A 57,671-nucleotide genomic window follows, 5' to 3' on the forward strand; every position below is an offset into this window, starting at 1 on the left:
TGTAACCGCTCTTGGCATCGGCGGACTCAGTCACCACCGAAGGAGAGACCGCGTCCCAGAGAATACCGTCAAAGATCACGAACTGGGTCGAGACTCCGATCGGCTTCACCAGCAGGACCGCCGCAAAGAACACGATCCCGAGCATGAGGCCGCCGGCTTTCCAGGAAAGAGGAGCGCGCATGGCGTGATGTCCTTTCTGTTCAGACAATCCGGGAGACGCGACCGAACGAGATCGCTTCATGCCCGTTCACCAAACATATTCAATTTATTGAATATATCAACGATTTCGTGAAACGGTTGCGGCCGATGGACGCTTTGTCGCACCGCGAACGCCGAAACCTAGGATTTGCAGGCGTTTCCGACGGCCGGGGAAAACAGGGCGCTTGAACTTCCACCACAAAATCGAAACATAAGAGAAAAAATCCATCATGGGAGGAAGTGCCATGCTCCGCTGTGTGGTTCCGGATGTTGTTTCGAATCAGGATCTGCTGACCTTGCCTGTGAGCGCCACGGTCAAGGAAGCGGCCGCACGAATGTCCGAGCGCCGGGTCCGCTCCGTTCTCGTCGTCGAAGATGAGCGACTTGTCGGGATCTTCACCGGCACGGATCTGATCGAGCGGGTCGTGGCGCTAGGCCGAAATGCCGGATTGACCGCGCTCTCGGAGGTCATGAGTACCGACCCGACCACCGTGCGGCCCGATCAGCAGGCGATCGAGGCGCTTCGGATCATGCAGGCGGGCGGCTTCCGCCACCTGCCGGTCGTCGAGCGTGGAAAACTTGTCGGTATGCTCTCCCGGCGCGACTTCCTGAAGGAAGAAGAAGCAGAGCTCGAGCTTGAAGAGAGGCTCTGGGAAGAAATGTAGATTTTCAATTCGGCATGTCTGTCTGCCGCTTCTCCGTCTGGACGGGGACCGGCGCCACGTCCACACTGTCCATAAAAATCCTGGGGGAGAGAGACATGGCGGACAAGACGGACCAACCAAAGGCGCAGGGATTTGCGCGCGGACTGACCAATTACGGCGATTTCGATTTCTCGCTCTATCTCCGCCGCTCCTTCGCCGCTTCCATGGGCTATCTGCCGGAGAGCCTCGAGAAACCGATCGTTGGCATCGCCTATACCGGTTCCGGCTTCAACAACTGCCACCGGCACTTTCCCGAGCTTCTGGAAGCCGTGAAAAGAGGCGTTCTCGCCGCCGGGGCCCTCCCCGTGGACTTCCCTACGATTTCGCTCGGCGAGGTCTATCTCAACCCGACCAGCCTCAAGTTCCGCAACCTGATGAGCATGGACACCGAGGAGATGATACGTGCCCAGCCGATGGATGCGGTCGTCCTCATGGGTGGCTGCGACAAGACTGTGCCGGCCCAGCTGATGGGCGCGGTTTCCGCCGACCTGCCCGCGATCCAGCTCATCGGCGGACCGATGATGACCTCCCGCTATCTGCGCGAGGAAGGCGAGGAAAAGCTTGGCGCCTGTACCGACTGCCGGCGTTTCTGGGCGCAATACCGCGCCGGAACCGTCGATAGCACCGAGATCCGCGAGATCGAAGGGCGGCTCGCCACCACGGCCGGAAGCTGCGCCGTCATGGGCACCGCCTCGACCATGGCCTGCATCGCAGAAGCGCTCGGCATGGCGCTCCCCGGCACGGCAGCCATTCCGGCGGTCCATGCCGACCGGCTGCGAGCTGCGGAGGCCAGCGGCGCGGCGGCAGTCCGCATGATCGCCAATCCAATCCGGCCGAGCGAAATCGTCACCCGCAAGTCGGTTGAAAACGCGCTCCGAATCCTTCTCGCGCTCGGCGGTTCGACCAATGCGGTGATCCACCTGACGGCGATCGCCGGACGGGCCGGGATCGAGATCCCGCTCGAGTGGTTCAACGAGCTTTCCGAAACCACTCCGGTCCTGGTCAATCTGAAGCCGGTCGGCAGCCATTATATGGAAGACCTGTTCGCCGCGGGCGGACTCGGCGCTGTAATGCGCGAGCTGAAACCTCTGCTGAATCTCGACTGCATGACGGTCACCGGCGAAACGCTGGGCGAGCGGCTTGCGGCGGAAACAGGGCCAGTGAACCGGGACGTGATTTCGCCGTCGAGCGACCCGATCGAACCCAAGGGAGGTCTTGTCGCCCTCTTCGGCAGCCTCGCACCCGGCGGCGCCATCCTGAAGCGCTCGGCGGCGGATCCCACTTTGCTCGAGAAGGAAGGCCGCGCCGTGGTCTTTTCCTCCCTGGAGGATCTCTCCGCCCGGATCGACGACCCGGACCTCGACGTCGAGGAGGATGACATCCTCGTGCTGCAGAATGCAGGGCCTCGCAGTCCGTCGGGAATGCCCGAGGCCGGCTATCTGCCGATCCCGAAGAAGCTCTCATCAAAAGGTGTAAAGGATATGGTCCGCATTTCCGACGCGCGGATGTCCGGCACCGCCTTTGGCACCATCGTCCTCCATGTCACCCCAGAAGCCGCTGTCGGCGGCCCGCTTTCATTGGTGCGCACCGGCGACCGAATCCGGCTGTCGGTAGAGGAGAAGCGATTGGATCTGCTGGTTCCGGAGGAGGAACTGGAGCGCCGGCGCACAGGACAATCGATAACGGAACGCGATCCGATGACCTTGCGCGGTTATGACCGGCTGTATGCGGAGCAAGTCCTGCAAGCGGACCAAGGATGCGATTTCAGGATGTTACAGGCTTTGGATAAACGCACGAATTAAGTGAGACATATATAGTTGCGACAACCGAACCAACACGCTATTGTACTCAAAAGACTTGGCACGGGGTGGCGCAACTATGGATCGGGATAGTCCGCCGAACTGGAATTTCTTTGGGACCGTCGAACGTCTGATCAAGGCGACGGAGTCTCTTTTGGACCAGCATGCGGGGCACGGCGGGGTCGATTGCGACCTTGCGCGCAACATGATTACGCGCCTAACCGTGATCATGGAGGATGCCGCGATTTACACGACCCGCGAGGACAAAGAGCGCCGCGATGCGCTCGAAGCCCGCCTGAAATCCATTCGCGATCGGCTCGACGTCGTGGACAAGCCGTCCGAGCGCATTCGCGCCGAGCGGTTGATGCTCGGCGGAAACCGCACCCAATTCGGCCGGGTCCCGGTCTAGGGTCCGGCCAACCTCAACCGAAATGGATTATGACGGGGTCCGGAAGTGTCCGGCTCTACTCCGCCGCCATCAGCGCGCCATTGAAACTGTCGACGGTAGAGCGCATATCCGGCCCTGGAGCCGATTCCAGAAATTGCGTGCGCATGCGAACTTCCTCGCGCATTTCCTCCCCCGAGATCCAGACAAGCGCCAGGGACACTTCCCCCGACGTGAACGGGAAGGTATGCGGACGCATCATCTGCGAGTGCCGATAGCCGTAGAGGCGCGGTGCGAGCTGGGCGGCGGTGATCTTCGGCAAGGTGTTGCCGACAGTCGCGCTCGCTCCGGCTTCGATCGCGTAGGTATAGGCCACGGTCGTGATGTACCAGCTGATGCAGTTGCCGCGGTCATAGCTATGCAGCCCGCCACGCGAACAGATCCTGCCGTCGAGCTGTACCTTACCGCGCAGCCCGGACTCATGATTCTCCCAGCCATGCGCATCCGGCCGATCATAGAAGAAGTATCCGGCCTCGAAATCGTCTAGGAAGTCGTCCGTGTCAAAAAAGCGAAAGGCAATGGTGCAAGCCAGCTCGCCAGATGCCTTGCGGATGCTGACGTAGCGGCTGTTCGACTGGTCGAGGTTCTCCGGCTCGAACTGCGGGTTCACGAACTCGGACTTCCGCCGGATCTCATCACACCAGGCCTCCATATCCGTTCCGCTCTCGAGCAAGTAACCGAAATTTTCCAGGTACTGGCCGAATACACGCCGGCAATGCGGTACCAGCGCGGATGATTGCTGATTCATGTCGAATACCCCGTCTTGCTACCGACGACGTCGCCGCTCGACCGAGCTTCGCCGCCAACAAATACCCGGCATTCTGCCGACGGCGTCTATCCAGGCAGGGCGCACCAATACTTCGCCATTCGCCTACGCCAGCGGACGGCATTCGAGATTTCTATGCGACCGAATTACCCCGCTTACCGTAGAACTATACACGGTTTGCGGCTAAATCAGACGCAGATTCGTTTAGAGTTTTTTAAGAATGGCTGTTATCAGCCTTAACATCGCCACCTTGGCGAGAGCAGTGAATACAACGGATCAACCATATTATGTTTCAGTCCCCCCGTTGACGGCAAGCATCTGGCCGTTGACAAACCCGCCTTCATTTCCGCACAGCAAACTGACCATTGCGGCGATATCTTCCGCTTCACCGAGTCGTCCGACCGGGATTCTCGAAAGCTGCGAGCGGATGTGTTCGGCGTGCTCATGGTCGGATTCATCCGGCCGGATTGGGCCGGGTGAAATGACATTGGCCGTGACACCCTCGGGACCGAATTCCTTGGCCAGCGCCTTTGTCAGCCCCCAGACGCCATGCTTGGCCGCCGACACAGGCGCGCGACCGGCATATCCGTGAATGGCGTTCATGCCGGCGAAATTGACGATCCGCCCCCAGCCCGCCTCGACCATGCCCGGCAGAAAAGCCCGTGAGAGATAGAAAGCGGCATTGAGATCGACGGAAATGACCCGGTCCCAATCCTCGTCGGTCATCTCGAGGAGTTTCTTCTGGGGTCGGATGGCCGCGTTGTTCACCAGCGCGTCGATCCGGCCGAACCGCTCAAGCGCGGAAGCCGCCATGGCCCGAACGTCGGCACTCTTGCCGACATCGCCGATGGCGATCATTGCTTCGGAGCCGGCGTCCTCCACTTCCCGGGCCACACGTTCGCATGCCGCACGGTCGTGACTACCGTTCAAAACGACGTTGAATCCGTCCCGCGCGAGCCGTACCGCAATGGCACGGCCGATGTTTCGCCCAGATCCGCTGATGAAAACTGTCTTTGCCATAATCTGTCCTCCCCTGTGTCCGGCGAGAGGATAGCGACAAGTTAACTTTTATGGGAAGTGGACTGGCTTATCCTAGTATCTGCAACGGGGAGGCTGATCGTAAACAGTGATCCGCGAGCAATCGCGCTCAAAGAATCCAGCCATGTACTCGAACGGATTCTTGTCTGCGTAAGCCTCGGTCGCGACCCATGTCGCACCGCCTACGGCGGCGACCGTACAGCCGGACGTTCCAAGCAGCAGGGCCAGAAGCCCCAAGGATCTCATCAACGGACGCATTTTGCCTCCCATCGCAACGATTTTGTCACAAATGCTATATAAATAACTTATCAGAGTTCCCGACAGATTTCCAGTACAGAGACGGCACGTTTCTTGCTGCGTTTTCTTTGGTTGCGGACCGGGTTATGGCACTCTCCGCAAACGGCAGCCGTTAACAGCATCCGGAACGGACATAATGGGATTCAGTTGGACCACTTCGGACTTTCCGAAGCTCGCCGACCCGCACTTCATCGACGCCGTCGGCCATCTCGTGCATGCGCGCCAGGCAGAGGGCTATCAGTTCTCGATGGCGTTGATGGGATATCAGGCCCTCTTTTACGAGCCGGCTTTCGAAGAGCTGGTGAAGAAGGAAACCGGCATCGAGCGACTGCAGACAGTCCTGCATGAGATCCGTCGGGGCTCCTTCCTGAAGGAAGGCGCCGACGGATGGGAGTTGAGCTTCCGGGCAGACATTCTGGTCAGGAACGAATTCGACACCGCGACGCGGAAACCTGTCGGCGAAGTCGATTACGCGTCAGATCTCGAATATCGCGATCAGGTGCTCTACGCGACGGACGAAGCCGGTCTCGAGCGCTTCCGCACCTGGTGCAAGGAACTGGGGCTGGAGGCGTGAACCGGCAGCCCCTCCCCCGCTAATTGCCGAACAGTTTGTCGAAGGGAACCGAGTACATCAGCATCACCGACTCGGTTCCCGGATTCTGTTCGTCAATCCCGGCGTTGGAGATGTGATGGAAGGTCAGCCCGAGGCGCGAGTAGTCGTCAAAGCGGTAGGCAAATTCGACACCGGAGCGGAACTCGATGGCACTGCCCAGGTCCTTGCCGTCCCCATTACCGTATATGCCGGCAGCAAAGTTCGGGGTGAGCACCCAGCGCTTGCCGAAAAAAATGTCGACGCCGATCCCACCATACCCGTAGGTCGCGCCTTCGGCGGTCGCCATGAACCCCACAAACGGCGTGAACAGCCAGAGCTTGTTCTGCTCCGAGAAACGATACTCGACCCGCGCTTCGGCCGTCGTCTCGTTGTCGATCACGTCGTAGACGCCGGCCCCCAGCGACAAAAACGCCGGTTCCTCGGCACGAACGGAGACATTCGACGAGACGAGGAAAGCCAACGCCGCCGTCGCCACACTCAAGAACCTTTTCACCGGGATCCCCCCTTGTAAAACCGCGCGCATGATAACCACCGCGTTGATGGCTTCAAGGCCGTATCGTCTGCCGGATGCTTTCCATCGCCTCAATCAGGCTGCGCGCGATTCCGGGCTCCATTGCCGAATGCCCGGCATCCGGGACAATCTCGAATTTGGCCTCGGGCCAGGCGGCCGCGAGTTGCGCCGCCGTGGAGATCGGGCAGATCACATCGTAGCGCCCCTGGACGATGACGGCTGGCAGATGCCTGATCCGGTCCAGTTGAGCGAGAAGCTGCCCGGGTTCGAGGAACATGCGGTTCGCAAAATAGTGGGCCTCGAGCCGGGCCAGAGAAAGGGCGCGCTGAGGTTCTTCCCCGCCTATCGCCGGAAGCGGCAGGAGAGACGAGCAGGCCGCCTCGTATCCTGCCCAGCAATCGGCCGCCGGCTGATGGATCTCAGGGTCTTCGGCCACCAGTCGGCGAAGATAGTGTGCCAGAAGATCTCCCCGCTCCTGCTCCGGCAGGAACCCGACGAACCGGCGTTCCGCCTCAGGGAAAAATTGGCCCATACCATGGAGAAACCAGTCGACCTCACGTTCCGTACCGAGAAAAATCCCCCGCAGGACAAATCCGAGACAGCGCTCCGGATGTGCCTCCCCGTAAGCGAGCGCCAGCGTGCTGCCCCATGACCCGCCGAAGACGATCCACTGCTCGATTCCAAAATGCTCCCGGAGCCGCTCGATATCGGTAATCAAGTCCTGGGTCGTGTTTCCGCGGAGCTCGGCAAGCGGTGCCGAACGGCCGGTGCCGCGCTGGTCGAACAGAACGACATCGAACGTCTCTGGATCGAAAAAACGGCGATGCGCTTCGGATATCCCCGAACCGGGACCACCGTGCAGGAACACGACAGGAATTCCGCCGGACTTGCCAATCTGCTCCCAGTAGATCCGGTGCAGATCGTCGACCTGCAGATGTCCGCTGCGCCGGGCAGCGGTCCGCGGGAACAGTACTCTTTCGGACACGGTCACTCCTGCGCGGCTTCCGACTTGAACAACATCTCTTCCATATCCTCACCGAGCTCCGCCGTCACCCCCGCGCGCGACCGACGGTGCATTCGCTGCTTGAGATATTCTCAATCTCCGTGATCCGATAGGACTATGCGGCCCGCTCTTCACATTCTCCGGCTGACGGCTCTGCTCGTCTTTTTCTCTGTATCAGGAGACAGCATAGCCGAGATCCCGCGCCTTCCCGAAAACGCGCCGGGCGCGAAACTGAAGGACCAGGCAGTCACGGAGATCGTCGATGGGGACACGCTTGTTCTCAGGTCCGGGAAGCAGGTCAGACTTGTCGGGATACAGGCGCCGAAACTCCCGCTTGGGCGTGTCGGCTTCGAAGCCTGGCCGTTTGCCGAGGAAGCCCGTGCAGCCTTGCTTCGGTTGACCGAGGCGCAAACAGTTTCGCTTCACTTTGGCGGACGGCACGAAGACCGATACCGGCGCTACCTCGCGCATCTGACACTCCCCAACGGCACGTGGGTCCAGGGGCGACTGCTTCTGGACGGCATGGCGCGGGTCTACAGCTTTCACGACAATCGCGCCCTGATCGCTGAAATGTTGGCGCTGGAACGAAGAGCACGGAGCGAAAGGCGCGGCATCTGGAAGCTCCCCCACTACCGCATCCGCAATCCCGCCGAGACATGGAACGATATCGACAGCTTCCAGATCGTCGAGGGGCGGGTTGTCGATGCCGCCCGGATACGTGACACGGTCTTTCTGAATTTCGGCCCCGATTGGAGAACTGACTTCACGTTCAGGATCGGGCGGCGAGCCCTCCGCCGCTATGAGAAGCTCGGAATCGATCCGCTGACTTTTTCCGGTCGCTCCGTCCGCGGGCGCGGTTGGGTCAAGCCGCAGAACGGGCCGCTAATCGAGCTCACACATCCGGAACAGCTTGAACTCTTGCCAGAATAACCAACATCGCGCTCTAAGGTTGACGAAAGAAACGTACGGGAGAAATCGCGTGGCGACGGTGATCGAGGTGATTCACGGAAGAACGATCCGCCCTGCCAGCCTGATCGCATTGCTATGCGCCATTCTGTCTACCGGCACGCTTCTGTCAGGCTGCAGTACCAATCCCGCCACCGGCGAGCAGAGCTTCACCGCCTTTATGTCCCCCGAAGACGAGTTGCGGGTCGGCAGGGAACAGGACCCGAAAATCCGTCAGCAATTCGGCGGAGCCTATGATGAGCTTCCTGAACTGACGGCGTACGTGACGCGGATCGGAAAGCGACTGGCCGCGACGTCCGAAATGCCGGACCTCGACTTCAAATTCACCGTACTTGATACGCCCGACGTCAACGCATTCGCGCTGCCGGGCGGTTATGTCTATGTCACCAGGGGGCTGATCGCGCTGGCCGAGAACGAAGCCGAACTCGCTGGTGTCATCGCCCACGAGATCGGGCACGTCACTGCCCGGCACAGCGCGGAGCGTTATTCGCGCGCCGTGGCGACCAATCTCGGCGCTACTCTCCTCGGTATCCTCGCGGATAGCCGCGCGGTCGCCGATATCGCCAGCCAGGGCGCCACGCTCTATCTGCAGAGCTATTCGCGCGACCAGGAATTCCAGGCCGACACGCTCGGGGTTCGTTACCTGAATCGCGCCGGATACGACACCGGCGCGATGGCGAGCTTCCTTTCGAAAATGGGCGAAGCCAGCCGATTACAGGCGCAAATGTCGGGATCGGACCACGATCCCGACGCGATCAATCTGCTCGCCACCCATCCTCGGACAGTAGACCGGGTCAAGCAGGCGCTGGCCGCAGCCGCCGTGCAGCAGTTGGCAAATCCGGTCACCAACAAAGATGTCTTCCTGGACCAGGTCGACGGCCTGATGTTCGGAGACGATCCGAAGGAAGGAACCATCCGAGGCAAGGAGTTCCTGCATAAAGACCTCAATTTCCGTTTCGAGGTCCCCGCCGGCTTCCGGCTCTTCAACAAGCCGACGCAGGTGCTCGCGGCCGATCAGCAAGGCGCAAGGATCGTGTTCGATCAGGCGCCGAAAGGTACGAGCGTGCCGCCGGTGGATTACATCCGCGCTCAATGGGCGAAGGGTCACAATGTACGCGACCTCGAGTCGATCGACGTCAACGGGATGGTTGGCGCGACGGGGTGGCTCCCTGTCACCGCGCGCGACAGATCCTCATACGTGTTACGCCTGGTCGCGGTCAGGTTCGATTCCCGGACCGTCTATCGCATGCAGTTTCTGATCCCCAGCCAGCGGACCCAGGCCTTGAACGAGGATTTGCGGCGGACGACTTACAGTCTTCGCCCGCTCAGCGAAGAAGAACGTAAATCGATCAGACCGTTTGAGGTGCGGGTTGTGACCGTTGATGGCGGCGACACCGAGCAAAGCCTTGCCGCGAGCATCCCAATGCCCGGCTACGAAACGCGTTTCTTCCGGGTGATCAACGGACTGGAACGCGACGTCTCCCCGAATGCGGGAACGCGCGTCAAGACCATCGCCCCCCGGTGACCTCCGTCAGGCCTCGGTATAGAGGTCCGAACTCCGGTCCACATTGCGGCTGATATGCTGTTTCAGCTTTAGCATGGCCCGATGCTCAAGCTGCCGGACACGCTCCTTGCTGACCCCGAGCACGACGCCAAGCTCCTCAAGGGTTGCTCCGTCCTCAACCAGACGACGGCGTTCGATGATGGTCTGTTCGCGGGGGCTGAGTTCCGACAGCGCCTCTTTAAGCCATTTGGAGCGGGTCTCCGCATCCCGCATGCCGGTGACGATATCTTCCGGCGTCGGACGCTCGTCCGACAGGAGCTCCATCCATTCATCCTCGCCGCTTTCCCCGATTGGCGCGTTGAGCGACTGGTCGGAACCGGACATGCGCTGTTCCATCGCTTCGACGTCCTTGATCGCGACGCCGAGCTCCTCGGCAATCTGTTGCCGCTGCTCTCCGGCAGAAAGTTCTTCGGACGCCTGCTGGATCTTGGCCCGCAGGCGACGGAGATTGAAGAAGAGCGATTTCTGCGCTGCGGTCGTCCCGGTGCGCACGATCGACCAGTTGCGCAGGACGTAATCCTGGATCGCCGACCGGATCCACCAGCTCGCGTAGGTCGAGAACCTGACCTCGCGCTCAGGTTCGAAGCGGGCAGCCGCCTGCATCAGGCCGACATTGCCTTCCTGGATCAGATCGCCGATAGGCAGACCGTAATTGCGGTAGCGCGAAGCTGAACTGACGACCAGCCGCGTGTAGGAGCGGACCAAAAGGTGGAGAGAGCGTTCGCACCCCTCCTCCCGCCAGGCTCTTGCGAGGTCGAGCTCCTCTTCCCGTTCCAGGAGAGGCTCGTTCATGCTGGCCTTGATGAACGTGACGTTGGCACGCCGAGTACCAGGATCGTCTATATGTGCCATGGCTCAACCTCTACAATGCAGCAGTGAGAAAACTCACAAGCATCTACGATCCCCGAGGGAAATCGGATCACCGCGCAGAGGTTTTGGCGACTCTTATCAGTTCACAAACGCGAGAGCACACACAATAGTACGTCGGGTCCGGATGGTTCGGCCGAGCCGTTCAACGTCAAGCGTTGACCCTATCTACAATCAGGCCTTGCCGGTCGAGGCAGACGGCATGCAGCTCGCCGTCAAAGCCAGCTCCGCCGTCGATGCTTAGGGTCGAGGATGTCTCGACGATACCTTCGTGAGCTGGCTCGAAACCGCGGACAACTCTCTGGAAACCTCCGTAGCCAGCCTCCGCGATCTGACCGAACCCCTGAGTGTTCCACCAGAAGCCGTCTTCCTGGTCTGAGAGGTCGCGGGCGGGATCCAGCCCCGCGCTGACGAAAAGAATTGCTTCGTCATCGGTGTAAGCGGCCCTGCGAAACCCGGTCATGAATTCATTATGCCCCGGATGCGCGCGAATTGATTGCCGGAGCTGCCCCGTCCACCGGCTCACGGCCAGAAGTCCTTCCATTATGGCGGCTCTCGCCTGCTGCTCCGCGCCGCCATACGCATGCAACGTCGGCCGCACGCCGTGCGCCAGCATCCAGTCGAGGATCTCCTCGCAATCGCCAGCGAAATGAAGCTGCAGGAGTTTACGCCACATTTCTTCCTGACGTCCGCGGAGATACACGATGTCGTCGAGATCGGTATAGGGAGGCTGGGCTAGAATGAGACGGCGGAAACGCAGAAGTTCGTCCACGGTCTCCAGCACCTTTTCCCCATGGCCATAATAGTTGCCCAGATACACGAAACGATCGCCGGGCTCATAGCGCTCTCCCAAGGCGGCGTGCAGCCCCGACAGATGATCCGCGCTGCCGTGAATGGAAGCAATCGCCCAGATACGGGAGCATTTGCGCAGGACGGCAAAGCGCGCATCCGACCCGGATGCCGGTCTCGCACTTTCTGTTTCGATTTTCGCCGCGTCTGACATTGCTCTGCTCCTACCCACCAGATAGCAATTCAGACGCCCGCCGCCAACGGTTCAAGTTGACCCTGGGTTTCTTCTGAAATGAAACAGGCGGCGCCGATGGCACCGCCTGCTGAAATCGAATATCGGCGGGTGTATCCCGGATCAGGCAGCCGCCATGATCTTTTCGAGACGGTCCGTCGCCGCGTCCTCGTCGATTTTCTCGATCGCGGCGAACTCGCGGGCCAGCCGGTCGAGCGCGGCCTGGTACATCTGCCGTTCGCTGTAAGACTGATCGGCCTGACCGGTATTCCGGCGCAGGTCGCGGACGACTTCGGCGATCGAAACCGGATCGCCCGAATTGATCTTCGCCTCGTATTCCTGGGCGCGACGGGACCACATGGTGCGACGAACGCGCGCGCGGCCTTTGAGCTTGGTGATCGCGGCATCCATCTGCTTACGGGTGCTCAGACGGCGCAAGCCGGAATTATTGGCTTTCCCGACAGGAATCCGCAGCGTCATACGGTCCTGCTCGAAAGTGATAACCAGCAGATCGAGTTCGGTCCCTGCAATTTGCTGAGTCTCGGTGCCGATGATCTTTCCGACGCCATGGGTCGGGTAGACCACGAAATCCCCAGCCTTGAACTCCACTTTTTTTGTCATTATTCAGTCTCTCTCACTTTTCAGAACCACGATCCGCGCAAAGCGCAGAAAGCTGCCGGTACGCGCCAAAAAAAGTGGGCCATGGCCCACCTTCGCGGATACCGCTCTTAATATGGTCCGAAACCTTCTCGGAAACGGCGGCGAGGCGAGACGTTTTGCCCCACCGAATATTAAGACCTTAGCACAATTTTCATAAAATTGGGAGTCTGCGGGCGCATGGCCAACGCGCGTACGACGCATGGCTTAAAGATTTATGAAGGTTTCCCCGGAATTTGAGGTAAATCCTGGCAATTCCGAAGCTCAGTCACCTTTGCCCGGCGCAGGCGAGAAAAACTTCTCGAACTTGCCTTCGACCTTTTGCATCTCATCCGCATCCGGCATGGCGTCGATCTTGCGCGTGATGTTCGGCCACTGCTCGGAATATTCCCGATTGAACTCGATCCATTTCTCGGCGGAGGGCTCGGTGTCCGGAAGAATCGCCTCGGCCGGACATTCCGGCTCGCACACGCCGCAATCGATGCATTCGTCGGGATGAATGACGAGCATGTTCTCGCCTTCATAGAAACAATCGACCGGGCACACTTCGACGCAGTCGGTGTACTTACATTTGATGCAGAGATCGTTGACGATATACGTCATCAAAGGACTCCATGCCCGGAAACACTGCCCGGTCTCGTAATAAAAAACGTGTTACTCGGCAAGCCCGAGTTTCTGCATGACACGCTTGCGCGCAGCACCGCTCTCCTGATCTGTAACATAAATGAGACCGGTAACACGGCGCATCAGGCTGGCTTCGTAGTCGTGCAGAACGCCGTCCGCATAAGCCACTTCCCAAAGCATTTCCATCAGTTCCACGCGCTTTTCGTGGTCGAACTCGTCGCGGATGACTTTCGTGAAACTGTAGAAATCGACGCTCTGCTCCATCTCCTTGAGCGATTCGTCGATGAGATCGCGAACCTCTTCCTGTGTCAGGGAGAACCGCTGGGCCAGCAAGGTCTCGATGGTCTTCCGCTCCGCCTCGCCGAATTCACCGTCGAGAGACGCCGCCTTTGCGAGCAGGGTCGCAACAGCGTCTGTGGTGCCGTCGGACTTGGAAGCTTCCTCCGCGCCGCCGGTGCGGAGCGTGTCGAAAAACAACTTCAGTGAACCAAGCATGTGAAATCCAGGTACGGGAAAGGGCCTCCCCTATCTAAGCCCTCTCGGAAATTTGGCAAGCGGCCCGCCTATTCGCCGCCGGAGCGGAGTTGGTCCAGGTGCCGGCGCTCGCGCTTCGTCGGACGGCCGGCACCGGGCTCCCGGCGCGCCGGAGCGGCCGGCCCCGGCGGCGCAGCGGTGTCCTTCGGACGGGAGGGTTCGATCGGCGAGAGATCCTCGTAGAGAGTCTGCGCTTCGGGAGCGGGTCCGCGCCGCTCGGCCAGGAACAGCACTTTCACCACACGGATATGCGGGCCTTGCGGGAAAGTCAGCACGTCGCCCGGCCTGACCAGCTGGTGCGCCTTGGAAACGGATTTTCCCGAAAGACGAAGCCGACCGGCGCCGAGCATCTTGTTGGCGAGGCCCCGGCTTTTGAAGAACCGGGCACACCAGAGCCATTTGTCGACACGCTGGGTCCCGGCTTCGCTCATTTCGCCAGCTTGAGCTGCTGCAGCACCGCGAAGGGAGAATCCTCCGGCCGCATCGCCGGTTCTTTCGAGCTGATGACCTTGGGACCTCTCGGCCCGCCCTCTTTGCGCTTCGGCTTGCGCGGCCCGCCCTTACGCTCCCGCTTCTCGCCGCCCTCGCCAGTCTGTTGGCGCGGCTTGCCGCCCTTCGGCTTCTGCTCGCCCTCTGGGCGGCGCTTCGGCTCGCGGCGGCGCGGGATGAAGCGCGGCTCCTCCTCAACATCCTCGCCCCGGCGGTAGCCGAGATCGGTCAGGATCGCCGCCATCGCTTCGTGGCCCACACCGGCGAGCGACAGCATGTCGGCGGAAATCGCGAAGGCACCCTCACGGGCGGCCTGGCGCACCATCTGGGCGACCCGTTCCAGCATGTCCGCGCGCACCGCGTGGCCGCCGACGCGCTTGTAACCGATGGCAAGATAGAACTCGTCGCTCGCATCCTCGGCGCGGGTCACCATCACGCGGCCGGCGGGCGGCGGGCCCTCTTCCGGGAATTGACCGGAGAATACGCTCCACAGCATGGCACGGAATTCCACCGCCTTCGGCTTCAGCAGCACCGGCAGGAAGACCGTCTCGGTGCCGAAGCGGATGCCGAGGCGGGCCAGCGACTTGCGCTGCTCGTCGTCGAGATCGCGGCGCAGCGAGGACACCTTGTCCGACGAGACGCCGCCGATGCCTTCCAGCACCTGAAAGGCGATCCCGCGCGCGGCGCCTTCCAGCTCCGCCTGCTTGATCTCCAAGAGCGGGCCGAGCCGCTCCTGGGTCTCGCCCGTCAGCCAGGTGCGCAAACGGGTCTCGATCCGCTTGCGCAACTCGCCTTCGAGCATTTCCTCGTTCGCGACGCGAATCTGCGGCGACAGGATGTCGGCGCCGGCCTCGAGCCGGGCGATCTCCGCCCCGAGCCAGACCACCGAGCCCTTCGGGCCGACAGAAAAGGCCGCGTTGTCCGCCGCCTCGATCTGTCCGGTCCGGCGCGCCAGTTCTTCCGGCAACACCTTGCGCGCGGCCGTCAGAACCGGCTTCGCGTTCGCGCTATCAACTACATCAGGCACGAATTTCAATCCTTCCATGTGACCGACGGCATGGCCCTCCACGACCACCGTACTGTCGGATTTCACGGCAGCAGACAAGCTCCCGCCGTCCTTCAGCTTGCGCATGAACAGAGCCGCGCGCTTGTCGACGAACCGCTGGGTGAGCTTGTCATGCAGGGCGTCCGAAAGCCGGTCCTCGACCGCCCGTGTACTGGCCTGCCAGTGCACGGGATCGGACACCCAGTCTCCCCGGTGTGTAATATACGTCCAAGTGCGGATATGTGCGATACGGTTTACCAGTGTATCGATATCGCCGTCCGTGCGGTCGTGGCGCTTCACCTGGTTCGCCACCCAGTCCGTCGCCAGCCGCTCCGGTCCGTCGGTCAGGTCGAAGAAGATTTTCGAGAGCAGCTGGGCGTGCGACTCGCTCATGGTCTTGCGGAAATCCGGGATCTGACAGATGTCCCAGAGCAGCTTCACCCTGTCCGGCGAGGTCGCCCGGTCCTGCACCGCCTCGATCCTTGCCATCGCCTCCAGGGTGCGCTGGTCCTCGGCGTCCCGCTTGCGAATGACGTGCGGTTCCTCGCTGTGGGTCTCGAGCGAACGCCGGAGCAGCCCGAGGCTGCCGAAGGAGAGCCGGCTGTTGCGCCAATAGACATGGCGCAGCGGATCGAAGCTGTGGCTTTCCAGCGCCTCCACCATCTCCTCGTCGAGCGGCGGGCAGTCCGCCGTCACCCCGAAGGTGCCGTCGTTCATGTGCCGCCCGGCGCGGCCCGCGATCTGGGCCATTTCCGGCGGCGTAAGGCGCCTCGGCGCGCGGCCGTCGAACTTCATGTCCTCGGCGAAGGCGACATGGTCGACATCCATGTTGAGCCCCATGCCGATGGCGTCGGTCGCGATCAGGTAATCGACCTCGCCCTCCTGGTACATCGCCACCTGGGCGTTGCGGGCGCGGGGCGAGAGCGCGCCGAGCACCACGGCGGCGCCGCCGCGCTGGCGCCGGACGATCTCGGCCAGCACATAGACGTCGGCGGCGGAGAAGGCGACGATGGCGGAACGGCGCGGCAGGCGGGTCAGCTTGCGCGGGCCGGTATAGCTCAGCTTCGAGAGCCGCTGGCGGGTGACGATCTCCGCCTTCGGCACCAGCTTCTTCAAGAGCGGGCGGATGATGTCGGAGCCGAGGAACATGGTCTCCTGACGGCCGCGCGCATGCAGCAGCCGGTCGGTGAAGACATGGCCGCGCTCGCGGTCGCCGCAGAGCTGGATCTCGTCCACCGCGAGGAAATCGACGAAACGGTCCGTCGGCATGGATTCCACCGTGCAGACGAAATACCGCGCCCTGGGCGGCAGGATCTTCTCCTCGCCGGTGATCAGGGCGACGGCGTGCTTTCCCTTCAGCGCGACGATGCGGTCGTAATTCTCGCGCGCGAGCAGGCGCAGCGGGAAGCCGATCATGCCCGAGGCATGGCCGAGCATCCGCTCGATGGCAAGATAGGTCTTGCCTGTATTCGTCGGGCCGAGCATCGCGGTGATCCGGCCGTCCTGCGTCATGCTGCTCATGGGGAAGGTAAGACTATGCCCTCGATCGGGGTCTGCGCTCTGCGGGACTTGCGATTAATTCCAACTTCCCACATATCAGGCCTCATCAATCACAATGATTCCGTTTTTAGCAAGAGGTGATCGCGAAAATGACTGCGGAAAAGCGGACGTTCCAGGCCGAGGTCAGCAAGCTCCTGAAGATCGTCGCCAATTCGCTTTACAGCGAGCGCGAGGTGTTCCTGCGCGAACTGATCTCCAATGCTTCCGATGCCTGCGACAAGCTGCGCTATCTCGCCCTGACCAATCCCGATCTGACCACGGGCGACGGCGAATTCAAGATCAGGATCGCCGCCGACAAGGACGCGAAGACGCTGACGCTCTCCGATAACGGCATCGGCATGAGCGCGGAGGAGCTGAACGACAATCTCGGCACCATCGCCCGCTCCGGCACCGAGGCCTTCGTCTCCGAGCTCTCCGGCGACGAGAAGAAGGATGCGGGCCTGATCGGCCAGTTCGGCGTCGGCTTCTATTCCGCCTTCATGATCGCCGACAAGGTCGAGGTCCTGACCAAGCGCGCCGGCGAGGCGAAGGCCCATCTCTGGACCTCCGACGGGCTCGGCGAATACACGATCTCCGACGCCGAGAAGGCCAATCGCGGCACCATCATCACGATGCACCTGAAGGAGGACGCGCTCGAGTTCCTCGAAGAGCAGCGCCTGCAGCACATCGTGAAGCGCTATTCCGACCACATCCCGGTGCCGATCCTCTTCGTCGCCAAGACCGACGCGGGCGAGGAAGAGAAAGCGCTGAACGAGGCCTCCGCGCTCTGGACCCGCGCGAAGAGCGAGATCAGCGAGGAGCAGTACAAGGAATTCTACCACCACGCGGCGCATGCCTTCGACGATCCCTGGGCCACCCTGCACTGGAAGGCCGAGGGCGTGATCGAGTACAGCTCGCTGCTCTACGTGCCGACCCAGCGGCCCTTCGACCTCTTCCATCCCGAGCGCAAGAACCGGGTGAAGCTCTATGTGAAGCGGGTCTTCATCACCGACGATTGCGAGGGACTGGTTCCCGAGTACCTGCGTTTCCTGCGCGGCGTGATCGATTGCGAGGATTTGCCGCTCAATGTCAGCCGCGAGCTGCTGCAGCGCAATCCGGTGCTGCAGAAGATCTCGTCGGCCGTCACCAAGCGCGTGCTCTCCGAGCTTTCCAAGAAGGCGGAGAAGGAGCCGGAGGAATACGCCAAGTTCTGGGACGCCTTCGGCCCGGTGATGAAGGAAGGGCTCTATGCCGACGGCACGGAGCACAAGGAGACCCTGCTCTCCCTCGTCCGCTTCAAAACCACCGAAAGCGACAAGCTGGTCAGCCTGAAGGACTATGCCGAGCGGATGAAGGAGGGCCAGGAGGCCATCTACTACATTATCGGCGAGAGCCCCGAGGCGCTCTTGAACTCCCCGCATCTCGAAGGCTTCAAGGCCAAAGGCGTCGAGGTCCTGCTGCTAACCGACCCGATCGACGATTTCTGGCTCCAGGCCATGTTCGAGGGCTATGAGGGCAAACCGTTCAAGTCCATCACCCGCGGTTCGGCCGATCTCGACGCGGTGAAGGGCGGCGCGGACGAGAAGCCGGAAGATGGGAAGAAGGACGAGGAGGCGAAGCAGGACGCGGGCGCCGAGATCGCCCCGCTGATCGCCTCCCTCAAGCTCGCGCTCGGCGACACGGTCAAGGATGTCCGCGAGTCCAAGCGCCTGACCGACAGCCCGGTCTGCCTGATCGCCGACGAGGGCGACATGGACATCAACCTCGAACGCCTGCTGCGCCAGCACAAGCAGCTCGAACAGGCGACCCCGCGGGTGCTGGAGATCAACGCCAAGCACGCGGTGATCAAGACCCTGGCCAAGCGCGTGAAGGCGGGCAAGACCGGCCAGGAACTGGAGGACGCGGCCTACCTGCTGCTCGACCAGGCCCGCATCATGGAAGGCGAGGCCGTGCCGGACCCGAAAGCGTTCGCGCGGCGGCTGGCGCTAGCGATGGAGCGCGGGCTGGCGGTCTGAGTCTCGCTTGATGACGAGGGGGCGAGTTCGCTCGCCCCCGTCACCCCCACCGCACCATTACCGTCATCCCGGCCGCAGAGCCGGGATCTTTCTATCTGCATTCGCCATTCAGACGCCGAACAGGATGGAGTAGCAGATGCGCCTGAACGAGAATCCGTAGGTCGACAACGTTCGCAGCCTCGTTTTCCTCGCATGCAAAAACGCTCGGAAAGATAGAATTTTGATCCTATGCTCACCTTATGGACGGGGGCGGCGCGCATATCGAAGTAACAATCGACACAGAGGAGCCAATTGAGCTTGGCGACTTTGTTTCTGCTTTTACGTCCATCGCAAACCAGTATGAACGTTACATGAAGCGCGAACATCCGGATCTTCGGGATGACGCCAAAGTCTACGTGCGAGAGGTTCGAACCGGCTCAATTATCGCCGACTTGGTTCCGCACGCGGGGACGCTTATCTCGTTAATGGATCAAATCCTCATTGTTCGCCAATTCGTGCACGCCTATGGGGAGCGGCTCAGCGTTTATCTGGGCGGAAATGGACGTCTAGATGACGCATCCAAAGGCGAACTTGACGATCTAATGAAGCAGGTTGGCGCCATAGCTAAGTCAAAGAACGGCAAGGGACAGATCGCCGCTGTTGTCTACGAGAACGGTCAGCGCCAGGTTCGCGCGGCAGTAACATTCAATACGAATGAGTCACGCGCCGCGATTAAGCAGATTGAGGATCATCGGAAAGCCCTTGATGCAATTTCCTCGGCTGACCGGCAGCGGGTTCTTATGGTCTTCAAGAGGTCTGACGTTGGTAGCGCTGATGTCGGGGTAAAGAGTGGCGAGCGGGTAATTATTGAGTCGTTATCTGACCGCGATTTGCCCCTCATTTACGGCTCCAGCTTAGCCGAAGAACGCATCAAAGATCAGATGCGCAATATAGAAGAGAACATTTATCACAAAGGATTCGTAGTGGATGTAAATGTCCAAACGCGCGGCGGTCGACCGGCGGCCTATGCCGTTACTCACGTTCACCAGATCATCGATTTGGATGTTTAGGTACTACCCCTTAGGGAATAGAGGAGTCACACGACTCAATTCGAGGGCTGGATGCACGACGGGTGATTCGGGATAAATAAGTATTGCACCATATTAATTCACAAGGCCGCACTAGTCGGTTGATTTCCATACTGCATTCCTAGACCCTTCTGCTGATGAATAAGGAAACGATTACGCAAGCGCTCTTCCTGACCCTTACTGCGGTGGCGCTCTGGGTAGCACTTATGGTGTTCACACCAGGTGTTTATGACGCCTCTAGCATTTTTATTGAAAAATGGGGCGGGTTCTTTGGTGCGATGCTTGGGGTCGGCGGTGTATATGCCGTTGCCCTGATGCAGATAAAGGCTGCTCAAGAACGGGAGAATGAAAGGCGCACCAGAGAGATTAGAGACGCAAAGTTGAACTTTTATTCCGCTGTTCGTGCTGATATGGCGCAATGGAGAGCGACAATCATCACTACAGACGATGAATTTATAAACAAAAGGCCAATAGAAGTTTTTGTACGCTCCAAATACTATCGCATAGCAAAATATAGCGATAGCAGCTTAGATATTCGCTATGCTGAAATCATTCATTATTTTGACCCAAAATACATACCACGAATTCTTGGCCTATTTCTTTTCGTAAAGAACATGAGAGAATTTATTGATTTCCCGGTGAAAGAAGGAGACGGAGATCTAATCCCTCTGCAAGAAATGCTCTTGTTTAGAAAACGGGTTGCGACCGCGTATGACGAAGCACGGGGCATCATCAGGGATTTGAACAAAGAACTACAACTTAAAGATAAATTACCCTCAACACTACCCGAACCGCCAATTGAGGATTAAGGGGACACGTTACTTAACTCGCGACGTCACCCCGGCGGAAACCGGGGCCCAGGGGATGACGGGCAGCGCTTTATGATCTCTGGGTCCCGTCCTTCGACGGGATGACGAGTGTGGGTCGGATGAATTGAGGGACTCACCGCTCAATTCGAAACCCCGCCCGGCCCCATCCGCTCTGCTATCCCAAATTAAGGGGACACATTACTTAATTCGGAATTAAGGGGACACATTACTTAATTCGGTGAATTAAGGGGACACATTACTTAATTCGCGACGTCACCCCGGCGGAGGCCGGGGCCCAGGGGATGACGGGCGGCGCTTTATGATCCCTGGATCCCGTCCCTCGACGGGATGACGAACGAGGGGCGGATGAATTGAGCGACTCGCTACTCAATTCAATATCGGCCCGGCCCCTTTCCCTGCGATCCCCAACCCCACCATTGCACCCGAAAGTTAAGGGGGACACACGCCTCAATTCGATACCCTGCCAGACCTCACTCACGGCCGCTCAGGAGCCTCCAGCGTAAACCAACACTTCACAAATGTAAGCCAATACCTTACAGTCCTCCATGATCAAGAGCATCTCGCACAAAGGCCTCAGGCAGTTCGCCGCCACCGGGAAAGGTGGGAAGTTACCGGTTCAGGGTGCAGCTCAAAACCGGCTTGTGCAGATGCTTCAGACCCTGAACGCGGCATCGCAGCCGGAAGACATGAACCTGCCCGGTTTCCACTTCCACGCGTTGACCGGAGACCGCAAAGGCACCTACAGCGTCCGCGTCACCGCCAATTGGCGCCTCACCTTCGAATGGAATTCGGGCGCCACCAACGTCAAACTGGAGGATTATCACTGATGCTTAAAGGTCTTCCCCCGATGCATCCCGGCGCGCTGTTGCGCGACCAGATCCTGCCCGAGCTTGGCGTCAGCAAAACCAGACTGGCGGAGAACCTGAAGATCTCCCGGCAGACGCTCCACGATATCCTGAGCGAGAAAGCCCCCGTCACCGCCCAGATGGCTTTACGGCTCGGGAAACTCTGCGGCAACGGCCCCACGATCTGGGTCAATCTCCAGTCGCAATGGGACATTGCCCAGGCAGAGAAAGACCTGGCCGATATCATCGAGCAGATCCCCACACTGCAAAAGGCGGGGTAAGCCCCGGGAGATTACAGGAACACACGACTTAACTTAACGGCCAGATGCATGGTGAACGGTGCGGAGTAATTGGGTGGTGTGTCCCCTTAATTTGGGTGGTGTGTCCCCTTAATTTTATCGGATTTGTCTGCCTATTCTTCTCTGAGGTTCTGTAATCAGCCTGATTGGCGATGACGGGAGTTAAGGGGTACCGCTATTAAAGGCTCACTCTCAATGATCTCGGAATACGTTCCGCTCGCCTTGGAGATTGCAGGAACCGCAATCATAATTTTTGGCTTCTATGTGCTTGCACGAGGTTTGTTTCAAATCAGTTCCGGGAAAATACCAGGAACCGAGAGGAATAGATTTTTTCTCCCGTGGCTCGACTTTGACATCAAAAACGAAGGTGACAGAAAGAATGTGGTGAGGCGGCTCGTCATTGCCGCTCTTTGCATCGCTATCGGCGGAGGCATCGTAAAAACCAGCGAAAGACTGGCCGACATGTGAATCTTACTTCGCCACCCAACTCGCGACGTAACCCCGGCGGAGGCCGGGGCCCAGGGGATGACGGGCGGCGCTTTATGATCCCTGGGTCCCGTCCTTCGACGGGATGACGAATGTGGGGCGGATGAATTGAGGGACGTGCCGCTCAATTCGATGCCCTGCCCGGCCCCGCCGACCACCTCCCCCAACCCCACCATTGCACCCGCGCGCAAAGCCGCTATCGTGCCGCCGCACAGAATTCACCGCACGCAGGACCCCGTCCCATGGCGCCGCAGCCCGTCTCCTCGCAACTCCTCGACAATTGCCTCACCGACGCGGAATTCCCCGAACTGCCGGGTTTCGTCCGGGGCAAGGTGCGGGATGCCTACAAGCTGCCGGACGGGCGGCGCCTGCTGATCGCCACCGACCGGCAGTCCGCCTTCGACCAGGTGCTCGCCGCCGTGCCCTGCAAGGGCCAGGTGCTGACCCAGACGGCGCGCTACTGGTTCGACCATACGAGCGACATCTGCCCGAACCAGGTGATCTCCTACCCGGACCCGAACGTGGTGCTGGTCAAGGATCTCGACATGGTGCCGATCGAAATCGTGGTCCGCTCCTATCTCACCGGCTCGACCAGCACCAGCGCCTGGACGATGTACAATCGGGGCGAGCGGGTGATCTACGGCCATCCCTTCCCGGACGGCATGAGGAAGAACCAGAAGCTGGAGAAGAATATCATCACGCCGACGACGAAGCCGGCGGATGGCGGGCATGACGCGCCAATCACGGAGGCGGAGATCCTCGCCTCGGATCTGGTGACGAACGTGCAGTGGCGCGAGCTGGCCGAGAAGAGCCTCGCGCTCTTCGCCCGCGGGCAGGAACTGGCGGCCGAGCGCGGGCTGATCCTCGTCGACACCAAGTACGAATTCGGCATCGACAAAGACGGCACCATCACAATCGCCGATGAGATCCACACGCCGGATTCAAGCCGCTACTGGATCGCCGATGGTTACCAGAAGCGGTTCGATGCCGGCGAGGAGCCGGAGAGCCTCGACAAGGAGTTCCTCCGGCTCTGGATCGCCGCCAAGTGCGATCCCTACAAGGACCCGATCCCGGAAATCCCCGCCGAGACCCTGCTCGCCTTCAGCGACAAGTATGTCTCGCTCTACGAGCAGGTGACGGGGCTGACGTTCGAGAAGCCCGACCCGGTGGTTCCGGTGCGCGAGCGGATCCGCACGGCGCTGGCCGCGGCGCTGCCGGAATACTTCTGATTTCCGAGCCCACACCGTCATCCCGGGCCTGCCCCGGGATCTTTGGAACGCGTACTCCGCCGGGAGGTCCCGGGTCAGGCCCGGGATGACGGATCGCGTAACATGATCGCGCTCTAGCTGTACAAGCCGTTCCGGTGGCGCTCCAGAAGCCGGGTAAGCTCGTTCTCAAGAAGCTCAAGCTCCTTCTCCATCACCCGCTTTTCCCCGTTCAGGCGTTCGAGCTGGGCGCCGAGAGTCAGGAGTTCGTTGCGGACCGCCTCGCCGTCTTCGGCCGAGGTGATCTTGCGGCTCCGCGCGACATCGAGCGCGTCCTCGACCTTGCCGACTTCCTCCCGCTTCTTTCCGACCCTGTATTCCAGGCTGAAGATCTTGGATCTCACGTCATGCACGGCGAGGCCGGCATTGTAGGCGGCGAGGAAAGCCTCCTCGTCCCGCCCGCGGCACACCCCTTCATAGGCATCGTCCCGCAGCCCCTCCTGATAGCCGTTGGAGGGTGCGCAATAATGGCCGAGACCGCGCTCCCGCCCGGCGAGATAGGCATCCAGGTTAGGGCTGATCCCGTGCTCGGCGCAGGCCTTTCGATGAGCCTCGATCCGGTTGCCGCCCCGCCCCGAGGAGCCGTCGGCGAAGCCGATGCCGTTCCAGTCCCCGAGATGGCACTCTTCCTTCGACAGCGTGCTGCAGGATGCGAGGATGAGGGTGGAGAGGATGACGGCGACGAATTTCACAGAGTGCATAAAAGAATACCCATGAGTTGAAATTGCGACATCAAAGAACCTCCCAACCTTAACGTGACCGGCGGAAAAATCCGTCGAAGCCCGGACGCCCCCCTGTCGCCCGGCTCGAGACAAGCCCATCGCGGCGCGCACAGGCGTAACGCGTCAATCTCCATAAAATCAGTAACACAACTTTCGGGAAAATCGCCAGAGACGCCGCGGGCCGGGCGGAGACGATCCCTCAACCCGGCCCGATTGCATTTCGGCTCCGGAGCGACGGCGGAAACCGCCATCTCCCGGACAGGCCGGCGCTATGCGTTCGTTACGTTGTAATTGTAGGTATTCGCCTGCAGCGCCGTCAGGGGATTGACCGGCGTGTTCAATGTCCCGCCGAGCGCTTCGGCGACCGCGCAGGCCGCGTTCATCGAGGTCTGCAACGCCCCCTCGGTCCAGCCGCCGATCCACGACACCGAGTCGCCGGCGAGAAAGACGTTCGCGCCGCCGCCGGAGACCTTCTGGTAGTCGTAGAACACCTGCTGGACATAGTGATCCTGGCTCGGGCGGCTGAGCTTGAAGGCGCCGTAAAAGTGCGGCTGCAGTTCCCAGTCGATCATCTGGACATTGTTCTCGTAATCCCCGCCCGCCGGCACGAGTTCGGCGGCGAAATCGAGATCGAAGGCCGCGATGGCGTCGCGCAGCAGTTCAACACGCGCCTGTTTGTCCTGGAACGAGATCTGCTTGATCGACTGGTCGCCCCAGACATAGGAGATCAGCACCACGCCGCTCGTCGCCCCGTAATCGAGCGTGTAGAGATTGGCCGAGAGGGAGTCGCTGAGGATGCAGCGCGGCACATTCGTTCCCTCTTTCCAGAACTGCGTCGCCGTGCGGATGAAGACCTTCGAGGAATTCATGATGTGGATGTCCCGGAGCGCCTGCGCGGTCTCCGCCTCCTGGGTCGGGCCGTAGGTATTGCCATTGAGCTCGATCCCGTAGAACAGGCCCAGATTGGTATCGATCTCCATCGAGCGCTGGGTCGTCGCGACGATCACCTGATCGAAAGGCCCGGCGGGCACCGGTGTCCCGTCGCCTCCCAGCACGGCGATCTTGTCGCCGAACCGGTAGATGCCGGAGATCGGGCTGTTGAGATTAAGGTTGTCGCCGACCGTCGTCGTCCCTCCGCCGGGTTGGGTGATGGTCGTGTCGCGTAAGCTGTCGGCAAGGCTCTCGATGCCGGAGGGGACGAATTTCTGATCGGTTTCGAGCCCGTTGACGACGAGGCGGATAATCTCGAGGAACGCCACCTGATAGAGCGGTCCGAACCCGCCGAACCCGGTCCCGAGCGAGGCGAACCGTTCGTAATCCTCGGGATAGGACCAGAGCGTCGCGCCCTCCGGCAGGTTGGCCTCGCTGCTGAAAATCAGAACCAGGCCATTGATCAGGCTCCGGTTGGCGAACACGCTGAGCCAGTCGGACCAGGCCGTCTCGACATCGACGTCCGGATTGAGGGAAGTACCGCTCGCGTCGGTCTGCAGCGCCTTCTGGATCGCCGCCGGCGCCACCAGGGTCTTCGTCTGCGTATTGCCGGCGGAATCGACATAGGTGATCGTCGCGCCGTTATTCATCAGGGCGTTCCAGCCCGCGTTGACCGTATCGAATTCCGCCGGGGGGAAACTGGTTCCGGGCGGGTACTTGCTGCTCTTGTACGCCACATAGGTCGGGACTTTCCCCGGATCGGGGAAATCGTCGACCAGCCCGATGCCGAAGAGATCGAGATAGCGGTACAGCAGTTCCTCGGAGGGCGGAAAGCGCATCGCGCCGAGCTCGGCGATGTCCGGCGATGTGTCATTGAATTTCTTGCTGTAAAGACGCCCGCCCGAACGCTCCGTCGCTTCGTAGACCGTGACGTCGACGCCGCATTTCAGCAACTCGTACGCCGCGGCCAGACCGCCCAGCCCGGCTCCCACGATCGCGACCTTCCCCGCCGGCGGCGCGCTGAAGGTCGCGATCGTGTCGCCGCTCTCCTCGCGCCACTGGGCATAGGAAAGCTGCGGCGTGTCGACCATGCGGTAATAAACCGGAGCGGTCTCCTGCAGACCCGTTGCGGCACGCGATTTCTTGCTCGGAATGAGCCAGGCCATGACACTCCCCTTTCATGAATTGAATGCGGGGAAAGGCTAATATGGGGCCGTGCAGAGAGCCATTTTATCGTTTATTATTTTATAAAATTTCAATTATTTATTGTTTTCGAAAAAATGCTGCGTGTCCTGGCGCCAGCGGCCGCACCCGACAAAACTTCATCCGATTGGCCGCGCCGAACGCGGTTTCTTCTTGGAAGAGCCGCTGAGCGATATCGCAAGCAATATCAGGCCGTGCGACGGCCGGTCTGCCGGCGGCATCCCTACCGTAGCGGGATACGAAACAGGCGAACGCGGCCTGTTTCCTCTGATCGTTTTCGGAACCATCGGCGCCCTCATGCGTTTACCCGGCAAGGAGGTGCGATATGACAGACAAAGATCCGTACATCGCGAAAGCCAAGGCCCGCATCGACCAGTGGGACGCCGAAATCGACAAGGTAAAAGCCAAGGCCGAGGAGGCCGAGGCCGACGCCAAAATCGAATACCGGCGCCAGGCCGACGAGATGCGCGCGCAGCGCAACAAGGCCGAATCCCGGCTACAGGACCTGCGTGCCGCGAGCAACGACGCCTGGGAGAACCTGAAGTCCGGCTTCGAGACAGCCTGGAAGGATATTTCCTCGGCTTTCGACAGCGCCAAATCCCGATACCAGTAAGGAGACGACAGATGAATATCCGCAAAATCCTTTGCACGACCGCGCTTGCCGCCGCCCTCACCGCGGGCGCCGCACCGGCCATCGCATCCGAAACGGAACCCTTCGTCACGGCCAAGGAAGTCCGCACCGAGATTTCGGAATCGATGGAGGCCATCTCCAAATACACGGCCCAGGAGCGCAAGCAGGCAGTCGCCGAGGCCAAGGAGGCGATGAACCGGCTCGATGCGGAGATCGACCGGCGCGGTCAGGCTCTGCGCGAGAACTGGGCCGAGATGACCGAAGCCACCCGCGAAGCGGCCCAGGAAGGCCTGAAGGACCTGCAGGCGGCGCGTAACGAGCTCGGCGAGCGCTACGGCGCCCTCAAGGCCGGCACCGCGGAAGCCTGGGACGACCTGAAGGCCGACTTCGCCGACGCGTGGAACGCCTTCGCCAAGACCTGGGAGACGGCCGACAAGGACGCCGGCAAGAGCTAAACCGGCAACGTCCTCCCGGCCCCCACCATAACCCGGCCCCGGCAATCTTCCGGGGCCGGCCCTATGTCGGCACAGCCGCGAATTTGACCTCCGGGTCGATTTCCGCCCATATTCACACTTTTTTAATGGTGCTTTTCTATCAGTGCGCGGTTGCCGGACGCTCGGGCACCTCGTCGATTGCGCGCAGGTTCCCACAGAACGTGCGGGCAATCGAAGTTGGGGCATGGCGGGATCTTTGGGGTGATGTTTAAGAGCGAGTTTCGGGTCGCAGCGGAGATCCGCGACGCCCTGCTGCAGGACCGCGTGCCGGATGTGAACGCCGTTTTCCTGGCCAACGACGCGCATCCCCCGAAGCTGGCCTGGGCCCCGGATGCGGCACAGGTCGAGGACGGACGGCTGCGGCAGCTTCTCGCCTATTGGCAGACCAAGCGAACGGATGGACCGGCGGCTCCGTTGGGAGGCATCGACCCGGCGGAAATGCGCTTCATCCTCGGCTATCTAATGATTCTGGAGGCCCTAGAGGACGGCGCGGATTTCCGCTATCGGCTCTATGGCAGCCTGATCGCCGAGCGCTTCGGACGCGACGTGACGGGGCAAACCGTGTGCGCCTTCGGCGACAGCGAATATATCGTGAATTTTTTCCTCGCCACCTATCAGGCCGTTGTCGAACGAGCGGCGCCGCTGCTCACCACGCACTTCCCGCGTCCCGGCTCCCAGACCGCGAGCTGGACCCGCCTGATCCTGCCGCTGAGCGACGAGGGCGGCAGAGTGGCACGCCTGCTGGTCGGCCAGATCCCGGGCGCGTGGCGTCCCCGGCCACCGGGAACGGAACCGCCGCCGGTCTGAGTCAGCTCACGGCGCCTCGGTCGAGGCGCTCGTTGAGCTGCTCGAAAATCCGCTCCAACGCGGCCCGGTCGGCGGCATCCAGCGCCCCCAGAAGCTCCTTCTCGAACTCGGATGCGAGCGGCACGATCTGCCGGTAGACGGACCATCCCTCTTCCGTCAGAGAGATCTCCAGCAGCCGGTTGTCCGCCGCGTTGCTCGACTTCCTTACCAGCCCCGCCGTCTCCAGCCGGCTGACGGCCCGGCTGACCTTCACCTTGTCCAGATTGACCTTGCCATGGATGTCCCGGACCGAAATCCGCTCGGACCGGGCGAGATGCGCGATCACCCGCCACTCAGGAATCGAGATTCCGAAGCGCTCGGCATAGAGACTGGAGAGAGCCTTGCTGACCCGGGACGCGATGACCGCCAGCCGGTAGGGCAGGAAGCGGTCCAGATCGAGCATGTCCATGTCGTCATCGGTTTCGACGGGCATCGGCAATTGACATTCGTTTCATTTGTAATGATCATCCTCATCCTACGGGACGGAGCGCCCGCAACCAATCAAAAATCCGGGCCTGAAACAGCGCCCTAGGGAGGACGGAATGAACAAGGTTTCCGAATCCGCGTCCATGCAAAGCAATCCGCTGACCGGGACCGCCAGCGGCTACATGCCGGGCTTCGGCAACGATTTCGAGACCGAAGCGCTGCCGGGCGCCTTGCCGCAGGGTCAGAACAGCCCGCAGAAATGCGCCTACGGCCTCTATGCCGAGCAGCTTTCCGGCAGCCCCTTCACCGCGCCCCGCGGCGAGAACGAGCGCAGCTGGCTCTATCGCATCCGCCCGTCCGTGAAACACACCTCGCGCTTCGCCCGCATCTCCGTCGACGGCTGGAAGACCGCGCCGCACCAGCCGGACCACGGCCTGCCGCTCGGCCAGTACCGCTGGAACCCGGTCCCGGTGCCGGGCGCGCCGACCGACTTCGTGCACGGCATCAGGACCATGACCACCGCCGGCGACGTCAATACCCAGGCGGGCATGGCAGTGCATGTCTATGCCTGCAACGCGGACATGACAGACGATTACATGATGAACGCGGACGCGGAGCTGATGGTCGTGCCGCAGCTCGGCCGCATCGAGATCTTCACCGAGCTCGGCCGCATGACGCTGATGCCGCGCGAGATCGCCATTGTGCCGCGCGGCATGATCTTCAAGGTAACGCTGCTGGACAAGGAAGCGCGCGGCTATATCTGCGAGAATTACGGCGCCAAGTTCACCCTGCCCGGCCGCGGCCCGATCGGCGCTAACTGCCTCGCCAATCCGCGCGACTTCAAGACCCCGGTCGCCGCCTACGAGGAGAAGGAGACGCCCTGCCGCCTGATCGTGAAATGGTGCGGCAGTTTCAACGTCACCGAGATCCCGCACTCGCCGCTCGACGTGGTCGCCTGGCACGGCAATTACGCGCCCTTCAAGTACGACCTCACCACCTTCTCGCCGGTCGGCGCGATCCTGTTCGACCATCCGGACCCGTCGATCTTCACCGTGCTGACCGCGCCGTCGGAGACGCCGGGCACGGCGAATATCGATTTCGTCATCTTCCCGGAGCGCTGGATGGTGGCCGAGCACAGCTTCCGCCCGCCCTGGTATCACCGCAACATCATGTCGGAATTCATGGGCAACATTTACGGCGCCTATGACGCCAAGCCGGAGGGCTTCGTGCCCGGCGGGATGAGCCTGCACAATTGCATGCTGCCGCACGGCCCCGACACCCAGGCTTTCGAGGGGGCCTCGAATGCGGAGCTGAAGCCGCACAAGCTGGCCGACACCATGGCCTTCATGTTCGAGACCCGCTTCCCGCAGCACCTGACGGAATATGCCGCCAAGGAAGCCCCGATCCAGGACGATTACATCGGCTGCTGGACCGGGCTCGAGAAGAAGTTCGACGGAACGCCGGGCATCAAGTGACCATGCGAAGCTGGCTTCCGTCCGCCAACGCGGTGGGCTCGGACTTTCCGGTCCAGAACCTGCCTTACGGCGTCTTCTCCCACGGCAAGGACGCGCCGCGCTGCGGCGTCGCCATCGGCGATCGCGTGCTCGACCTCGCCGCGCTCGAAGCCGATGGGCTGCTGCCGTCAGGCGATGCCCCGGTCTTCTCCGCGCCCGAACTGAACCCCTTCATGGAGCGCGGCCCGAAGATCTGGGCCGCGGTCCGCGCCCGCCTCACAGATCTGCTGCGCGAGAGCGGCGATGGCGCGGTGCGGCAGAAGGAGGGGCGCTACTTGCATCCGCTCGCCGCCGTGACCCTGTATCTGCCGTTCCGGGTCAGCGAATACACCGACTTCTATGCCGGCAAACAGCACGCCTTCAATGTCGGCACCATGTTCCGCGGGCCGGAGAACGCGCTGCCGCCGAACTGGCTGCATATCCCGATCGGCTATAACGGCCGCGCCTCCTCCGTCGTGGTCAGCGGCACCGACTTCCACCGCCCGAAAGGCCAGCTCAAGGCGCCGGACGCCGAGATGCCGGAATTCGGCCCGAGCAAACGGCTCGATATCGAGCTGGAAATAGGCGCGGTGGTCGGCACGGGAAGCGGCTTCGGCAAGCCGGTTTCGGTCGCGGAAGCGGATGAGATGATCTTCGGCTACGTGCTGCTGAACGACTGGTCGGCGCGCGACATCCAGGCCTGGGAATACCAGCCGCTCGGCCCCTTCCAGGGCAAGGCCTTCTGCACCACGATCTCGCCCTGGGTGGTGACGAGGGCCGCGCTGGAGCCGTTCCGCACTTCGACGCCGGAGCGGGAGAAGACGCTTCTGCCCTATCTCGAAGAGCCTGGACCGATGCTCTACGACATCGATCTCGAAGTCGCGCTGACACCTGCGGGCTCGGACTCGGAAACGGTGGTGAGCCGGACCAATTACGGCACGATGTATTACTCGGCGGCTCAGCAGCTCGCCCATCACAGCAGCAGCGGCTGCCCGATGCGGACCGGCGACCTGCTCGGCTCCGGGACGATCTCGGGCGCGACGCCGGACAGCTACGGCTCGCTGCTGGAGATGAGCTGGGGCGGCAAGACGCCAATCGAATTGCCCGGCGGCGTTACGCGCAGCTTCCTTGAGGACGGCGACCGCGTCACCCTTCGGGGGCATGCGCAGGGCAAGGGCTACAGGATCGGTTTCGGAGACTGCACGGGCAGGGTTCTGCCCGCACGCGACTAGACAACAAGAAGAGAGCAAACGGGAGGACGGCCAGATGGCCAAGCAATTCGCGTCCATGGGCGACATGGCGGAAAAGAAGATCACCTTCAGCGAGATCGGCCGGGACATCTGGGCCTTCACCGCCGAAGGCGACCCGAACACCGGCGTCATCATCGGCGACGACAGCGTGATGATCGTCGACGCGCAGGCGACCCCGCGTCTCGCGCACAAGGTGGTGGAGAAGATCCGCACCGTCACCGACAAGCCGATCAAGTATGTCGTGCTCTCGCACTATCACGCGGTCCGCGTGCTCGGCGCCTCAGCCTACGGGGCGGAACAGATCCTTGCCTCGGAGAAATGCCGCGCCATGGTCGCCGAACGCGGACAGGAAGACTGGGACAGCGAGTTCGGCCGCTTCCCGCGCCTCTTCCAGGGCCATGAATCGATCCCGGGCCTGACTTGGCCGACCATGACCTTCCGGGACAAGATGACGGTCTATCTCGGCAACCGCCGGGTCGACCTGATGCATCTCGGCCGCGCCCATACCGCCGGCGACATCGTCGCCTGGGTCCCGGACGAGCGCGTGATGCTGACCGGCGACATCGTCGAGTACAAGGCCGCCTGCTATTGCGGCGACGGCCATTTCAGCGACTGGGGCAACACCCTCGACAACATCAAGAGCTACGATCCGCTGGCCATCGCGCCGGGGCGCGGCGCCGCCCTTGTTGGTGTCGAGCAGGTCGACGCGGCGCTCGATTTCACCCGTGACTTCCTCATCAACACCTACCGCCCGGCGGCCGCCGTCGCGGCGCGCGGCGGCTCGCTGAAGGAAGCCTGGGACGCGGTGCGCGCCGCCTGCGACCCGAAATTCAGCGACGTGCCGATCTACGAGCATTGCCTGCCTTTCAACGTGACCCGCGCCTATGACGAGGCGCTCGGCATGGACACCCCCCGGATCTGGACCGCCGAGCGCGACCGGCAGATGTGGGAACAGCTCCAGGGCTAGGAGGGCCGTCCCATGAGCCGGATCTTCGAGCAGCCGCTCTATCCCTACGAACGCTCGCCGGACCAGGACGCGAAAGCCCCGGTCCGGCACCCGGTCGTCGTGGTCGGCGCGGGGCCGGTCGGCCTCGCGCTCGCCGTCGACCTGGCGCTGAAGGACGTGCCGGTCCTGGTGCTCGACGACAACGAGAAGGTCAGCCACGGCTCGCGCGCGATCTGCTTCTCCAAACGGACGCTGGAGATCCTCGACCGGCTCGGCTGCGGCCAGCCGGTGGTCGAGAAGGGTGTCACCTGGAACAAGGGCAAGGTGTTCTTCGACGAGCGGCAGGTCTACGAGTTCAACCTGCTCCCCGAAGCGGGTCACCGCCGCCCCGCCTTCATCAACCTCCAGCAATACCATTTCGAGGTCGGGCTCCTGCAGCGCCTGCGCGAATTGCAGGCGGAAGGCAAACCGGTCGAGATCCGCGGCCGCAACAAAGTCACCCACGTCGAAAAGGACGAAACAGGTGTTCGGCTCACCGTCGAGACGCCGGAGGGGCCCTATAGCCTCGAAGCCGACTGGCTGGTCGCCTGCGACGGCGCCAAGTCCCCCGTCCGCTCCATGCTCGGGCTGGATTTCCATGGCCGCGTCTTCGAAGACAATTTCCTGATCGCCGACGTAGTGATGGAGGCGGAGTTCCCAACAGAGCGCTGGTTCTGGTTCGATCCACCCTTCAACCGCGGCCAGTCCGCCCTGCTGCACAAGCAGCCGGACGGCGTCTGGCGCATCGATTTGCAGCTCGGCTGGGACATCGATCGAGAGAAGGAGGTGCGTGAGGAGAACGTGATCCCGCGCCTGAAGGCCATGCTCGGCGAGGAGGCGAAATTCAGCCTCGAATGGGTCTCGATCTACACCTTCCAGTGTCGCCGCATGGAGCGCTTCGCCCATGGCCGCGTGCTCTTCGCCGGCGACAGCGCACATCAGGTCTCGCCCTTCGGCGCGCGCGGCGCCAACAGTGGCATCCAGGATACCGACAATCTCGCCTGGAAGCTTAAGCTGGTGCTCGACGGCACGGCGCCGGAAAGCCTGATCGAGAGCTACAATCAAGAGCGTGTGCAAGCCGCGGACGAGAACATCCTGAACTCGACCCGCTCGACCGATTTCATCACCCCGAAATCGGAGATGTCCCGAATCTTCCGCGATGCCGTTCTGGATCTTGCCGAGCATCACGCCTTCGCCCGGCCTCTGGTCAATTCCGGGCGCCTCAGTGTTCCCGCAACCCACGACGCCTCGACCTTGAACACAGCGGACGCCTTACCTGGCGGGCCCGCACGCACGCGGCCCGGCGCACCCGCTGCGGATGCGCCGTCGGGCAACGGCTGGCTGCTGGAAAAACTCGGCGGCGACTTCACTCTATTGGGCGTCGATGAAGCCGTTCCGGAGACGAGCGCTGCCTCAGGCCTGCCGCTTCGCGGGATATCGTTGTCCGCAAGCGACGATACGTCCGGCGCGCTCCGCGAGCGCTATCTCGGCACGGCAAAACAAGCGGTCTATCTCCTCCGCCCGGACCAGCATGTCGCCGGTCGCTGGCCGTCGTACGATCCCCGCGCCGTCGCGGCGGCAGTCGGCATGGCTGCAGGAGGCATGGCGTGAGCGTACTCAAGACTTCCCCCAATCTGCAAAACCCTGACGGTTTTTACGCCGAACTCCTCGCCGCCCATGAAGGCCTGACGAAAGCCCAGAGCGACGCCCTCAACGCCCGGCTAATCCTGCTGCTCGCGAATCAGATCGGCGACAGGGAGAAGCTGAGCGCTGTTATAGGAGCGGCCCGCGGCCTGATTCCGGCAGAGCCGACCCCGTAAGCGCTTCCGGGTATCGCAGCCTACCGTGGCGGGTCATGGTGCACGAAATATTGCAGACCCCACACATCTTCGGCCGGCAGGTCGGCCCTTCCTCGATTTCCCACCGCGTGCTCCCGCTCGACCAGCAGGGCCATATGGCCCTATCTGAGATCGACGGCCGACAGCGCAGATCGAATAGGCGGGATGATTTCCGGCCAGGGAGTACCGGCGCGGCAAGTTCGCGTGCCATGTCCTACCTTCGCCAGATCTGAATACGGCAAAATCGTCCCGGACTTCGCTCAAATGCCGGAAGCCGCGCCTTATCTACGGCGAATCGCAGGCCGCACCAGAAAGCCGTCAACCCTATTAAACAGGTCTCGTTTTCTCAAAAAACACACTTTAGTCGCGCATATCTTCATATGCGCACTGCTATAGTTTGAATTTGAGCAACTAACCGGAAGAGGAGAGAAACATGCCCTTTGATATATTGAAACGCTCCGTGACACGTACAGTCGTAGCTGCCGCGGCCGTCTCGGCTCTCCTGTTGCCGACACAGAAAGCCGAAGCCGTTTGCGCGGACTCGTCCCTTGCCTATCTTGGATCCGTTTGCACCACGGCAGCCAGTTTTTGCCCGCGCGGCTATACCGAGCTTAAGGGGCAGATGCTTAAGATCGGCGACAATACGGCGCTTTTCTCCCTCTTGAGCTGCAACTGGGGCGGCGACTGCCGGTCGACCTTCCAACTGCCGGATATGCGTGGCCGTTCCGCGATCGGGGACGGCACCGGACCGGGCCTCACCCCGATCAAACTCGGTCAATGGCGCGGCAAGGAGTTTCACACGCTGACGGAAAACCAGCTCGCTAGGCATAACCACGCCGCCGTTTTCGAAGCGAGCGGTCAGAGCGAGATATCCCTCGAAGCCTACGACGGCCTCGGCGCATCACCAACTCCCGACTCACCGAACAACTATCTCCAATCAGTCGCGCTCAATCCGCTTTCGCCAAACCCGGACGCCAAACTTTATGGCCCGGGGACCGGAAGTCCTGTTCCTGTCGGCGGTCTCGAATTCACCGGTTCGGGAGGCACGGTCGTTGTGGGCAACACCGGCGCAAGCCAACCATTCGGCATTCAGGGGCCTGTCATGGCGCTGAAATACTGCATGGTGACGTCGGGCCTCTACCCGCCACGCAACTAAACTCTCTCTTGCTTGTTAGCAACGGTATGAGCAACCGCCCCTCTGCGGGCGGTTGCTTTCCAGCTCCACAACATGCTGCCGCCCTATCTGCCTGCCACAGAACATACATAGATACATAGATACATACATACACACGCTTAGGTTAAACGCACCAGCTCATGAACCAAAATTTTCCAGGGGCGCAAAACCATCAAATTCACATATTAAATGGCGTCACATTCTTTGGTTGCTGAAAGAAAGCTAATTCAATCAGATCATTTAAATATTTAAAGCATTGCGACACCAAACAAATGAACTTTAGTTTTTTGATTATTCGAAAAAACATAATGAAATCAATTGACCACATGTAAATTTACATAGAAATTAGGTGCTCTTTGGTGAATTTTGACTGCACGTCAGGATAATTGCAGCAGCACCGGAGCCTAATCGCAAACGTCAGGAAACAGCTACAATGGCTGCGAAATCCACTGTCTTCTTCATAGATTCCAGTGTATGTCGAGCGGACATTCTGGCGTCCGGAGCAACCTCCGGAGCACAAGTTCACGTCCTTGCACACAGTGACTGCGCTCTCTCAGAAATTGCAGACCAGCTCACGAACGCCCCCGCGATCGACCGACTGGTAGTCGTCGGCCACGGAAAACCGGGCGCGATCAACCTCTCTGGGGCCTGGATCGATCGCTCCGTTCTTGAACAATCAACGGAATCGCTCACCCGGATCGCCTCGGCCCTGTCCGGAGATGCCGAAATTGTCCTCGCATCCTGCTCGACAGGCGCCGGTCCGGAGGGCGAGCGCTTCGTGCGCGCACTGCAGGGTTGCCTCGGCGGTTCCGTCGCGGCGTCGGAAAGCGACCTCGGCGGCAATGCCGGCTGGAACGGGTTGCCGGTGGCGGCAGCGCTCTTCGAGCCGGCGGCGCTTGCCAATTACCCGCATACTCTTGCCTCCGGGACGATCGGCTTCGGCGACTCCTCGACTGCGACAAGCGTGACTTCGACGAACAACGGCGTGACGCTAACCGTCTCGATCAACGAGTCGCGGGTGAATTCCGGCTCGACACCGACGGATAGCAACATCGTTGTCGGAAACACCGACGTCGGCGCGGGCACGTCCGGGAATTACATCCTGACGGCACCCGACTTCCTCCGCTCCACCACGACGATGACTTTCAGCTTCGATTCGGCTGTCTCGCTGACATCGTTCAGGTTCGCCGAAGTCACCAGCTTGTCCTCGAACAATTTCGTATTCACGCCCAGTTCCGGAACCACCCTCAATCTAGCGACCGCTTCGGTGGACCTGAGCGGCCTTTCCGTCAGCTCCGGCAGCGGTGTCGGCAATCTCAGCCAGATCAGCACCTGGAACAATATCACCAGCTTCACTGTTACCTATGACGGCAGCGCGCTCTGGAGTCCGGCATTCGACACGTTCATATTCGCCGATGCGGTGAGCGGTCCGACGACCGGTGACGACGCCCTCAGCGGGACCGCGAGCGCGGACACCGTGGACCTTCTCGCCGGTAACGATTCCTATTCCGGCCTGGCCGGCGCCGACACAATCTCCGGCGCGGCAGGCAACGATACGATTTTCGCAGGCGACGATGCCGACGTCGTGCTCGGCGGTGACGGAAACGACCTGATTTCTGGCGGCGCGGGTGCCGACAACCTTTCCGGCGATGCAGGAAACGACACCTTCGCGGCCACTTCGGCGGACATAACGGGTCTCGCGGAGACCGTCAGCGGTGGGACGGGAACCGACGTGCTCGCCCTCAATGGCGGCGGTGCCTTCGATCTCTCCGGCGCGACGCTCAACAGCATCGAACTGATCTCAGGCTCGGCCTCCGCCGATTCCATCACCGGCACCAGCGGCGCCGACACCATCAATGCCGGCGACGGCGCCAACCTCGTCTCCGGCGGCGGCGGCGCAGACAACCTGATCGGCGGAACCGGCGCGGATACCTTCCATGCCACCTCAGCCGACATCACGGGTCTCGCGGAAACCGTCAGCGGTGGCGGCGGGACTGACGTGCTCGCCCTCAATGGCGGCGGCGCCTTCGATCTCTCCGGCGCGACGCTCAACAGCATCGAGCTCATCTCGGGTTCGGCCTCCGCCGACTCCATCACAGGCACCAGCGGTGCCGATACCATCAATGCCGGCGACGGCGCCAACCTCATCTCAGGCGGCGGCGGTGCGGACAACCTGATCGGCGGCACCGGCGCGGATACCTTTCATGCCACCTCGGCCGACATTACGGGTCTCGCGGAGACCGTCAGCGGCGGCGGCGGAACCGACGTCCTCGCCCTCAACGACGGCGGTGCCTTCGATCTTTCGAGCACCACGCTCGACAGCATCGAGCTGATCTCGGGTTCGGCCTCCGCCGACTCCATCACTGGCACCAGCGGCGCCGACGCCATCAATGCCGGCGACGGCGCCAACCTGATCTCAGGCAGCGGTGGCGCGGACAACCTGATCGGCGGCACCGGCGCCGATACCTTCCACGCCACTTCGGCCGACATCACCGGTCTCGCGGAGACCGTCAGCGGCGGCGGCGGAACCGACGTCCTCGCCCTCAACGGTGGCGGTGCCTTCGATCTCTCGAGCGCGACGCTCAACAGCATCGAGCTCATCTCCGGCTCGGCCTCCGCCGACTCCATCACCGGCACCAGCGCCGCCGACGCCATCAATGCCGGCGACGGCGCAAACCTCATCTCAGGTGGCGGTGGCGCCGACAACCAGATCGGCGGCACCGGCGCCGATACCTTCCACGCCACTTCGGCCGACATCACGGGTCTCGCGGAAACCGTCAGCGGTGGGACGGGAACCGACGTGCTCGCTCTCAATGGCGGCGGCGCCTTCGATCTTTCGAGCACCACGCTTGACAGTATCGAGCTGATCTCAGGTTCGGCCTCCGCCGACTCCATCACAGGCACCAGCGGCGCCGACACCATTGCCGGCGGCGGCGGAGCGGATGTGATCAATGCCGGCGACGGCGCCAACAACGTCTCCGGCGGCGCGGGTGCGGACAATCTGATCGGCGGGACAGGCGCCGACACCTTCCACGCCACCTCCTCCGACATCACGGGTCTCGCGGAAACCGTCAGCGGTGGGACGGGAACCGACGTGCTCGCCCTCAACGGTGGCGGCGCCTTCGATGTCTCGGGCGCGACGCTCAACAGCATCGAGCTCATCTCGGGCTCGGCCTCCGCCGACTCCATCACCGGCACCAGCGTCGCCGACACCATCGATGCCGGCGACGGCGCCAACCTCGTCTCGGGCGGCGGCGGTGCGGACAACCTGATCGGCGGCACCGGTGCCGATACCTTCCATGCCACCTCGGCGGACATCACCGGTCTGGCCGAGACCGTCAGCGGCGGCGTCGGAACCGATGTCCTCGCCCTCAATGGCGGCGGTGCCTTCGATCTCTCAAGCGCCACCCTCGACAGTATCGAGCTCATCTCCGGCTCGACCTCCGCCGACTCCATCACCGGCACCAGCGGCGCGGATACCATCAATGCCGGCGGTGGCGCGGATGTCATTAGCGGCGGAAGCGGCGGCGACAGTCTTCTCGGTCAGGATGGCAACGACAGCCTGTTCGGTTTGTCCGGCGACGACTTCCTGAGTGGCGGTAACGGCCAGGACGTCCTGGCTGGCGGCGCCGGCAACGACACATTCAGCGGAACGAAAGACGAATTTAACGGAGACACGATCAGCGGCATCGCGGCCGGCGACCAGATCGTCATCACCGACGACACCCTGAGCGCGCTCAACGGAACGACCTTGGGTTCGACGATTACAACATCCAGCGGCACCATCAATATCGCGGACGCTTCGGCCGGACTGACCATAAGCGCGAGCGTTACCGGCGGCGCCACAACCATCACCTTCAACGCCGCCTCCAGCGGAGGCTCGTCTGGAGGAGGATCCTCGGGCGGGGGGGATTCCGGCGGGAACGGATCGTCCGGCCCGGTGGTTGTGAATGACGACCCGTCGGATACCAATACAGGCGGTGCGCGGACAATCACAAACAACGGGTCGAGTTCCGGCACGGCCGCGATCGTCCAGAACACCGGTAACAATGGCAACATCGTTACCGCCACACTGCCGCCTTCGGTCTCCATAACTTCCTCCGGGCCGGCAACGGCACAGAGCGCGACCGATGCTCTGAATACATTGGTCAATGCCATCGACGTTCGGGATTCGTCCGGGGAAACTTCCCTGATCGGCGGCGCCCGTAATTTCCTGAACAATCTGGCCAGCACGACGACGCTCGACGTGCGGACCATTATACCGACCTCGACGAGCACCACGGCCACCGACCCGATCGTGATTTCCGGCACAAGCAATTCCGGACAGTCGGAAGCTTTCGTCATCGACATGCGATCGCTTCCGTCCGGCTCCACACTGCAGTTGGACAATATCGAATTCGCCTCGGTCATGGGGCAGGCGACAGTCACCGGCGGAGCCGGACAGAATTACGTGACGGGCGACGACGCCTCGCAATTCATCTCGCTCGGTGCCGAGGACGATACGCTTTCCGGCGGCGCCGGTGCGGATACGATCGGGTCCGGATTTGGCGAGGACATTCTCTACGGCAACCAGGGGGCGGACAGCGTCTTCGGCGGCGGCGGAATGGACACGCTCTATGGCGGTCAGGACGGCGACACCGTGCTCGGCAACAATGACGACGACGTGCTCTACGGCAACCGCGGCGGTGACACGCTCTTCGGGGGCGAAAACGAGGACGCGATCTTCGGCGGCCAGGACAACGACGTCGTCTACGGAAACCAGGGCGAAGACACCATCGCCGGAAACAAGGGCGACGATGTGCTCTATGGCGGCCAGGGCAACGATGCCGTCTCCGGCAGCGAGGGGAACGATTATATCTTCGGCAACAAGGGTGACGACACGCTCGTCGGAGGCGATGGGGCGGACACTTTCGTCTTCGAATTCGGAGGCGGCAACGACACCGTCAACGATTTCCAGGCCGGCACCGATACGCTCGCGCTTCAGAACAGCCTCGGAGTCAGCGGGGGGACGGAAATCAACGGCAACACAGTTGTTACATTCTCGGACGGGGGAACCGTTACCGTCATCGGAGTCCAAAAGGCGGATCTCGCCGCAGCGACGGGCTGGGACCTGATGTAAATCCCCCCCGGTCATCCCGGTCGCGAAACCGGAATGACCGAGTGAAGCAGTCGTGCCTCACTCCTCGTCGTGCGAATAGGGTTCACCTTCGCCACCGACCGAACGGGTGAACACCTGAATTCCGTCTTCGCTGACGCGGACGATACCGATATCCGGATTCTCCTCCACGAACTCGACCTCGTCCCGCGCCTCGAAATTCAGATAGACCTGATGATTGACCGCGCGCTGCAGATAGAACGGGATGCCGCGCCAGTGTCCCGCGATCGGCCGGTGGACATGTCCGAACAGCATCTGGTCGGGGCGTCGCTTCTGCAGCACTTCGAAAAGTGCCGCCCCGTCACGAAGCTTGATCTTGTCCATCGCCGGAATGCCGAGATCGAAAGGCGGATGATGCACCGCCAGGATAACCGGCTTGTCCGACGGCGCCTTTCCGAGTTCCCGGTCCAACCAGGAAAGGCGTTTGTCGCAGAGCCGGCCTTCGTGATCGCCCGGCTCGTCGTTCAGGCTGTCGAGACAGATCACCCGGGCGCCCGCGACGTCGAAGGCAAACTGGACGAACCCGCCATCGCTCTCCGGCATGTCCGGAAAGACCTTGCGGAACGGCGCCCGGCTGTCATGGTTCCCCATCATCAGGAAGACCGGCATGTCCAGGGGCGCGAGCACCTCCTTCAGGGTCTCGTATGCCCCCTCTTCTCCGTGATGGGCGAGATCGCCGGTCAGCAGCACCGCCTCGGCATCGCCATGGAACCGGCGGATCAGATCGACCGCTTGCGCCAGCCGCTTCTTAGGGCTCGTTCCGTAGAGCAGCGCGTCGCCCGGGACGAAATGTGTATCGGTGATCTGGATGAAACTCATGGGACGTCTGGTCCTCCCCTGGAACCCACTTCAGCTTGGAAAGAAGACCGGACCGGCGGTTGGAACCCACCGGTCCGGCCGCAGAGGTTAGTGCGGCAGCATGTCGCCGACTTCGGCGACCAGATCGTCCTGAAGGGCGGCCATGTCGTCGTTCTCGCCGGTAACGATGGACTCGATGCCGTCATAGATCACCTGGGTAACCGCGAGGCCCTTGTCGCCCGGATAGGCGAGCCAGTCACGCAGCAGCGGTAGCTGGCGCACGGCGGTCTCCTTGTTCGGGTTCCGCTTGTAGAAGTCCGCGAGGATGATCTCGTTCGCGGCCTTGTTCGGCGGCATGTAGCCCGTGGTCTCCGCGACCGCGGCGGCGCCGAGGCCCGAGGTGATGTACTTCAGGAAGGTCCAAGCCGCCTGCAGGCGCTCCGGGTCGTCCGACTGGGAGACCAGAAGGGCCGCGTTGCCGCCGGCCGGCAGGCCTTTCGGCTTCTCGCCGATACCCGGGAACTCATTGGTCTTCAGCTCGAAGTCGCCCTTCGCACGCTCGACCGCACCGAGCGCGGAAGTGGACCAGAACATCATGCCGATCTCGCCCGCGGAGAACGAAGCCAGCGCGTCCTTCCAGGAGAGATTCTGCATCTCGCAGCCCCGGAAGATCTTTTTCATGGTCTCAAGCGAGGTCAGGCCGGCCTCGCCGTCGAAATTGACCTTGTTGCCTTTGACGATCGGCTCGTCCTGGCTCCACATCAGAGCCTGCATGAACCAGTTGCCGGTGATGTTCCAGCCCCAGAAGACCGGGTTCTTCACGCCGTTGGCACGCATGGTCTTGCAGAGCGCAACCACCTCGTCCCAGGTCTCCGGAAGCTTGTCGGAGCCGGACTTGCGGACGAGATCCATATTGTAATAGCCGACCGGCAGCGAGACCGAGAACGGCAGGCCGTAGACCTTCTTGTCGAAGGTCGAGAGGCTCAACATCGCCTGGTGGTAGCCGTCCTTCTCGAAGTCGGCTTCCTTGGCGATGAACGGCTCGAGCGATTTCGCGATGCCCTTTTCGACCAGGATCGCCTGACGGTTCAAGCCCTGCATCGTGACGTCCGGAAGATTGCCGGAGACCGCTTCGCGCAGGATCGTGTTGGTGCCGTCCTCGTAGCTTTCGTAGGTCGCCCGGAACTTCACCTCGATCTCCGGATGCTCCTTCTTGAAGCTCTCCATGATCTTCTCGTAGGTGACGTCGAACAGGTGGCTGTAGGGATAGCCGACCTCGATCTCGACGGCGCTGGCCGGCGCCGCGTAGAAGGCCGCGGCGGCGGCCATTGCAAACAGACGTTTCATGCCGTAACTCCTTAATGTTGCTGCGTGCGGCCGAGTGCCTCCAGATGCCTCCGTCCGCGTCGCACGGCGTCCCCCTTGCAGGGACGAATGGGCGGCTCCCATTGCCGTGGGAGCCGCCAACCTCACCCTCCCGTCATTTCATCCCCGTGAGTGTGATTCCCTCGATGAAGCGCTTCTGCGCCATCAGAAAGGCGACGATAAGCGGCGTGACGATGATGGTCGCAGTCGCCATCATCGGCCCCCAGTAGGAGCCGTCGCCGTCCCCCTTGAACTCGCGCAGCCCGAGCGGCGGCGTATAGAGATCCCGGTTGCCGGTGATCACCACGCGCGGCCAGAAGTAGTCGTTCCAGTGCGCCACGACGGAGAAGATCGCGAAGGCCATCAGCGCCGGGATCGCCGTCGGCAGCATCACCTTCCAGACGATCGAAAACTCGTTCATCCCGTCCATGCGCGCGGCGTCGATCAGGTCGTCCGGTACGGTCTTGAAGAACTGGCGCATCAGGAAGATGCCGAAGACCGAGATGGTCCAGGGCACGACGAGTGCGGCGTAGCTGTTCGTCAGGCCCGCCTTGGCCAGCATGATATAGAGCGGCAGGGCGATGGCATGGACCGGGATCAGCAGGCAGAACAGCACCATGCCGAAGACGATTTCGCGCCCCCAGAACTTCAGCTTCGAGAGTGCGTAGGCGCAAGGCAAGGCGACGAGCACCTGGATGAGGAAGATCGAGGCGGTGACGATCACGCCGTTCAGCAGATAGCGGAGCAGCGGCGCCTTCTTGAAGGCCTGCGTGTAGTTATGGATCACGGGCGTCGCGAGGCAGTCCTCGCGCGCGTTGCCGAGCTTGACGCAGTATTCGTCGACCATCTGCTCCTGGGCGCCGAAGAAGCCGCCTGTATTGGTCTCGATCTCGCGCGGAGATTTCAGCGAATAACTCACCATCACATAAAACGGCAGGATGACGATGAGAGCGCCGAGAATGAGCACAGCGTGCTTCAGCGCCTCCGAGAAGGGCGAGGACTGGCCGATCATGAGTAATGCACCCTTCTCTCGACCAGCCAGCGCTGGGCGAAGGTCAGCAGGAGGACGAAGGCCAGGAAGACGATGGTGATCGCGGCACCGATGCCGATCAGGTTGTGCTGGATCGCCTTCTCGTAGATCGCATACATCATCACGTAGGTGGTCTTGGACGGACCGCCCTGGGTGATGGCCTCGACGGTATCGAACACCTGGAAGGAGCGGATGGTGGTGATCGTCACCACGAAGACCGTGGTCGGCCCCAGCATCGGCCAGGTGACGAGCCGGAAGCGGTCCCAGGCGCGGTCCGCGCCATCCATTGCGGCGGCATGGTAGAGCTCGCGCGGCACAGAGGTCAGGCCGGCGAGATAGAGCACCATGTTGAAGCCGAAGCCCTGCCAGATGCCGATGAAACAGACGGTCCATATGGCGTAGTCGCGGTCGCCGAACCAGAGCGGGAAGTTGCGCGCGCAGCCCGCCGCGTACCATTCGGAGATCTCCTCCAGCACGCCGCCGCAGCCGGAGGCGAGCACCTTGTTGACGATCCCGATGGTCGGATGCAGCGAGAATTCCCAGACGATCGCCATGGCCAGCAGGGCCGCCATCACCGGCAGGAAATAGATCGTCTTGTAAATGTCGCCGAAACGCTTCAGCGAGTTGATCAGAAGCGCCGCACCGAGCCCGAGGCCGATGGAGACCGGCACCACAACGAGCACGTAGATCGCCGAGGCGGTCAGCATCTTCTTGTAAGTCGAACGCGAGAACATCTTCTCGTAATTCTCGGTCCCGACCCACTCGAAGTCCGGATTGCCAAGGCTGTAATCCGTGAAGGAGAGCGCGGCCGCGATCAACACCGGGGCGACCAGGATCACCAGCATCAGGACGATCGCCGGGGCCACGAAAACGTAGCCGGCGAGGCTTTCGGCGGTGAACAGCTTGCGCCGCGTCGGCGCCTGCCGCTCCGTCCCCGCGGCGATTGCGACATCGACCGCCATCTCAAGCCTCCCGGAAGCGCAGGCGGCGATGATCGGCAGCGAAGGCCATGGCCGTGCCCGGCTTCGGGCGGACATGGATGTCGGCCCCGATCGAGAGCGATGCCGCGAGCTCGGGCGCGGCCCGCGCGATCACCCGCTGACCGCCGCCATTCACATGGCCATGCAGGAAGTAGTCGGAGCCGAGATTTTCCTTGTGGCTGACCCGGAACGGCCAAGATTCGGCGTCGCCACCCTCGGTCAGCACGTCCAGATGCTCCGGCCGCACGCCGACGGAGAGGTTCTGCCGCCCACCGGGAAGCTCTCGCTTCAGATGGATGCCGTGCGCCACGACGCGGCCATCCGCATCCGCCTCGCCGTCCAGCATATTGATGCGGGGACTGCCGATGAATTCCGCGACCCGGCGGTCCGCGGGGTCGCGATAGATCTCGTCCGGAGCTCCGAGCTGCAGGATGTCCCCCTCCATCATCACCGCCATCCTGTCGGACATGGTCAGCGCCTCTGCCTGATCATGCGTGACATAGATGAAAGTGGTCTTCAGCGAGTGATGGAGCTCTGCGAGTTCAGAGCGCATATGCACGCGGAGCGCGGCATCGAGGTTGGAGAGCGGCTCATCCATGAGAAAGGCGACCGGCTTGCGGACCATGGCCCTGCCGAGCGCGACTCGCTGGCGCTGCCCACCGGAGAGCTGTCCCGGCTTGCGCTGCAGCAGATGCTCGATCTTCAACGTTTCCGCCGTCTCGCGCACGAGGCCACGGAGCTTTTCCAGCTTCCCGCCCCGTCCCGGCAGCGTCGCGCCGACCAGCGGCATCCGCTCCCACGGCGTCATGTCGCGCAGGCGGAGCGGCGTTTCCATGTTCTGCTGCACGGTCAGGTGCGGATAGAGCGCGTAGGACTGGAACACCATGGCGAGGTCGCGCCGGCTCGGCCGGACGTGGTTGACCAGCCTGCCGTCGATGGTCACGTCGCCGCCGCTCTGGCTCTCCAGCCCGGCAATGATCCTGAGCAGGGTCGACTTACCGCAGCCGGACGGGCCGACCAGCGTCAGGAACTCTCCGTCGGCAATGTCGATGTCGAGTCCGTTCAGAACCCGCGTCGTGCCGAAGTTTTTCTCAATGCCCGAAAGCGTGATGCGCGCCATGTGGCCTGCTCCGGTATGTCCGATCCGAAAGCAGGATTAGCAAACGTCGTTTACGTGGAAATGACATCATATTAGCAGCGCTAATATCACGGACAGAAACGAGCCACCGTGCAGCCGCCGGCTTTCTGCGCCGCACACGGACCGGCGACGCGCCCAATACCGGAACCCCTGATAAGCAAAGAAAAACGCGGCCGGAGCATGCCGGCCGCGTCTTTCACAGAAAGTTCAAACGATTATGCGTCATACACCGGGAGTCGTACTGTCACCGCGCCCGGAGAGACCGCCCGAGACCTCGTCGGTCGATTCTTCCGAGAGTTCCGCCGGCAAGACGAGATTGAGGAAAATGGCGATGAAGGCTGCCGGAAGCAGACCGGACGTCATCAGGATGCGCAATGAATCCGGCAGGTACTGCACCGCCCTCGGCTCCAGTTGCAGGCCGAGTCCGATGGAGAGCGCGATGGCGAAGATCACCATGTTGCGACGGTTCCAGTGCACATCGCTCAGCATCGAGATACCGGCCGCAACGACCATGCCGAACATGACGATCACGCCGCCGCCCAGCACCTCGATGGGGATCGTCCGGATGATCGCCCCGACTTTCGGCACGAGGCCGCAAACGATCAGGAAGATCGCGCCATAAGTCACCACGTGGCGGCTCATCACCCCGGTCATCGCCACAAGTCCGACATTCTGGCTGAACGAGGTGTTAGGCAGGGCTCCGAAAAAGCCCGCGATCGCAGAGCCGACACCGTCGGCGAAGGTCGCGCCCCGGATCTCGTTATCCGTCGCCTCTCGCCCGGCGCCGCCCTTTGTGATGCCCGAGACGTCGCCCACGGTTTCGACCGCGGAGACGAAGGCCATCAGGCAGAAGCCGATGATCGCGGCGGCGGAGAACTCGACGCCGTACTTGAAGGGCTGCGGAAGAGCGAAAGCCGCCGCACGTTCCCACGACCCGCCGATGGCGGAAAGCGGCAGCATCCCGATGGCAATCGCATAGACATAGCCGACGATGAGCCCAACCAGGACGGCCGAGACGGAGAGCATGCCACGCGCGAAGAACTTCAGACCGAGCGTGACCATGATGACGATCACCGCCGCGGACCAGTTCAGCAGCGAGCCGTATTCCGGCTTGTCCATCGCCGGAACGCCGCCGGCTGCGTACTGGATTCCAACCTTGACCAGGGCGAGACCGATCAAGGTGACGACGAGGCCGGTCACCAACGGCGGCAAGGCAAAGCGGATGCGGCCGATGACAGTGCCGAGCAGGGCATGAAAGATACCGCCGACGATGACCCCGGTGAAAAGCGCCGCGAGCCCGTCGACACCCTTGCCGGCAACCAGCGGGATCATGATCGGCAGGAAGGCAAAGGACGTGCCTTGGACGATCGGCAGCCTGGCACCGACCGGTCCGGCGGAAACCGTCTGCAGGAGGGTCGCGATGCCGGCGAATACCATCGACATCTGAATCATGTAGAGCAGTTCCGGAAAGTCGGGCGAGTTGGAGCCGAAACCGAAACCGGCAGCGCCGGCGACAATGATCGCCGGCGTCACGTTCGAGACGAACATCGCCAGCACATGCTGGATCCCGAGCGGGATCGCCTTTGCCAGCGGCGGCGTATAGTCCGGGTCGCGAAGCTGATCGGGCGTGCCGATCGAAGAACTGGTCATGTCTGAAATCCCCCGATTCAGAAAAAGGTATGTCCCCCCAGCCGCGCCGCTTGCCATCGCCGTATCACTGTATTCGGTCGGTCCGGCCGCACGCGATCATTTCAAATTCCCGTAACATACTTTCTGGTGAAATAGAATCCGCGGCGCCGCCCGGGGGGACGACGCTGAAACAATCCTGCGGTACGCGGATGCATCGAGACGTCAAACCCAGCCCCTATCAGATCGCCGCCTTCACCCAGGCCGCGCGGGACCGCAGCTTTTCCAAAGCGGCCAAGAATACGGGCGTCACCCAATCCTCAATCACCCAGCATGTCGCCAAGCTGGAAAAGGCGATGGGCGTTCAACTGTTCCAGCGCAAGCGCGAAGGGCTCGAACTGACGCGGGCGGGACGCGAACTGTTCGAGATTTCCGACCGGCTGCGCTCGCTGGAACAGCAGGTCGAGGAAAAGCTGCAGGATTATGGCGGGCTTGCCACCGGCCACCTCCGCATCATCGCGAACGCACCGCGGCCGATCATGCCGGTCATCGCCCGCTACGGCGGGCAATACCCGAAAGTGGAGATCGAGTTCAGCCTCTGCAGCCGCGCCGAAGCGCTCCGCCTGCTGAACGCACGCGAGGTCGATATCGCGGTCATTGTCGCGGCACCGGAAGAGGACGGGCTCGACGTCGAAAAGATCGGGACGACCCGCTACAAGGCCTTCGTCCACCGCGACCATCCGCTGGCCGGCCGGGGCACGGTATCGCTCCGTGAACTTGCGGGAGAGACCCTGATTCTCCCGGAGGAGGGTTCGCTGACGAAGAGTCTGGTGATGGGCCGGGCGCAACAACACGGGATCGAACTCACCTCGACGGTGCGCACGCATTCCTTCCCGATGGTCAAGGAAGCCGTACTGCACGGCATCGGAGTCGGCTTCCTGCTCGAAGAGGGCCAGCACCCGTCGGCCAATCTCGTTGCTCTCGACGTCCTGGAAATCCGGGATGTTTTCGAAGTGTGCCTCGTGACGCCGCAGGAAAAACGCAATCTCCGGCTCATCTCCAGCTTCTGCGATGCTTTGTTGGATGCCAATTGACGGCGACCGCAGCGTCCTAATTTAGTATGCAAAAATCGATTCTAATTCTGGTAGAATACAAATGCAGTTCATTTGTGAATTTTTAACTTAAATGCACGACATTCTGCGCGACGTAACGATTTGCTTTAGTGGAGTGCCGAATGACTCTCGCTCGTCAGATCCTTCTTCTCGCGTTGATCCCGGCCGTTCTGGCACTTCTCATCGTAGGCGGTCTGTCGGCTTACGAAGCCAGCAGGACGCTGCGACACGAAGCCGAAAACCGCCTTGAAGCCATCGACAAAATCCGGCGCGAGCAGCTATCGGACTATCTGCAGGGAATCCGAGACGACCTGCAGCTCTACGCCGACAATCCGCTCACCGCGCAGGCTGCGAAGGATTTCTCCGCATCCTGGCAGGATCTCGGCGGCAACCAGCTTGCCACCCTTCAGAAGCTCTACATAACCGAAAACCCGAACCCGACAGGGCAAAAGGAGAAGCTGGACGATGCCGGCGACGGCTCCAGCTATTCCGCCATGCACAGCAAATATCATCCGGTCTACCGCGAACTCCTTCAGCGGCGCGGATACTATGACATCTTCATCTTCAACATGTCCGGAGATCTGGTCTACAGCGTCTACAAGGAGCTGGACTACGCGACGAATATGAACACGGGCGAATGGAAGGACACCGATCTCGCCAACGCATTCCGCGCCGCCGCCGGAAAGAACGATTCAACGAACCACAGTTTTTTCGATTTCCGACCCTACGGACCGAGTTACGATGCACCGGCCAGCTTCATCTCGACACCGATTGTCCAGGACGGCGAGACTTTAGGCGTTCTGGTTTTCCAGATGCCGGTCGACCGCCTGAACCAGTTGCTTTCCAATCAGGATGGCCTGGGAGCGACCGGAGAACTCTTGGTTGTCGGGGACGATCTCCTTGCCCGGAACGATACCGCGCTCCGGTCGGACGCAATTCTGAAACGCAAGATCGACAACGACCTCGTGCGGGACGCTCTCGCCGGAGGATCGGGGATCGGGACGATCCAGGCCGAGGCTGGCGATTTTATCGCGCACTACGCGCAGCTTGAATTTCTCGGAACGACTTATGCGTTCCTCGCGACCGAAGCCGAAGCAGAGATCTTCGCCCCGATCTGGCAGATGCTGCTGACGATCTTGATCGAGATAGCAGTAATCGGCGCGAGCGTGGCCGCTCTTGGATTCTATTTCGGCAATCGCATGGCGCGGCCAATTACGGAGCTGACAAAGGTTCAGATGGATCTGGCGGGCGGCGATCTGGATGCCTGGGTTCCTGACTTTAAGAATCCGCAGGAGATGACCAATCTCAGCAAGGCGCTCTACCGCCTGAAGCAGGAAAGCCGGGCCGCGGAGCGTTATCGCGAAGAACAGGAACAATTCCGAATCGACACACGTCAGAAGCAACGCGCCATCATTCTCGGACTTGCGGACAATTTCGAGACTGCCGTCGGAAGCGTGATCGACGCGCTCTCCGCTTCGGCGACCGAACTCTCCGCCACCTCGACCGAGGTCAGCGGCACCGCGAACCGGACCGCGTCGCGCTCCGCCAGCGTCCGGGATTCGGCGAACGATGCCGGCGCGGAGATCGAATCCGTGACCAATTCGGTAGACGAGGTCAATCAGGCCGTGACCGAGGTCGCGAGCAAGGTCGCCTCGACCTCCGAACTGACCAACCGGGCCGCCGAACAAGCCGCCGATGCGGCGGAGAAGGTGAACGCCCTCAACGCCGCCAGCGCGAAGATCAACGACATCGTCTCGCTGATCGCCGATATCGCAGAGCAGACCAACCTGCTGGCCCTCAATGCCACCATCGAGGCGGCGCGGGCCGGAGATGCCGGCAAGGGCTTCGCGGTCGTGGCGAGCGAAGTGAAAAACCTCGCCTCCCAAACCCAGAACGCGACCGAGGAGATCCGCCAGCAGGTCTCGGGCATGCTCTCTGAGATCGAATCCTCGACCAAGGCAGTCTCGATCATCACCGATGCGGCGACCGAGACCAACGAGACCATGACGGCGATTTCCGCCGCCGTCGAACAGCAGGCGGCGGCCACGAGTTCGGTCACCCAGTCGGCACGCAGTGCGCTGGACAAGATCCGTAGCGTCATCAGCGAGATCGGCGGGGTCGCCGACGACGCGGTCGGCACCGGTGCGGCCACCGAGGAGCTTCAAGCCTCGGCGGACGAACTCTCGCGCAACTGCAACCTGCTGATGGACGAGACCAGCAAGTTCATCTCCCATATCCGCGAAGACCGGGACGGAGCCGAGGAAGAAGCGGCGCAGAAGATCGCCGCCGATTAGTACCGCGCCCGGAGCAAGACATCGCGAAGGCCCGGGGTCTCTCCCGGGCCTTCGGCGTTTTGCTCGGCTAGCGCCGCAGCATGAAACCGTCGAAAAGCGCCGCCAACGCGGCGGTACCGTCTAGCGGCAGAACCTGGGCGACATACTGGTCCGGGCGCACCACGACCATGCATCCGCGCTGCCGGTCGATGCCCCGCATATCGAAGACGTCGCAATCGTTTTTCAGGTCCGCACAGAACACTTTCTCATAGTCCCGCAGGCCGTAGCGGCCCTTTGACGGCAGGAGGTACGGCGGGAGTTCGGACAGCTCCATCGTACGGAAATCCTGTTGGAAGACCGCACGGAGGTCGATCACCGAGTCGATATCCTCCCCCTCCGGAGTGTATCTGACGACCGGCGAATTCTCGGAGCGGAACAGGAACTCCAGCAGTCCCAGCAGGCCGGAAGACTCGCATGCGGGATCGCCGGCGCCGGCGAAAGCGAATATCCGCCAGCGCCCGTCCGCCTTCACGACATGGCCGAGCTGCATCGGCTTCGCGTCGGCGAGGCGAATCACAGGCGCCGAATGAAAGCGCATGCCGACAGGGAAGCCGTTCGCCAGGTTCTCATGATCCGCCGCACCGGTAATCAGCGACGGCCCGTAGCGGGTTTCGGTGCCTGCCGTGAAACGGCCCTGTTTGACGAAATAGCGCTGGAATTCCTTCGGGTCGACGCCATCGCCTTCGCTGTCGCCTTCCTCTTTCGGCGCGGCGCTGAACATCTTCGCGAATTCCCGGTCGAAATCGATCAGCTCCTTGGCGATTGCCCGCCGCTCGCCGGAATAGCTGTGCAGCAGGCCGGACGTGCACTGCCCCTGCAGGACCGCGGCCAGCTTCCAGCCGAGATTGAAGCTGTCCTGCATCGAGACGTTCATCCCCTGCCCTGCCTTAGGGCTATGGGTATGACAGGCATCGCCTGCGATGAAGATGCGCGGCGCGCGGGTTCCCTCCTCTCCCTCCGGCACGTCGTCGAACTTGTCCGTCAGGCGCTGGCCGATCTCATAGACCGACCACCAGGCGATCTCCTTCACGTCGATCGTGTAGGGCTGCAGGATCCGGTTGGCGGCGGCGACCAGATGGTCCGGCGTAATGTTGCGGCTCGCGACCCGCTCGTCTTCCCGGAGCTTGTCCAGCTCGATATAGAGCCGGACGAGGTAGCCGCCCTCCCGGGGAATGATGAGCATATTGCCTTCGTTTGCCGAGTGGATCGCGGCCTTCATCCGGATGTCCGGAAAATCGGTGACGGCGAGCACGTCCATCACGCCCCATGCCTGGTTCGCGGAGTCCCCGCGGAGCGAACGGCCGAGCGCCTCCCGCACCTTGCTGCGCGCACCGTCGCACCCGACGACATAGCGCGCCTTCACGATCTCCTGCCGGCCGTCGCCCCCCTCCTCCAGACAGTCGAGCACGACCGTAACGGGGTAATCCGCATCGCGAGCGTCATCCCGGCGGATCTCGGCGACGCGGCGGTTGTATACAGGCTCCAGCCGGCGCGGGGCGTTGCGCATCGTCTCGAGATAACGGTCGTGGACCCGCGCCTGGTTCAGGATGACATGGGGAAATTCCGAGAGCCCGTCCTCGGTATCCTGAATCCGCCCGCTGCGATGGATGTGTACGCGCCTTTCGGGATCGGGTTTCCAGAAGGTCGTCTCGTTCACCCAGTAAGCTTCCTTCGCGATCTTCTCCGCGAAGCCGAAGGCCTCGAACATTTCCATCGTGCGGCAGGCGATGCCGTCCGCCTGACCGAGTTCCATGGGCCCCGGTTTCTGCTCGACGATCCGGGTGCGGATCTGCGGGAAGGCCGCCAGTTGCGCCGCCAGAGTGAGCCCTGCCGGCCCACTTCCGACGATCAGGACATCGACCTCCTGGGCGTTCGCGTCGACGCGACTCTCAACCGGTGCGTGGATCTCCGGGTCGCCGGGCTGGAAACCGTTCAGGTGAAATTGCATCGCGTTCCCTCTTCACCGTGTCCGCCTTGATTGCCCCGCCGGAGCGGGCGATGTCCGACCGATCCGTTCGGGCGAGAATAGTTGGCGAATTCATTATTAGTTTGTATACTGATCATCAGCATACATGTCAATTGAACGCTGATTGAAGGAAGCGCGTGTGAAAGATCTGAAAGAGATGCCCGGCCACCTGATCCGCCGGTTCCATCAGATCTCGGTGGCGGTCTTCTTCGCCGAGCTGGAACGCATCGGCTCGGACCTGACCCCGGTCCAGTTCGCCGCGCTCGAGACCGTCCGGCTCAATCCCGGGACCGATCAGGCGACGCTGGCCGGACTGATCGCCTATGACCGGACGACCATCACCGGCGTGGTGGACCGCCTCGTGGGCAAGGGACTATTGACCCGGCAAGTGAGCGAGACGGACCGGCGGGCGCGCCGCCTGCAACTGACCGACGCGGGGATCGAGGAACTGGGAAAACTGGCGCCCGCGGTCGAGGCCGCCCAACAAAAGATGGTCGGCGGTCTCGACGATGCCGAAGCGGCGGAGCTGATCCGCCTGCTCAAGAAAGCCACGATCGCGGGCAACGATCTCAGCCGCGCGCCGCTTAAAATCCGCTCAAGCTGACATTCCGCTCAATCGCCGGCTTCCGCTGCCTCTTTCGGGGCCGGTGCCTGCTTTCCCTTCACCTTTTCGCGGAAGGTCTGGAACATGGCATAAAGCGACGGGATCATGACGACGCCGACGATGGTCGCCACCAGCATGCCCCCAAACACAGTCATCCCGACGGAGACCCGGCTCGCCGCGCCGGCGCCAGAAGCGAAGACCAGCGGCAGCACGCCGAGCACGAAGGAGAAGGCGGTCATCAGCACCGCCCGGAAGCGCAGCGATGCGGCTTCCTCTGCCGCGTCGAAGATGCTCTTTCCTTTCTCCCTGAGTTCCTTCGCGAATTCAACGATCAGGATCGCGTTCTTCGCCGCGAGCCCGACCAGCAGCACGAGACCGACCTGCGCGTAACTGTTGATCGGAATGCCGGAGAACCTGAGCGCGAGCACGGCGCCGAGGGCCGCGAACACGACCGAGACCATGACCGACATCGGCGTGGTCCAACTCTCGTACTGCGCCACCAGGAAGAGATAGGCGAAGACGATGGAGAGCACGAAAATCAGCGAGCCCGCCTGCCCCGCCTTGATCTCTTCCAGCGCCTGGCCGGTCCACTCATAGCGGTAACCGTCCGGCAATGTGCCATCCGCGACCGTCTGCATGGCCTGGATCGCCTGGCCCGAGGCATAGCCCGCCGCCGGCTGCCCGTTCACGACCGCCGAGCGGAACATGTTGTAGCGCTCGATCGATTCCGGGCCGAAGGCGGGCGTGATTGTGACCAGCGTCCGCAGCGGCAGCATCTCGCCGCTCGCGCTCCTGACATAGAGCTTTCCGATATCCTCCGGTGTCGCCCGCCGGTCGGACTCGGCCTGGACCATGACCCGGTACACGCGACCGAACTTGTTGAAATCGTTCACGTAGAAGGCGGCGAAATTGGCATTGAGAACGGTGAAGAGATCCGAGATCGAGACGCCCTTGGTCTTTGCCAGATCCCGGTTCAGCTTGATCTCGAATTGCGGCGAGCTCGCCCGGAAGGTACTGAAAACGCGCTCCAGGACTTGCTCGCCATTGGCTGCGACGATGAGCCCGCCCATGGTCGACGCGAGACTCTGCGGCGTCCGCGCCTCCGTGTCCTGCAAGACGAACTCGAACCCGCCGGTACTGCCGAGACCTGAGATCGGCGGCGGCGTGAAGGGAATGATCGTCGCGGCCGGGATTGCCCCGAGCTGCGGCGCCACGCGCCCCATGATTCCGTTAAGCGTGACGTCGGGCGTTTTGCGTTCGTCCCACGGCTCCAGCACGACAATGAAAAGCGCCGCATTCGGAATGACAGCCCCCTGCAGCAGGGAATAGCCGCCGACGGAGATCGAATTCGCGACCCCCGGCGTGTCGTCGAGGATCGTCTGGATCTGCTCCATAACGGACTGGGTACGCGGCAGGGCCGCGCCGTCCGGGAGGCGAACGTCGATGAAGAAGGCGCCGCGATCCTCGTCCGGAATGAAGCCGGTCGGCGTTCCGGCAAATATCCAGCCGGTCAGCACGCCGATGGCCGTCACCGAGATCGCGGTAAAGGCGATCATACGCACCAGCCGCCGCACCGCCGCCGTATAGGCCGTGCGGGCGCCGGTAATTCCGCGCTCGAACCAGGCGAGCGGGCCGGAACGGGCTTCCGACGGCGGCTTCAGGATGCTCGCGCAGAGCGCGGGACTCAGCGTCAGCGCGTTGATCGAGGAGATCGAGACGGCGAAGGAAATCGTCGCGGCGAACTGCTGGAACAGGCGCCCCGTGAGCCCGGGTGTGAACGCGACCGGTACGAAGACCGCGAGCAGCACGAGCGTAGTCGCCACCACCGGCCCGCTCACCTCGATCATCGCCTTTCGGGTAGCGTCGCGCGGCGAAAGACCGTCGGCCATGTGACGCTGCACGTTCTCCACGACGACGATGGCATCGTCGACCACGACGCCGATCGCAAGGATCAGGCCGAAGAGCGACACCGTGTTGATGGTGAATCCCATCACATAGAGGATCGCGAAGGTCCCGATCAGCGAGACGGGAATGGCGATGCCCGGAATCAGGGTCGAGCGCCAGTCCTGCAGGAAGATATAGACGACCAGAACGACCAGAACGAGCGCCTGGAACAGGGTGATCACCACCTCTTTCATCGACGTGGAGACGAAGAGAGTGGTGTCGTAGACGACATCGGCGACGATATCGTCCGGGAACCGCGTGGCGAGATCGTCCAGTTCCGCCTTCACCGCGTCGGCGACATCGAGCGCGTTCGCGTCCGGCAACTGGTAGACGGCAAGCAGCGCCGCCGGCTTACCGTCGAGCTGACCGAACCAGTCATAGGTCTCGGCCCCGAGTTCGACCCGGGCGATATCGCTCAGCCGCACCACCGATCCGTCCGTGCCTGCGCGCAGGACGATATTGGCGAATTCAGGCTCCGTCTCGAGCCGCCCCTTGGCCCGCAGCGTGTACTGGAACTGCTGCGTCGCCGGCGAAGGCTGGGCGCCGACGGCTCCGGGAGAAACCTGGATATTCTGCTCGCGGATCGCCGCGACGACGTCGTTCGCGGTAAGTCCCAAACCTGTCAGCCGGTCCGGACGCAGCCAGATCCGCATGCTGTAGGACCGCTCGCCGAGGATATCCACGCTCGCAACGCCGCGCACGCGGGCCAGATTGTCGCGAATATTGATCGAGGTGTAGTTGCTGAGAAAGATGTCGCTGTAGGTCCCGCCCGGCGAGTTTACCGAGGCAACCAGCAACATGCTCGTGGATTGCTTCTTGGTCGTCACGCCCTGGCGGACAACCTCTTCCGGCAGCCTCGGCGTCGCCTGCGCGACCCGGTTCTGCACGTTCACCTGAGCGGTATCGCCGTCATAACCGATCTCGAAAGTGACGGTAAGCGTATAGGACCCGTCGTTCCCGCTCTTGGACGACATGTAGCTCATGCCTTCCACGCCGTTCACCTCGGCCTCGATCACCGCCGCGACCGTTTGTTCGACGACCTCCGCGTTCGCACCCGGGTATTTCGCCGATACCTGAACCTGCGGCGGGGCCAGTTCGGGGAACTCGGCGACCGGCAGTGCATAGAGGCCGAGCAATCCGGCGATCACCGTCACGATGGCGATGACGAAGGCGAATTTCGGCCGGTCGATGAAAAAGGCGCTGAACATCCCGGGGCCCGCCTAGCTGCCGGACTCGACAGGCGTGACCGCTGCCCCGGGCCGTACTTTCTGGATCCCTTCGACGACGATCCGCTCGCCCGCCGCGAGCCCTTCCTCGACGACCACGCTTGCCCCGAAGGTCTCGCCGGTCTGGATCGGCCGCGAGGTCACCTTGTTCTCCTGATCGACCACGAGGACGAATGCGCCCGACTGGTTTTCCTGCACGGCGGCCTGCGGCGCGACCACCTTCTGCACCGGATTGCTGGAGACCAGAATGACGTTCACGAACTGCCCCGGAAACAGGAGCTCATCCGGATTGGGAAAGCGGAGCCGGATATTGATCGTGCCGGTGGCCGGATCGACCTTGTTGTCGATCAGATCGATCTCGCCGTCATGCAGGTAGATCGTATCGTCTGCGAGCCGGATCCTCGGCGTGAAGGCGGCCTGCGCCTGCCCGCGTCCCTGCGTGGCGAACCCGAGATACTCGCGTTCGCTGATCGAGAACAGGACGTTGACCGGGTCCAGCTTGATCACGGAGACCAGAATGCCGGAATCCGGACCGATCAGGTTCCCCTCGTCCACCTTTGCGAGCCCGGCGCGGCCGTCGAGCGGAGAAGCGATCTGGGTGTAGTCGAGGTCGAGAGCCGCTTTCTGGAGCTGCGCCTTCGCGCCCTCGCGCTGAGCCACCGCGTTCTGGTAGAGCGCCTCGGCCTCGTCCAGCTTGGCCTGGCTCGCGGCCTGGCGCTTGACCAGCACCTTGTAACGCTCGCGGTTCGCCCTGGTCTCGACCACGTTGGCCTCGGCCTTGGCGACCTCCGCCTTTGCCAGAGCGACATTCGCCTCGAACTCGGCCGGATCTATGGAGAACAGAAGCTCCCCGGCCTTTACGTTGGTGCCCTCGCGAAACGGCCGGACAAGCAAGGTCCCGTTGACCCGAGCCCG

The 57,671-nt window shown here is 62.0% G+C and carries 50 protein-coding genes (2 of these 50 only partly in view); 26 read left to right on the forward strand and 24 right to left on the reverse strand.

Going from position 1 to position 57,671, the window contains the following annotated elements; translation table 11 throughout:
- On the reverse strand, positions 1–241 hold the start of the coding sequence (locus tag NUH88_RS05500; protein WP_372743546.1) for a YeeE/YedE thiosulfate transporter family protein. It extends 386 nt beyond the left edge of the window; 241 of the gene's 627 nt are visible here — the first part of the coding sequence; it begins with the start codon at positions 239–241; its stop codon lies beyond the left edge, outside the window.
- A gap of 202 nt (positions 242–443) precedes the next feature.
- On the opposite strand from NUH88_RS05500, the gene NUH88_RS05505 reads away from it, so the two are divergent.
- From NUH88_RS05505 to NUH88_RS05515, 3 genes are all read left to right on the forward strand, one after another.
- Positions 444–863: a CBS domain-containing protein gene (locus tag NUH88_RS05505; RefSeq protein WP_257770451.1), complete on the forward strand. Its 420-nt coding sequence runs from the start codon at positions 444–446 to the stop codon at positions 861–863.
- A 95-nt stretch (positions 864–958) separates the two neighbouring features.
- Positions 959–2,704, forward strand: a complete 1,746-nt coding sequence (locus NUH88_RS05510) for a dihydroxy-acid dehydratase (protein ID WP_257770453.1) — start codon at positions 959–961, stop codon at positions 2,702–2,704.
- A gap of 76 nt (positions 2,705–2,780) precedes the next feature.
- Positions 2,781–3,110 (forward strand): hypothetical protein, encoded by a 330-nt coding sequence (locus NUH88_RS05515; protein WP_257770455.1) that lies wholly within the window; start codon positions 2,781–2,783, stop codon positions 3,108–3,110.
- A 55-nt stretch (positions 3,111–3,165) separates the two neighbouring features.
- Here NUH88_RS05515 and NUH88_RS05520 read toward each other — a convergent pair whose 3' ends face one another.
- Positions 3,166–3,894, reverse strand: coding sequence for a hypothetical protein (locus NUH88_RS05520; RefSeq protein ID WP_257770457.1), 729 nt, complete (start codon positions 3,892–3,894; stop codon positions 3,166–3,168).
- Between the two features lie 303 nt (positions 3,895–4,197).
- A complete protein-coding gene (locus NUH88_RS05525; RefSeq protein WP_257770459.1) occupies positions 4,198–4,932 on the reverse strand; it encodes an SDR family NAD(P)-dependent oxidoreductase in 735 nt (244 codons plus the stop codon).
- Positions 4,933–5,383: 451 nt separating this feature from the next.
- On the opposite strand from NUH88_RS05525, the gene NUH88_RS05530 reads away from it, so the two are divergent.
- Positions 5,384–5,821 carry a hypothetical protein gene (locus NUH88_RS05530; protein WP_257770461.1) on the forward strand — a complete coding sequence of 146 codons (438 nt, stop codon included), beginning with the start codon at positions 5,384–5,386 and terminating at the stop codon, positions 5,819–5,821.
- A 19-nt stretch (positions 5,822–5,840) separates the two neighbouring features.
- On the opposite strand, the gene NUH88_RS05535 is transcribed toward NUH88_RS05530, so the two are convergent.
- Both NUH88_RS05535 and pip read right to left on the reverse strand, forming a co-directional pair.
- Positions 5,841–6,383 (reverse strand): acyloxyacyl hydrolase, encoded by a 543-nt coding sequence (locus NUH88_RS05535; protein WP_257770463.1) that lies wholly within the window; start codon positions 6,381–6,383, stop codon positions 5,841–5,843.
- A gap of 22 nt (positions 6,384–6,405) precedes the next feature.
- Entirely contained in the window at positions 6,406–7,356 is a 951-nt protein-coding gene (gene pip, locus NUH88_RS05540) for a prolyl aminopeptidase (protein ID WP_257770465.1), read from the reverse strand.
- 135 nt (positions 7,357–7,491) lie between these two features.
- Between pip and NUH88_RS05545 the strand changes: the two genes are divergently transcribed.
- Complete coding sequence (locus NUH88_RS05545; protein WP_257770467.1) at positions 7,492–8,304, forward strand: thermonuclease family protein; 813 nt, start codon at positions 7,492–7,494, stop codon at positions 8,302–8,304.
- Positions 8,305–8,353: 49 nt separating this feature from the next.
- Entirely contained in the window at positions 8,354–9,865 is a 1,512-nt protein-coding gene (locus NUH88_RS05550) for a M48 family metalloprotease (RefSeq protein WP_257770469.1), read from the forward strand.
- Positions 9,866–9,871: 6 nt separating this feature from the next.
- On the opposite strand, the gene NUH88_RS05555 is transcribed toward NUH88_RS05550, so the two are convergent.
- The 7 genes from NUH88_RS05555 to NUH88_RS05585 form a co-directional block, all read right to left on the reverse strand.
- A complete protein-coding gene (locus NUH88_RS05555; protein ID WP_257770471.1) occupies positions 9,872–10,756 on the reverse strand; it encodes an RNA polymerase factor sigma-32 in 885 nt (294 codons plus the stop codon).
- 166 nt (positions 10,757–10,922) lie between these two features.
- Entirely contained in the window at positions 10,923–11,774 is an 852-nt protein-coding gene (locus NUH88_RS05560) for a hypothetical protein (protein WP_257770473.1), read from the reverse strand.
- A gap of 141 nt (positions 11,775–11,915) precedes the next feature.
- Positions 11,916–12,413, reverse strand: a complete 498-nt coding sequence (locus NUH88_RS05565) for a CarD family transcriptional regulator (RefSeq protein WP_193187080.1) — start codon at positions 12,411–12,413, stop codon at positions 11,916–11,918.
- 300 nt (positions 12,414–12,713) lie between these two features.
- Entirely contained in the window at positions 12,714–13,052 is a 339-nt protein-coding gene (gene fdxA, locus NUH88_RS05570; protein ID WP_257770477.1) for a ferredoxin FdxA, read from the reverse strand.
- Positions 13,053–13,103: 51 nt separating this feature from the next.
- Positions 13,104–13,568, reverse strand: coding sequence for a tellurite resistance TerB family protein (locus NUH88_RS05575; protein ID WP_257770479.1), 465 nt, complete (start codon positions 13,566–13,568; stop codon positions 13,104–13,106).
- A gap of 68 nt (positions 13,569–13,636) precedes the next feature.
- Positions 13,637–14,038: an RNA-binding S4 domain-containing protein gene (locus NUH88_RS05580; RefSeq protein ID WP_257770481.1), complete on the reverse strand. Its 402-nt coding sequence runs from the start codon at positions 14,036–14,038 to the stop codon at positions 13,637–13,639.
- On the reverse strand, positions 14,035–16,662 hold the full coding sequence (locus tag NUH88_RS05585; RefSeq protein WP_257770483.1) for a helicase-related protein: 2,628 nt from the start codon (positions 16,660–16,662) through the stop codon (positions 14,035–14,037). The genes NUH88_RS05580 and NUH88_RS05585 overlap by 4 nt, the downstream gene beginning before the upstream one ends.
- A 128-nt stretch (positions 16,663–16,790) precedes the next feature.
- On the opposite strand from NUH88_RS05585, the gene htpG reads away from it, so the two are divergent.
- The 7 genes from htpG (at position 16,791) to NUH88_RS05620 (ending at position 23,451) form a co-directional block, all read left to right on the forward strand.
- Complete coding sequence (htpG, locus tag NUH88_RS05590) at positions 16,791–18,695, forward strand: molecular chaperone HtpG (protein WP_257770485.1); 1,905 nt, start codon at positions 16,791–16,793, stop codon at positions 18,693–18,695.
- A gap of 239 nt (positions 18,696–18,934) precedes the next feature.
- Positions 18,935–19,744, forward strand: coding sequence for a hypothetical protein (locus NUH88_RS05595; RefSeq protein WP_257770487.1), 810 nt, complete (start codon positions 18,935–18,937; stop codon positions 19,742–19,744).
- A gap of 155 nt (positions 19,745–19,899) precedes the next feature.
- Positions 19,900–20,571 (forward strand): hypothetical protein, encoded by a 672-nt coding sequence (locus NUH88_RS05600; RefSeq protein ID WP_257770489.1) that lies wholly within the window; start codon positions 19,900–19,902, stop codon positions 20,569–20,571.
- Between the two features lie 566 nt (positions 20,572–21,137).
- Entirely contained in the window at positions 21,138–21,419 is a 282-nt protein-coding gene (locus NUH88_RS05605; RefSeq protein ID WP_257770491.1) for a type II toxin-antitoxin system RelE/ParE family toxin, read from the forward strand.
- The gene (locus tag NUH88_RS05610) at positions 21,419–21,718 is read left to right on the forward strand and encodes a HigA family addiction module antitoxin (RefSeq protein ID WP_257770493.1); all 300 of its coding nucleotides are present in this window, start codon (positions 21,419–21,421) and stop codon (positions 21,716–21,718) included. Before NUH88_RS05605 ends, NUH88_RS05610 begins: the two co-directional genes overlap by 1 nt.
- Before the next feature lie 213 nt (positions 21,719–21,931).
- Positions 21,932–22,204 carry a hypothetical protein gene (locus tag NUH88_RS05615; RefSeq protein ID WP_257770495.1) on the forward strand — a complete coding sequence of 91 codons (273 nt, stop codon included), beginning with the start codon at positions 21,932–21,934 and terminating at the stop codon, positions 22,202–22,204.
- 260 nt (positions 22,205–22,464) lie between these two features.
- Positions 22,465–23,451 (forward strand): phosphoribosylaminoimidazolesuccinocarboxamide synthase, encoded by a 987-nt coding sequence (locus NUH88_RS05620; protein WP_257770497.1) that lies wholly within the window; start codon positions 22,465–22,467, stop codon positions 23,449–23,451.
- Between the two features lie 113 nt (positions 23,452–23,564).
- Here NUH88_RS05620 and NUH88_RS05625 read toward each other — a convergent pair whose 3' ends face one another.
- Together NUH88_RS05625 and NUH88_RS05630 are read right to left on the reverse strand one after the other, a co-directional pair.
- On the reverse strand, positions 23,565–24,188 hold the full coding sequence (locus NUH88_RS05625) for a DUF2799 domain-containing protein (protein ID WP_257770499.1): 624 nt from the start codon (positions 24,186–24,188) through the stop codon (positions 23,565–23,567).
- 290 nt (positions 24,189–24,478) lie between these two features.
- Positions 24,479–26,305, reverse strand: a complete 1,827-nt coding sequence (locus tag NUH88_RS05630; RefSeq protein WP_257770501.1) for an NAD(P)/FAD-dependent oxidoreductase — start codon at positions 26,303–26,305, stop codon at positions 24,479–24,481.
- Between the two features lie 362 nt (positions 26,306–26,667).
- Between NUH88_RS05630 and NUH88_RS05635 the strand changes: the two genes are divergently transcribed.
- From NUH88_RS05635 to NUH88_RS05645, 3 genes are all read left to right on the forward strand, one after another.
- Positions 26,668–26,955: a sll1863 family stress response protein gene (locus NUH88_RS05635; RefSeq protein WP_257770503.1), complete on the forward strand. Its 288-nt coding sequence runs from the start codon at positions 26,668–26,670 to the stop codon at positions 26,953–26,955.
- A gap of 11 nt (positions 26,956–26,966) precedes the next feature.
- The gene (locus NUH88_RS05640; RefSeq protein ID WP_257770505.1) at positions 26,967–27,428 is read left to right on the forward strand and encodes a hypothetical protein; all 462 of its coding nucleotides are present in this window, start codon (positions 26,967–26,969) and stop codon (positions 27,426–27,428) included.
- A gap of 243 nt (positions 27,429–27,671) precedes the next feature.
- Complete coding sequence (locus NUH88_RS05645; RefSeq protein WP_257770506.1) at positions 27,672–28,274, forward strand: PAS domain-containing protein; 603 nt, start codon at positions 27,672–27,674, stop codon at positions 28,272–28,274.
- A 1-nt stretch (position 28,275) separates the two neighbouring features.
- Here the strand turns inward: NUH88_RS05645 and NUH88_RS05650 are convergent, their stop codons facing one another.
- Positions 28,276–28,746, reverse strand: a complete 471-nt coding sequence (locus NUH88_RS05650; protein WP_257770508.1) for a MarR family winged helix-turn-helix transcriptional regulator — start codon at positions 28,744–28,746, stop codon at positions 28,276–28,278.
- 109 nt (positions 28,747–28,855) lie between these two features.
- Between NUH88_RS05650 and hmgA the strand changes: the two genes are divergently transcribed.
- The 7 genes from hmgA (at position 28,856) to NUH88_RS05685 (ending at position 40,598) form a co-directional block, all read left to right on the forward strand.
- Positions 28,856–30,214, forward strand: a complete 1,359-nt coding sequence (hmgA, locus tag NUH88_RS05655) for a homogentisate 1,2-dioxygenase (RefSeq protein WP_372743547.1) — start codon at positions 28,856–28,858, stop codon at positions 30,212–30,214.
- A 2-nt stretch (positions 30,215–30,216) separates the two neighbouring features.
- Positions 30,217–31,464, forward strand: coding sequence for a fumarylacetoacetase (gene fahA, locus NUH88_RS05660; protein ID WP_257770510.1), 1,248 nt, complete (start codon positions 30,217–30,219; stop codon positions 31,462–31,464).
- 34 nt (positions 31,465–31,498) lie between these two features.
- A complete protein-coding gene (locus NUH88_RS05665) occupies positions 31,499–32,449 on the forward strand; it encodes an MBL fold metallo-hydrolase (protein WP_257770512.1) in 951 nt (316 codons plus the stop codon).
- Between the two features lie 12 nt (positions 32,450–32,461).
- Positions 32,462–34,078 (forward strand): FAD-dependent oxidoreductase, encoded by a 1,617-nt coding sequence (locus NUH88_RS05670; protein ID WP_257770514.1) that lies wholly within the window; start codon positions 32,462–32,464, stop codon positions 34,076–34,078.
- A complete protein-coding gene (locus NUH88_RS05675) occupies positions 34,075–34,287 on the forward strand; it encodes a DUF2783 domain-containing protein (protein ID WP_257770516.1) in 213 nt (70 codons plus the stop codon). The genes NUH88_RS05670 and NUH88_RS05675 overlap by 4 nt, the downstream gene beginning before the upstream one ends.
- Positions 34,288–34,738: 451 nt before the next feature.
- Positions 34,739–35,461, forward strand: a complete 723-nt coding sequence (locus tag NUH88_RS05680; protein WP_257770517.1) for a phage tail protein — start codon at positions 34,739–34,741, stop codon at positions 35,459–35,461.
- A 451-nt stretch (positions 35,462–35,912) separates the two neighbouring features.
- Positions 35,913–40,598 carry a beta strand repeat-containing protein gene (locus tag NUH88_RS05685; protein WP_257770518.1) on the forward strand — a complete coding sequence of 1,562 codons (4,686 nt, stop codon included), beginning with the start codon at positions 35,913–35,915 and terminating at the stop codon, positions 40,596–40,598.
- Positions 40,599–40,655: 57 nt separating this feature from the next.
- Here the strand turns inward: NUH88_RS05685 and NUH88_RS05690 are convergent, their stop codons facing one another.
- From NUH88_RS05690 to NUH88_RS05715, 6 genes are all read right to left on the reverse strand, one after another.
- Complete coding sequence (locus NUH88_RS05690) at positions 40,656–41,453, reverse strand: phosphodiesterase (protein WP_257770519.1); 798 nt, start codon at positions 41,451–41,453, stop codon at positions 40,656–40,658.
- A gap of 87 nt (positions 41,454–41,540) precedes the next feature.
- The gene (locus NUH88_RS05695; RefSeq protein WP_257770521.1) at positions 41,541–42,779 is read right to left on the reverse strand and encodes an ABC transporter substrate-binding protein; all 1,239 of its coding nucleotides are present in this window, start codon (positions 42,777–42,779) and stop codon (positions 41,541–41,543) included.
- 133 nt (positions 42,780–42,912) lie between these two features.
- Positions 42,913–43,809, reverse strand: a complete 897-nt coding sequence (locus tag NUH88_RS05700) for a carbohydrate ABC transporter permease (RefSeq protein ID WP_257770523.1) — start codon at positions 43,807–43,809, stop codon at positions 42,913–42,915.
- Complete coding sequence (locus NUH88_RS05705) at positions 43,806–44,789, reverse strand: carbohydrate ABC transporter permease (protein ID WP_257770525.1); 984 nt, start codon at positions 44,787–44,789, stop codon at positions 43,806–43,808. Before NUH88_RS05705 ends, NUH88_RS05700 begins: the two co-directional genes overlap by 4 nt.
- A 1-nt stretch (position 44,790) precedes the next feature.
- On the reverse strand, positions 44,791–45,927 hold the full coding sequence (locus NUH88_RS05710) for an ABC transporter ATP-binding protein (protein WP_257770527.1): 1,137 nt from the start codon (positions 45,925–45,927) through the stop codon (positions 44,791–44,793).
- A 240-nt stretch (positions 45,928–46,167) separates the two neighbouring features.
- Positions 46,168–47,595 (reverse strand): uracil-xanthine permease family protein, encoded by a 1,428-nt coding sequence (locus NUH88_RS05715; RefSeq protein WP_257770529.1) that lies wholly within the window; start codon positions 47,593–47,595, stop codon positions 46,168–46,170.
- Positions 47,596–47,783: 188 nt separating this feature from the next.
- Between NUH88_RS05715 and NUH88_RS05720 the strand changes: the two genes are divergently transcribed.
- Entirely contained in the window at positions 47,784–48,665 is an 882-nt protein-coding gene (locus NUH88_RS05720; protein ID WP_257770531.1) for a LysR substrate-binding domain-containing protein, read from the forward strand.
- 140 nt (positions 48,666–48,805) lie between these two features.
- The gene (locus NUH88_RS05725) at positions 48,806–50,977 is read left to right on the forward strand and encodes a methyl-accepting chemotaxis protein (RefSeq protein ID WP_257770533.1); all 2,172 of its coding nucleotides are present in this window, start codon (positions 48,806–48,808) and stop codon (positions 50,975–50,977) included.
- 67 nt (positions 50,978–51,044) lie between these two features.
- On the opposite strand, the gene NUH88_RS05730 is transcribed toward NUH88_RS05725, so the two are convergent.
- Entirely contained in the window at positions 51,045–52,964 is a 1,920-nt protein-coding gene (locus NUH88_RS05730) for an FAD-binding monooxygenase (RefSeq protein WP_257770535.1), read from the reverse strand.
- Positions 52,965–53,121: 157 nt separating this feature from the next.
- Between NUH88_RS05730 and NUH88_RS05735 the strand changes: the two genes are divergently transcribed.
- Entirely contained in the window at positions 53,122–53,586 is a 465-nt protein-coding gene (locus tag NUH88_RS05735; RefSeq protein ID WP_257770536.1) for a MarR family winged helix-turn-helix transcriptional regulator, read from the forward strand.
- Between the two features lie 8 nt (positions 53,587–53,594).
- On the opposite strand, the gene NUH88_RS05740 is transcribed toward NUH88_RS05735, so the two are convergent.
- Positions 53,595–56,738: an efflux RND transporter permease subunit gene (locus NUH88_RS05740; protein ID WP_257770538.1), complete on the reverse strand. Its 3,144-nt coding sequence runs from the start codon at positions 56,736–56,738 to the stop codon at positions 53,595–53,597.
- A gap of 12 nt (positions 56,739–56,750) precedes the next feature.
- Positions 56,751–57,671, reverse strand: the 3' portion of a protein-coding gene (locus NUH88_RS05745; RefSeq protein ID WP_257770539.1) for an efflux RND transporter periplasmic adaptor subunit. It continues 195 nt past the right edge of the window; the window shows 921 of its 1,116 coding nt (coding positions 196–1,116); its start codon lies off the right edge, out of view — the gene reads right to left on this strand; it ends in the stop codon at positions 56,751–56,753.

It is taken from the genome of Nisaea acidiphila, from assembly GCF_024662015.1.
In the GTDB taxonomy this organism is placed as follows: domain Bacteria; phylum Pseudomonadota; class Alphaproteobacteria; order Thalassobaculales; family Thalassobaculaceae; genus Nisaea; species Nisaea acidiphila.

Bases quoted from the DNA above. Each gene is read 5' to 3' on its own strand.
- NUH88_RS05505 (WP_257770451.1), top strand. From the start codon at position 444: ATGCTCCGCTGTGTGGTTCCGGATGTTGTTTCGAATCAGGATCTGCTG.
- NUH88_RS05510 (WP_257770453.1), top strand. From the start codon at position 959: ATGGCGGACAAGACGGACCAACCAAAGGCGCAGGGATTTGCGCGCGGA.
- NUH88_RS05515 (WP_257770455.1), top strand. From the start codon at position 2,781: ATGGATCGGGATAGTCCGCCGAACTGGAATTTCTTTGGGACCGTCGAA.
- NUH88_RS05520 (WP_257770457.1), bottom strand. From the start codon at position 3,894: ATGAATCAGCAATCATCCGCGCTGGTACCGCATTGCCGGCGTGTATTC.
- NUH88_RS05525 (WP_257770459.1), bottom strand. From the start codon at position 4,932: ATGGCAAAGACAGTTTTCATCAGCGGATCTGGGCGAAACATCGGCCGT.
- NUH88_RS05530 (WP_257770461.1), top strand. From the start codon at position 5,384: ATGGGATTCAGTTGGACCACTTCGGACTTTCCGAAGCTCGCCGACCCG.
- NUH88_RS05535 (WP_257770463.1), bottom strand. From the start codon at position 6,383: ATGCGCGCGGTTTTACAAGGGGGGATCCCGGTGAAAAGGTTCTTGAGT.
- NUH88_RS05545 (WP_257770467.1), top strand. From the start codon at position 7,492: ATGCGGCCCGCTCTTCACATTCTCCGGCTGACGGCTCTGCTCGTCTTT.
- NUH88_RS05555 (WP_257770471.1), bottom strand. From the start codon at position 10,756: ATGGCACATATAGACGATCCTGGTACTCGGCGTGCCAACGTCACGTTC.
- NUH88_RS05560 (WP_257770473.1), bottom strand. From the start codon at position 11,774: ATGTCAGACGCGGCGAAAATCGAAACAGAAAGTGCGAGACCGGCATCC.
- NUH88_RS05565 (WP_193187080.1), bottom strand. From the start codon at position 12,413: ATGACAAAAAAAGTGGAGTTCAAGGCTGGGGATTTCGTGGTCTACCCG.
- fdxA (WP_257770477.1), bottom strand. From the start codon at position 13,052: ATGACGTATATCGTCAACGATCTCTGCATCAAATGTAAGTACACCGAC.
- NUH88_RS05575 (WP_257770479.1), bottom strand. From the start codon at position 13,568: ATGCTTGGTTCACTGAAGTTGTTTTTCGACACGCTCCGCACCGGCGGC.
- NUH88_RS05580 (WP_257770481.1), bottom strand. From the start codon at position 14,038: ATGAGCGAAGCCGGGACCCAGCGTGTCGACAAATGGCTCTGGTGTGCC.
- NUH88_RS05585 (WP_257770483.1), bottom strand. From the start codon at position 16,662: ATGAGCAGCATGACGCAGGACGGCCGGATCACCGCGATGCTCGGCCCG.
- htpG (WP_257770485.1), top strand. From the start codon at position 16,791: ATGACTGCGGAAAAGCGGACGTTCCAGGCCGAGGTCAGCAAGCTCCTG.
- NUH88_RS05595 (WP_257770487.1), top strand. From the start codon at position 18,935: ATGGACGGGGGCGGCGCGCATATCGAAGTAACAATCGACACAGAGGAG.
- NUH88_RS05600 (WP_257770489.1), top strand. From the start codon at position 19,900: ATGAATAAGGAAACGATTACGCAAGCGCTCTTCCTGACCCTTACTGCG.
- NUH88_RS05605 (WP_257770491.1), top strand. From the start codon at position 21,138: ATGATCAAGAGCATCTCGCACAAAGGCCTCAGGCAGTTCGCCGCCACC.
- NUH88_RS05610 (WP_257770493.1), top strand. From the start codon at position 21,419: ATGCTTAAAGGTCTTCCCCCGATGCATCCCGGCGCGCTGTTGCGCGAC.
- NUH88_RS05615 (WP_257770495.1), top strand. From the start codon at position 21,932: ATGATCTCGGAATACGTTCCGCTCGCCTTGGAGATTGCAGGAACCGCA.
- NUH88_RS05620 (WP_257770497.1), top strand. From the start codon at position 22,465: ATGGCGCCGCAGCCCGTCTCCTCGCAACTCCTCGACAATTGCCTCACC.
- NUH88_RS05625 (WP_257770499.1), bottom strand. From the start codon at position 24,188: ATGCACTCTGTGAAATTCGTCGCCGTCATCCTCTCCACCCTCATCCTC.
- NUH88_RS05630 (WP_257770501.1), bottom strand. From the start codon at position 26,305: ATGGCCTGGCTCATTCCGAGCAAGAAATCGCGTGCCGCAACGGGTCTG.
- NUH88_RS05635 (WP_257770503.1), top strand. From the start codon at position 26,668: ATGACAGACAAAGATCCGTACATCGCGAAAGCCAAGGCCCGCATCGAC.
- NUH88_RS05640 (WP_257770505.1), top strand. From the start codon at position 26,967: ATGAATATCCGCAAAATCCTTTGCACGACCGCGCTTGCCGCCGCCCTC.
- NUH88_RS05645 (WP_257770506.1), top strand. From the start codon at position 27,672: ATGTTTAAGAGCGAGTTTCGGGTCGCAGCGGAGATCCGCGACGCCCTG.
- NUH88_RS05650 (WP_257770508.1), bottom strand. From the start codon at position 28,746: ATGCCCGTCGAAACCGATGACGACATGGACATGCTCGATCTGGACCGC.
- hmgA (WP_372743547.1), top strand. From the start codon at position 28,856: ATGAACAAGGTTTCCGAATCCGCGTCCATGCAAAGCAATCCGCTGACC.
- fahA (WP_257770510.1), top strand. From the start codon at position 30,217: ATGCGAAGCTGGCTTCCGTCCGCCAACGCGGTGGGCTCGGACTTTCCG.
- NUH88_RS05665 (WP_257770512.1), top strand. From the start codon at position 31,499: ATGGCCAAGCAATTCGCGTCCATGGGCGACATGGCGGAAAAGAAGATC.
- NUH88_RS05670 (WP_257770514.1), top strand. From the start codon at position 32,462: ATGAGCCGGATCTTCGAGCAGCCGCTCTATCCCTACGAACGCTCGCCG.
- NUH88_RS05680 (WP_257770517.1), top strand. From the start codon at position 34,739: ATGCCCTTTGATATATTGAAACGCTCCGTGACACGTACAGTCGTAGCT.
- NUH88_RS05685 (WP_257770518.1), top strand. From the start codon at position 35,913: ATGGCTGCGAAATCCACTGTCTTCTTCATAGATTCCAGTGTATGTCGA.
- NUH88_RS05690 (WP_257770519.1), bottom strand. From the start codon at position 41,453: ATGAGTTTCATCCAGATCACCGATACACATTTCGTCCCGGGCGACGCG.
- NUH88_RS05695 (WP_257770521.1), bottom strand. From the start codon at position 42,779: ATGAAACGTCTGTTTGCAATGGCCGCCGCCGCGGCCTTCTACGCGGCG.
- NUH88_RS05700 (WP_257770523.1), bottom strand. From the start codon at position 43,809: ATGATCGGCCAGTCCTCGCCCTTCTCGGAGGCGCTGAAGCACGCTGTG.
- NUH88_RS05705 (WP_257770525.1), bottom strand. From the start codon at position 44,789: ATGGCGGTCGATGTCGCAATCGCCGCGGGGACGGAGCGGCAGGCGCCG.
- NUH88_RS05710 (WP_257770527.1), bottom strand. From the start codon at position 45,927: ATGGCGCGCATCACGCTTTCGGGCATTGAGAAAAACTTCGGCACGACG.
- NUH88_RS05715 (WP_257770529.1), bottom strand. From the start codon at position 47,595: ATGACCAGTTCTTCGATCGGCACGCCCGATCAGCTTCGCGACCCGGAC.
- NUH88_RS05720 (WP_257770531.1), top strand. From the start codon at position 47,784: ATGCATCGAGACGTCAAACCCAGCCCCTATCAGATCGCCGCCTTCACC.
- NUH88_RS05725 (WP_257770533.1), top strand. From the start codon at position 48,806: ATGACTCTCGCTCGTCAGATCCTTCTTCTCGCGTTGATCCCGGCCGTT.
- NUH88_RS05730 (WP_257770535.1), bottom strand. From the start codon at position 52,964: ATGCAATTTCACCTGAACGGTTTCCAGCCCGGCGACCCGGAGATCCAC.
- NUH88_RS05740 (WP_257770538.1), bottom strand. From the start codon at position 56,738: ATGTTCAGCGCCTTTTTCATCGACCGGCCGAAATTCGCCTTCGTCATC.